We start from the raw sequence: 55,425 nt of genomic DNA, 5'->3' as shown, positions 1-55,425 counted from the left end.
GATTTCCATTTAAGGTATTGAATTTGCAGTCTTTTATGCGGCGACGCTATCCACGCCGGCACCCCGCAGGAGGTCGGCGAGCTGCTTGCGGGCATAGAACATGCGGGTCTTCACCGTGCTCTGCGGGATCCCGATGATCTGCCCGGCCTCCTCGACCGACTTCTCATGGTAGTAGACCAGATTGATGATCTCGCGGTGAGCCGGCGACAGCTTGGCCACGCAGGCGCGGAGGATCTCGCTGGTGGTGGCGCGATCGAGCGAGGTTTCCGGCGTGTCGGCGCCGTCGGCGATCTCCAGCACGTCGTCCTGGTCGATGTCCTCATGCTTGCGCTGGCGTAGCGCGGTCAGCGCCTTGAAGCGGGCGATCGAGAGCAGCCAGGTCGAGACCTGCGAGCGGCCCTCGAATTGGGCCGCGGTGCGCCAGACGTCCAGGAACACCTGGCTCACCAGGTCCTCGGCCATCGTGGTGTCGCGCACCATGCGGAGCACGAAGCGGTAAACCCGGACGTTATGACGGGAATAGAGCGTGTGCATCGAGGTGCGGTTATTCTTGGCGATACGCGCGAGCAGCGTTTCATCCGAGGTCGCGCGAGCAGCGTCGATATGCTTCGTGGCTGCAGAGTTGATGGCGATGACGTTCGGCATGACAGGCTCCCAGTTCGCCGTTGGGCGGCGGTTCGTTGGGAGAATTGTTAGTTACGGCCCGTTTCCGGATGTCTGCGCGAAAAGCGGAAAATGGTTTCGTGAACGGGAGAATTGTTTCGTCGCCGGCCCGACGACGAAACATTCGGGACCAAAAAGCCAATAATTTCAATGCGAGGAAAATTCGAACGGCCGGATTCCCGCCGTCGGAACGAATCCGGCTGTTATGACTTCTGGCACTGTCGGGGCTTATTCGGCCGCCTGCAGCGAGGGCGCCGCCTTTTTCGGGGCAATCCAGAACGCATCGGGCCGTTCGAACAGGAAATTGGCCCGCGCCGCCAGCGCCAGCCGCCAGATCAAGAGCGAGCCGGCGACGCCGACCGCGGTCACGATCAGCGAGATCAGGCCGATGTCGTGGATGACGCCGAAGCGCAGCAGAAGGGTGCGTGACGCCGCCATCGGCAGGAAGAAGGCGAGATAGATCACGATCGAATGCTCGCCGCAGAAGCGCAGGAAGCCAAGCCAGTGCGCGCGCGCCAGCAGCGTGCCGGTCACGATGATCGCGCAGGCGCCGGCAAAGCCGAGTGCCAGCGAGACGACCGGCCATTCGCTCACCTCGAGCGCAACCAGGCCGCCATTGATCAGCGCCCAGAGCCCAAGCCCGAGCAGGGCAAGCGCAGGCCGTGCCCGCGCGCGGTCCGAGAGCGCGAACACGTAATCGGCGAGGACATAGCCGGTGTAGAAGTAGACGAAGCGCGAGCAGAATTCGTCGACCACGGTCCAGCCGGTCGCGACATGCGCGGTCTCCAGCGCTGCCGCGATCAGCCAGATCACGAGCGGGTGGACGTTGCGCGCGAGCTTGGTGACGACGAAGAAGATCGGCAGCAGATAGATGAACCACAGCGTGCCGAACGGCTCGATGAAGGACTCGAGGTATTGCAGCCCAACCTGGGCCCAACCGGTCTCGGCGGCCAGCGACGGCGCCTTGAAGCCGAACTGGATCGTCACCCAGAGCACGTAGAAATAGGCGAAGTGCATCACCTTGCGGTCGAGATAGGTGCGCCAGTCGCGATCGATCACGACCGACAGGAACAGGCCCGAGATCAGGAAGAAGTCAGGCATCCGGAACGGCTTCGCGAACATCACGACGTAATGCATGAAGCCGGTCTGCTCGGCGGCCTTCTCGACCCCCAGCACCGAATGCATCATCACGACCATGATGATGCAGATGCCCTTGGCGTAGTCGACCCAGTCGACGCGTCCGCTCGCGCCTGGGGCGGAACGATCTGTCGCAGCGGCTGTGCCGTTCGTGGTCATCTTTGTCTCGTTCCGGCGTGATCGTGCCTATCATCGGCCCGATCGGTTGCTTTCTCCTTTATTGATACAAATGGTGTGCCACCAAACCGGACCTTTCCGCGGGTTTCCCGTAGCCGGCGAATGGTCTAAGAGGCGAGGGAATCCGACACGGATTGTTAACCATGGGACGCAGCCCGGCCCGAGCGCCGCTGCGATGATGAAAAGTCCTTGCCGCGCCAATTCGATAGTCCGCTGCCGATCGACGCCGTGCTCGATGAGCTCGATCGCACGCTCGAGGGCCACAACGCCGCGGTGCTGGTGGCGCCGCCGGGCGCCGGCAAGACCACGCGCGTGCCGTTGGCGTTGCTCGATGCACCCTGGGCGAGGGGCAAGAAGATCATCGTGCTGGAGCCGCGCCGCATCGCCGCGCGCGCCAGCGCGGAGCGGATGGCGAAGACGCTCGGCGAGCGTGCCGGCGAGACCGTCGGCTATCGCGTGCGCTTCGGCTCGAAGGTGTCGCGCGCGACTCGGATCGAGGTCGTCACCGAAGGCATCTTCTCGCGCCAGATCCTCGACGATCCCGAGCTCAACGGCGTCGCCGCGGTGCTATTCGACGAATTCCACGAGCGCTCGCTCGATGCCGATCTCGGGCTGGCGCTGGCGCGCGACGCGCAGACCGGCCTGCGCGAGGACCTGCGGATCCTCGTGATGTCGGCAACGCTCGACGGCGCACGCGTCGGAAAACTGCTCGGCGACGCGCCGGTGGTCGAAAGTGAGGGGCGCGCCTTTCCGGTCGAGACCCGTTACGTCGGCCGCAAGGTCGACGCGCCGCTGGAGCGGCAGATGGCCGAGACGATCGCGGCCGCGCTGCGCGCCGATGCCGGCTCGGTGCTCGCCTTCCTACCGGGCGCCGCCGAGATCCGCCGCACCCAGACTTTTTTGGCCGAGCGCGTGCACGACGCCGCGGTCGAGATCGTGCCGCTGTTCGCCGCGCTCGATGCCAGCGTGCAGGATCGCGCCATCGCGCCGGCGCCGAAGGGCACCCGCAAGGTGGTGCTGGCGACCTCGATCGCCGAGACCTCGCTGACCATCGAGGGCGTCCGCATTGTGGTCGATTCCGGCCTCGCGCGGGTGCCGCGCTACGAGCCAGACATTGCATTGACGCGGCTCGAGACTGTGCGGGCGTCGCGCGCCGCGGTGGATCAGCGGCGCGGCCGCGCCGGCCGCATCGAGCCCGGCGTCTGCTACCGGCTCTGGGACGAGCCGCAGACCGCGTCGCTACCGGCCTACACCGCGCCCGAAATCCTCTCCGCCGATCTGTCCTCGCTGGTGCTCGACCTCGCGCAATGGGGCGTCAGCGATCCCGCGGGCCTTGCCTTCCTCGATCCACCGCCGGGACCGGCGCTGAAGGAAGCCAGATCGCTGCTGTCGGAGCTCGGGGCGCTCGACGGTGATGGCCGCATGACAGAGGAAGGGCAGAGCCTGCGCGCGCTGGCGCTGCCGCCGCGGCTGGCGCGCATGATCGTGGATTCCGCCCGCTTCGGTATGGGCGAGGAGGCGGCCGAGATCGCCGCGGTTCTGACCGAGCGCGGGCTCGGCGGCGACAGTGTCGATCTCGACGTCAGGCTCGACCAGTTCCGCCGCGACCGTTCGCAGCGCGCATCGAGCGCTCGCAGCATGGCGGCGCGCTGGGCCGCGCAGGTGAAGTCGGCTGTCGGCGAAGCGAAGGATCTCTCCACCGGCGTCATGCTGGCCTTCGCATTCCCGGATCGGGTCGCCAGGAACCGCGGCAATGGCAGCTTCGTGCTGGCCAACGGCCGCGGTGCCGCCGTCGAGCAGACCGCGGCGCTGGCGCGGCTGCCTTATATCGCGGTCGCCGAACTGACCGGCACGGCCGCGAGCGGCCGCATCCTGCTGGCGGCGCCGATCACCCAGGAGGAGATCGAGCAGCGTTTCGCCGACCAGATCGAGAACGTGGAAGAGGTGACGTTCGACCGCGGCGCGATGGCGCTGCGCGCGCGGCGCCGGCGTTCGCTGCACGCGATCACGCTGTCGGAAGCACCGATGTCGCTGTCGCCCTCGGCCGAGACCGCGCGCGTCTTCGCCGACGGGCTCATCGCGGCCGGGCTCGACCGGTTGCCGTGGTCGAAGCACTCCAAGCAATGGCGCGACCGTGTCATGTTCCTGCGCAAGGCCGAGGACGAGAGCTGGCCCGATCTGTCCGACACCGCGCTCGCCGCGCGTGCCGACGACTGGCTGGTGCCGGCGCTCTGCGACAAGACCGCGCTGAAGGACCTGTCCGCCGGCGACCTGTCGGACGCGTTGATGGCGTTGCTGCCGTGGGAATTGCGCGCGCGGCTCGATCGCGAGGCGCCGACGCATTTCGAGGCGCCGACCGGAACGCAGCTCGCGATCGATTACGAGGCCGAGCAGGGCCCGACCATCGCGGTGCGGCTGCAGGAGCTGTTCGGGCTCAACACCCATCCCTCGATCGCCAAGGGCGCGGTGCCGCTGGTGCTGGAACTGCTGTCGCCGGCACAGCGGCCGGTGCAGGTGACGCGCGATCTGCCCGGCTTCTGGCGCGGCAGTTACGCTGCGGTGCGTTCCGACCTGCGCGGCCGCTATCCGCGCCATCCCTGGCCGGAAGATCCCGCCAGCGCGATGCCGACCAGGCGCGTGAAACCGCGCGGCACGTGACGGGTCGCGAATCTCATGCATCGCCGTCATTGCGAGGAGCGATAGCGACGAAGCAATCCATCGTTCCGCGCATGCCGCACGATGGATTGCTTCGCTTCGCTCGCAATGACGGGCATAGACCCGCACCATCCGGGACGTAACGCTGGCGAGCGTCCGCAAACGGTGGTTAGATTTGCACGCTGGGATGGGATCACGGGCTCGCAGTTTGGGGAGGTCACCGTGGAGATCAAGAACGCATCGCCGTCGCTGTACAACGAAGACCTGGCGCCGGCCAAGGAACGCAACTGGGGCGCCTTCAGCATCTTCAACGTCTGGACCTCGGACGTGCATAGCCTGTGGGGCTATTATCTCGCCGCCAGCCTGTTCCTGCTCTGCGGCAGCTTCGTCAATTTCATCCTCGCGATCGGCGTCGGGTCGCTGGTGATCTTCGTGCTGATGAGCCTGATCGGCAATGCCGGCGTGAGGACCGGCGTGCCCTATCCGGTGCTGGCGCGCGCCTCGTTCGGGGTCTGGGGCGCCAACATTCCGGCGCTGGTCCGCGCTGTCGTCGCCTGCTTCTGGTACGGCGCGCAGACTGCGGCGGCCTCGGGCGCGATCGTTGCGCTGCTGACGCGCATCGACAGCTTCAAGGCGTTCCACCAGTCCAGCCATATGCTCGGCCATTCCACGCTCGAGGTGATCTGCTTCGTCGTGATCTGGGCGCTGCAGCTCCTGATCATCCAGCGCGGCATGGAAACGGTGCGGCGCTTCCAGGACTGGGCGGGACCTGCGGTGTGGTTGATGATGCTGATCCTTGCGATCTATCTGTGCATCGCGGCCGGCGGCATCTCGCTCACCGCGCCGATCCCGCAGGACGTGCTGCTGGAGAAGACCAAGGAGGCTGGCGTACCCGGCGTGCCCGGCTCGTTCCCGGCGCTGTGCGCCGTCGCCGCGACCTGGATCACCTATTTCGCCGCCCTCTATCTCAACTTCTGCGACTTCTCGCGCTATGCGCCCGATGCAGCCGCGCTGCGCAAGGGCAATATCTGGGGCCTGCCGGTCAATCTGATCCTGTTCTCGCTGGTCGCCGGCGTCACCACGATCGCGGCGTTCAACGTCTATCACGAGGTGCTGCTGCATCCCGACCAGATTTCGGCGAAGTTCGACAGCTGGTTCCTGGCGCTGCTCGCGGCGGTCACCTTCGCGGTGGCGACGCTCGGCATCAACGTCGTCGCCAATTTCGTCTCGCCGGCGTTCGATTTCTCGAACGTGTTTCCGCGGCATATCGACTTCAAGAAGGGCGGCTATATCGCGGCGCTGATCGCGCTGGCGCTGTATCCGTTCGCGCCCTGGGAGGGCAGCGCCGCCTCGTTCGTCGGGCTGATCGGCGCGACGATGGGACCGATCTTCGGCGTCATGATGGTCGACTATTACCTGATCGCCAAAGGCCGTGTGAACGTGCCGGCGCTGTATCAGGAGAACGGCGAATATCGCTTTCAGAACGGCTGGAACGTCAGCGCGCTGATCGCCGCCGGCATCGGCGCGCTGTTCTCGTCGGTGCTGCCGAACTTCACCTCGATCCTGCCGGCGTGGTGGGCGGTCTATGGCTGGTTCTTCGGTGTCGGGATCGCGGGCGCGGTCTATTACGCGCTGCGCGTTGCGATGCCGAGCCCGGTCGCCAGGACGGCCTGAGAGACGGCCTGAGAGACGGCCTGAGGGCCGGAAATTGCGGCCCTCGCGGGCGACCGACGTCATTCGGCCGCCCCTTGGGGCTCGCATTAACCCTTCGCTCATCCTTTTCGCCAAAATGGCAGGCTCGTGCCGCCGCCCTCGCTCGCGGCGGGGCGGGCGGCGTGGTGAAATTGCGTGTTCGGTTTTCCGAGTATGGTGTCATGCGTAACCTGATGATTTTCGCGGCCATCCTGATCGGGCTGGGCACCTTCATGGCTCAGATGGCCAGCAAGATGTCGCCCGCCGCCGCGACCACCACAAAGCAGATCATGGCCCCAGCCGTCACGGTGGCGCAGGCCAGCGCCCGCACGCTCAGTATTGCGCCCGATCCTCGCGGTCATTTCGCGACCGACGGCCGGATCGACGGCCAGCGCATCAACTTCATGGTCGACACCGGCGCCTCGGTGGTAGCCCTGAACGAAACGTCCGCGGCACGCTTCGGCCTGCGTCCGGTGCCGGGCGATTACACCTCGCGCGTCACCACTGCCAACGGCACCATCAAGGCCGCGCGCGCCCGCATCGCCATGATCGAGATCGGCGGCCTCACCGTGCGCGACGTCGACGCCCTGGTGCTGCCCGACGAGGCGCTGTCGGAAAACCTGCTCGGCCTGTCCTTCCTGTCGAAGCTGAAGCGCTTCGAATATGCCAACGGCAAATTGTTGCTGGAGCAGTAAGGCCGATTGGCATCAAAGCCTATCCAAGTCTTCCGCTGGATGTCTTCCTCCGTGATGCGCATCGTCTCCTCAGAACGGCAGAAATTCCGCCGAAACTGAGGAAGGCGGACACACAAGTCGCCGCGAGGGAATTCAGTGCGCTGCTTGTTCACATTTTGGGAATGAGAGCGTAGTCGAGTCGATCTTCGCGACGGCGCGGCATTTGCGCCAGACGTTCGCGGGCAACGTCAGACCTGAGGCGCTTTCGCAGAGCGTCGCGCCGATCTCCCGGCGTGCTCACTGTAAATCCCTACTGCACTCTCTGATATAGCCGGGCGGGTCGTCGACATTCGGGCAGCGCACGACCTGAACGCAAAAGACTTCATCACCGTGTTTGAATATCGAGACTTTTAAACGCTCGCCTCTCTCCGTCGGTTTCCCAATAATAGCTATGCCTAGGCCGGCATCGTCACCCGATAGCGACACCTCATCTTCCCCAAAAGGAAAAACGGATAGACACTCTTTCGGCACATCAATCCATTGCCCATTGTGTTCAATGCGCATCGACCGTTCCAAGCCTACCCCAAACCCTTTCTTTTCCGGGTTTCGGTCGCAAACTGCCTTGAGGGTGCGAAGTTCGATCTTCGCAAGATCCCCGCCTTGTTGATTTTTGAAAGTCAAAGTCACGACATCCGGCTTACACCAGGGGCCCGAGTTTGCCTTGCATACCGTTGAATTGGCGAGCAGAAGGCATAAGGCTCCGGCGAGCACGAACATTTTCATCGGCATGACTCAATATTTGTATCGATTCCAATCAGGCATTCTCGACCCCGTTGGCTTGCCGTGAAGCCAATACAAATAGCTCCCACCCCAAGATCCAACCCACGCTCGATAATCCGGAGTTTTCTGCGAATAAGCCTTCGCATTGTCTAGATCTCCATCACTCTCGTGCTGATCATCCCAGTGCATGTGCCGACGTGCCACCGCACCGCTGTCGCCAAACCCCACACCACCGCCCAGCGCTCCGTCTTGGAATCCGCGCGCTATCTGATCGTAGTAATATAGTCCGCCGCGCTTATGAATTTCCACGCCCAGTTCCGGGATAAAACCCCTGCTCTTGGTCTCTTCCGGGTAATATTGGGCACCAAGGTCTATCATTTCCTTACGGGCAGCGTCCCATGCGCGCTCCGCGCTCTCGAAACCGATCCCCGCATTGCGGCTCGGAAAGTCGCCACCTTCGGCGCCGCCAAAGCGCTTGATGCCAGCGACGCCACCCGATCCGCTGGGGCTGTTGCCCGTCGCCGGCCCGTTGACGCCGGGCTGACCGGCTGCTGTCGCAGGCTGTTGCGGCTGGGTTTGCGGCTGTGGCCGCGTTAGTTGAGTCGATGTCGGCGGCTGTTGAATCTGCGCCTGTTGAGTTACGCCATCCGCGGCGAACGGATCGTGGTCAACGGGAACGAGCGAGTAGTCATCGAAATCCGGCTGATGGTCCACCGGCACCAGAGAGTAATCAGGCATTGATCATCACCTACAGATATTGCGGGCATCTTCGGGCGAGCGCGTGCGGCGCGCCTCGCGGAGAGTGCTGGGTTGGCTTTGAGTGTTTGAAGGCAAGTGCTTGAAGGCAAGTGCTTGAAGGATAGCTTGCGCGGCGGCGCGGAAGTGTCGCTTCCGGCTCGGCTTGTCCATCGTGTTCGCCGGACCGCCGCCTGTCGGCGAGGTCGGCCCTGGCTATCGGCCAGCTCAGTTCGTTGCGGTGGCCAATTGCGGCGCGCCCGGCAGTGGATTGGCCGACAGCGTCTTGTCCAATTCAAAAAGCCCGCAGCGGATTTTCCGGTGCGGGCTTAATTGTTGCGACGATGAAATATATCGGTGAGTTGCCCGACGTGTCAATTGTTCGACGCGCAGATGTCAGTAGCTCGTGATCTGTCGCCTGTTTGTAGCTCGTGAAGTGTCGTGTTTTCGGTGCTCCGGAACAAAGGGGGCGCGATGGGCACGGCATCCATTCACGAGGGTGTACGACGGATGCGGTTTTCAGATTTGCTGGATCGGACGGAGGCGAAGGAACTGACGCAGGAGGCAGCATCGGAGGTTCTTGGGATCAGTGTTCGGACGTTTCAACGCTGGGCGGAGCGCTATGAGGCGGAGGGCGACGACGGGCTGGTCGACCGCCGGCTGGGGCGTCGTTCGCCACGGCGGGCGCCGGAGGAGGAACTGGAACGAATGCTTGCGCTGTACCGGGACAAGTACGCGGACTTCACGGTGAAGCACTTCCACGAGCAGATGCAAAAGCGGCATGATTATGTGCTGGGCTATACGGTGACGAAGCTGGCGCTGCACGCGGCGGGGCTGGTGCGGAAGGCTCCGAAGCGTTCGGCGCACCGCAAGAAGCGGCCGCGGCGGCCGCTTCGGGGCATGCTGCTGCACCAGGACGGATCGCGCCACGTTTGGATCGAAGGCCTGCCCGCGAGGGACCTGATCGTCACGATGGACGATGCGACGAGCGAGATCTACTCGATGGTGCTGGTCGAGGAAGAAGGAACGGCCTCGACCTTCCAGGCCTTGCGCGAAGTGATTGGCGAGCATGGCCTGTTCTGCGCGCTCTACACCGACCGCGGCAGCCATTATTTCCTGACCCCAAAAGCTGGCGAGAAGATCTCGAAGACGCAACAAACCCAGGTGGGACGGGCTTTGTCGCATCTTGGGATCGAGCATATCGCAGCCTATTCGCCGCAGGCGCGCGGGCGCTCCGAGCGGGTGTTCGGCACCTTGCAGGACCGGCTGCCGAAGGAGCTGCGGCTTGCCGGGATCACGACGGTTGAGGCTGCCAACGCGTGGCTGAAGGCGCATTACATCCCCGGGCACAACGCCGCGTTTGCGATCAAGCCCGAACAGGAAGGCTCGGCATTCGTGGCCGACCGGCATGAGGCCTGGCGCGAGGCGCTGTGCGTGATCGAGGAGCGAACCGTCGCCAACGACAATACCGTTGCATGGAACGGTCGGCGGCTGCAGCTGCCGGAGAGCCGGCTCAGACCTCACTTCGTCAAGGCTGTGGTGCGGCTACATGAGTATCCCGATGGCACCGTCAGCGTGTTCCTTGGACCGCATCGATTGGCGAGGTTTGCGCCTGACGGACAGCAGATCAGCCCCGACGCGCCTCAGCCTGGCGGCGTGCTCGGAGCCGTCAAGGACAAGCCCTGGCGGGCGCGCAAGCGCGCGTCCTTGACCGCTCCTGCGCGCGCCGCCGTCGAGACAGCGCGGGTCGGGACGGAGAAACGGGCTTCAAGTCGAACAAAGAAACTCACCCACAGGGCTAAAACCGCCACAACAGCCGTGGCATGATCAATCAGGGAAAGCCGTCCCCGCCTTCCGGCTCCCCTGCAAATCAGAAACGAAGGCGACAGATCACGAGCTACAAAAACACGACATCTTCACCCGCTACGGACATTGTTCGACGCGCAGATTGCAGAGCGCCGGGAGCGGCTGAAATAACAACCGCACGGCAATGCCTGTCCTTGCCTAGCGCCGCCCCTGCAGAAACCATGCTGGGTCAGAGCGATTAGCGGTCAAGCAGCTCGCAGGGCGCAACGGCGTGGCGTGTTGCGCCGCCGTGCAAGGATGGGTGGATGACGACAGTATTTCGCCGACGCCAAATCTGCCTTAATTATTGGCCACAAGCCGTCAATCCTGCCTTCCGCTGCGGCGATGCATTCGCTAAAGCCAGCGGCATCGCTCCTCCGCATTTCCACGAGGCCATTTCTGATGTTTCCCAAGCCGAAACCCGCGCTGGTTCCGAACACCTACGCCTTCGAATCCGAGCCGATGGTGAAGCCGACCGGGTTTCGCGAGTACGACGCGCGCTGGCTGTTCAACAAGGAAATCAACCTGATGGGCGTGCAGGCGCTTGGCATGGGGCTCGGCGCGCTGATCGCGGAGCTCGGCGTCCGCCAGGAGATCGTCGCCGGTCACGATTTCCGCGGCTATTCCGCCTCGATCAAATACGCGCTGATCTCGGGCCTGATGGCGGCGGGCTGCAAGGTGCATGACATCGGGCTCGCGGTGACGCCGATGGCCTACTTCGCGCAGTTCGATCTCGACGTGCCCTGCGTCGCCATGGTCACCGCCTCGCATAACGACAATGGCTGGACCGGCGTCAAGATGGGCGCTAACCGCCCGCTGACCTTCGGTCCGGACGAGATGTCGCGGCTGAAGGAGATCGTGCTCAACGCCGAATTCAACAACAAGGCCGGCGGCTCCTATCAATTCCACGAGAATTATCCGGCGCGCTACATCGCCGACCTCACCAGCCGGCCGAAGCTGAAGCGCAGGCTGAAGGTCGTCGCGGCCTGCGGCAACGGCACCGCGGGCGCGTTCGCGCCGCAGGTGCTGGAGGCGATCGGTTGCGATGTGATCCCGCTCGACACCGAGCTCGATCATACCTTCCCGAAATACAATCCGAATCCGGAAGACATGGAGATGCTGCACGCGATCCGCGATGCGGTGCTGGCGCACAAGGCCGATGTCGGCCTCGGCTTCGACGGCGACGGCGACCGCTGCGGCGTGGTCGACAACACCGGCGAGGAGATCTTCGCCGACAAGGTCGGCGTCATGCTGGCGCGCGACATGTCGGCGATCAATGCCAACGCGCAGTTCGTCGTCGACGTGAAGTCGACCGGGCTGTTCGTGACCGATCCCGTGCTGCAGAAGCAGGGCGCGAAGACGGTCTACTGGAAGACCGGCCATTCCTACATGAAGCGGCGCACCAATGAACTGGGCGCGCTCGCCGGCTTCGAGAAGTCCGGCCACTTCTTCTTCAACAAGCCGTTCGGCCGCGGTTATGACGACGGCCTGGTGTCGGCGATCGCGATCTGCGAAATGCTCGACCGCGCCCCCGGCAAGTCGATGGCCGACCTGAAGAACGCGCTGCCGAAGACCTGGTCGTCGCCGACCATGTCGCCGCATTGCGCCGACGAGGCGAAGTACGGCGTCGTCGACGCTGTCGTGAAGCACTTCGAGGCGTTGCAGCAGCAGGGCGGGAAGGTCGCGGGCCAGAACATCCGCGACCTCGTCACCGTCAATGGCGTGCGCGTCACGGTCGAGGACGGCAGCTGGGGCCTGGTGCGCGCATCCTCGAACAAGCCGGAGCTCGTGGTCGTGGTGGAAAGCCCGGTCAGCGAGCGGCGCATGCACGACATGTTCGAGGCGATGGATGCCGTGCTGCGCACGCATCCCGAGGTCGGCGAGTATAATCAGAAGATTTGAGCTGGGTGCTCCTGGGTCGTCATTGCCGGGCTTGACCCGGCAATCCATCTCGGAAAAGCTTTCTTGAAAATCGATGGGCACGCGGGTCAAGCCAGCGTGCGACGGTCGGTGTCCGCAGCTTCACGCCGCCCGCAGCGAGGCCAGGAAGCGGTCCAGCTCGGTCTTCAGCCACTCCGATTGCGACGACAGGCCGTTGGCCGCATCGAGCAGTTGTGCGGTCGCGCTGCCGGCCTGCTCTGAGGCGTGGTTGACGTTGAGGATGCCCTTGTTGACATCCCGCGTGCGATCGGCGGCCTGCTGCAAATTGCCGGAAATCTCGCGGGTCGCCGCGCCCTGCTGATCGACGGCGGCCGCGATCTCGCCGGAGACCTGGTCGATCTCCGCGATCGTGGACCCGATGGTCCCGATCGCGCTGACGGCCGCGCCGGTCGCGCTCTGGATATCCTGGATCTGGGCCGAGATCTCCTCGGTCGCCCTGGCGGTCTGGTTGGCCAGTGCCTTGACCTCGCTCGCGACCACGGCGAATCCGCGGCCATGCTCGCCGGCGCGCGCCGCTTCGATGGTGGCGTTCAGGGCGAGCAGATTGGTCTGGCTGGCGATGCTCTGGATCAACGTCACCACCTCGCCGATCTTCTGCGTGCCGGCGGCAAGGCCTTCGACGACGCTGTTGGTGCGGCGTGCCTCGTCGGCGGCCTTGGCGGCGATCCGTGCCGAGCGCGTCACCTGCTCGGCGATGCTGTTGATCGAGGCCGTCAGCTCTTCGGTCGCGGACGCGACGGTTTCCACATTGCTCGAGGCCAGCGTCGATGCGGAGGCGGCGGCGGTGGCCTGGCGGATGGTTTCGGCGTTGCTGCCGTTCATCGTTGCCGACAGGTCCTGCATCGCGCCCGCCGCCACCGCGACGGCCTCGACGACCTCGCCGATCTTGCGCTCGAAGCCGGCGGCGAGCTCGCGCCGCGCGGCATCGCGATCCTGCTTGGCGCGTTCGGCCTCGATGCGCTCGGCATTGGCGCGCGCCTCGGCGGCACCGGCGGCCTCGGCTTCCGCCGCCTTCAGCGCCGACGTCCTGAACAGTTCGGCAAGCGTGTGCGCGAGCCAGATCAGCACGCCGGCCTCGATCAGCAGGATCACGGCGTGGAGAACGACGCGACCGAAATCGGCGCCGCCGGGATAGATCGCAGCCGGCAGGATGAAATTCAGCGTCAGGTGGTGCAGGGCAACCGCCAAAGTGCCGGCGACGATCGGCCGATAGTCGCAATAGGCGACGAGGCACGCCAGCGCGGCGAAGAAATACATGTGCATGTCGACCTGCCAGCGGTGGCCGGCAAACTGGTAGACCAGCATCGACACGCCGGCCATCAGGGCCACGGCAACGATCAGGCGGGTTGAAACGCCGTTCCCCGAGACGCGCCACGACAACGTCGCGGCCAGCGCCATCGCGACCATGAAGCCGGCCGGCATCAGCCAGTCGGTGTGTAGCGTCATGCCGACGATGATCGCGATCGGAACGTGCAGCCAGAGCACAACGAGCAGGATCTTGCTGGCCGTCTCGCGCAGGGCCGCCATTTCATCGCCTTCGAAGGTCATCCCCAACCCCCAGATCGTCATCCGCCCCGAAGCAGCCGGCGATCGCCTGCGGATCCATGGTCAGCAAGGCGCCGGCCTCGTACAGCCGGCCCAGCCCGCCATTGCGGTCAGGCCGCACCACCAGCAGGGCCGGGATCGCGGTCATCCGAACGATCGACGCATCGGCGGATGCGGCGGCCAGCAGCGCGCGCTCGGCGCGCCACCATGGCGGAAAGGCCACGGCCACCACATCGCTGCCCGCACGCACCTGCAACGACAGCGTTGCGACCGCGATCCAGCTCGCGATCAGCAATGCGGCCGCGCCCAGCCAGGCAGGCCGTCGTTTCGCTGGGATGATCTCCCCCGGCTCCATCGCAGCAGAATACCGCTGCCGGCGCTAACTTCAGGTAAATGCCGAACCGGCGAACTACCTGGGGGCGTATCGACCTGTCGTGTGGGGTGTGCGGCTGCGCTTACGCCGCGGGCACCGGCAGCGCCGTCACCGACTTGATCTTCTCCATCGCGAAGCGCGAGGTGACATTCTTCAGCGGCACGGCACTGATCAGCTTCTTGTAGAAGACGTCGTAGGCCTGCATGTCCGCGACCACGACGCGCAGCATGTAGTCGACGTCGCCGGCCATCCGGTAGAACTCCATCACCTCGGGCATGGCGCTGACGGCGTCGGCGAATTTGCGCAGCCAGGCTTCCGAATGGTCGGCGCTCTCGACCGAGACGAACACCGAAATCCCGAGGCCGATCTTGTTCTGGTCGACCAGCGCCACGCGGCGCAGGATCACGCCGTCGGCCTCCAGCCGCTGGATGCGCTTCCAGCACGGCGTCGACGACAGGCCGACCCGGTCGCCGATCTCGGCGACGGAGAGCGACGCATCCTCCTGCAACACGGTCAGAATCTTGCGATCGATCGCATCGAGGCGGCGGCTGTTGTCATGAAGCTGAATGGCGACATCGGTCATAGAAGAAAGTTCCATATGAAGGTTCAATATCCCTCATATAGAGAAGAATCTTCCAAATCAAGCGATTCGTGACGGCTCAGGCCGGCCTGGCGTCGGCGTGCTGACCCAAAAACTCTTCAACTTCAGTACGTTGCGGTGCGGCATAAGCACCCCCGAAGCGGGTGCATTTCAGCGCTGCAGCGGCCGAGGCGAAGCGGAGTGCGTCGCGCAGCGGCTGCTTCTCGGTGATGGCGAGGGCGAACGCCCCGTGGAAGACGTCGCCGGCCCCGAGCGTGTCGACGGTATGGACCGGGAAGGCCGGGGTTTCCTCGAGCTCGCCGTTCTCGTTGAGCCAGATCGTGCCCATCGGCCCGCGGGTGCCGGCCAGGAAGGAGGGGGTGAGCTTGGCGAGCTTGTGCAGCGCCTGGCCGTCGTCGGTGACGTCGGCGGTCTCCTGCAGCGGCTCGCTGGAGAACACCAGATGGGAGGAGGCGGTGAGCAGCCCCTCCCGCATCGACATCGCGCGGTCGACGTCGACCACCACGGGGATGCCGCGCTTGACCGCCTCGGCGCAAAGCTCGGTGCAGAACGGCGCGCAGCGGCTCTCGGTCAGGATCGCCGCGCAATCCTCCAGCAACAGCTCGGTCGGCGGCAGCTTGACCTTCCAGAGTTCCGGATCGCGGAAGGTGACGATGGTGCGTTCGCCGCTGTCGTCGATCATGATCGCCGAGATCGGGGTGACCAGGTTCGGCATGTGGATCAGATGATTGGTCTCGATGCCTTCCTGGGCGAGCTTGTCGAAGATGTAGCGGCTCGAGGTCTCCTGCGAATCGCCCATCGGTCCGCAGATCGAAGCGCGCCCGCCCAGTCGGACGATGCCGATGGCGGCGTTCAGCGCATTGCCGCCGCAGATCTCGTCGAAATGCGTCGCATTCTCCTTGGAGCCGCGCGCCGGGACGCTGACGCGAAAGGTCAGGTCGCGCACCGGCAGGCCGATGCAGAGGATGCGGGGCGGGACTTTCGGGGCGCCGTTCTGAAAATTCATGCGGGGATCCGTCGCAATGGTTCCGTTACTGCCAGAACTGTGTCCAGCTTTAATCGGCAGAACGATGTCCGGTTCCCGCTATTTGTCCAACGGGTTCTGGTGATGCACCCAGCGGCCGAGCAGATGATGGGCAATCGCGAACGGATGCGGGCCGGCGAGCCCTTCGGGATGCTGGCGCTTCAGCATCAGCGACGCCTCGGCATGGTCGAACCAGCGCGCATCTTCCAGCTCGGTGCGGTCGACCACGATGTCCTCGTTGGTCGCGCGCGCGGTGCAGCCGATCATCAGCGATGACGGATAGGGCCAGGGCTGCGTCATGTAGTAATTGACGTCGGTGCAGCGGATGCCGGACTCCTCGAAAATCTCGCGCCGCACGGCGTCCTCGATGGTCTCCGCGGCTTCCACGAACCCGGCGAGGCAGGAATACATGCCGGGCATGAACTGCTTCTGCCGTCCCAGCAGCACCTTATCGCCATACGTGACCAGCATGATCACCACCGGGTCGGTGCGCGGAAAGTGCTCGGCCTTGCAGCTCGGGCATTCGCGCTTCCAGCCGCCGTCCTTCATCGCCGTGCGGGTGCCGCAGTTCGCGCAGAAGCCGTGGCGCTGATGCCAGGTCACCATCGATTTCGCCATCGCGATGGCCGAGAGCTGCTCGGGCGGCACCACCCCCTGCATCGCCATGCCGCGCAATTCGGTGATCGCGACGTCGGCGCGTCCGACCAGCTTCTCGGCCGCCTGCGGCGCGATCCCCATGCCGAAGATCGGCGCGGCGTCGCGCAGCCCGAGGAAGATCGTGCCGGGATTGGCGCCGTAGCTGCGGGCTTCCTCCAGCGAAAGCAGTGCGCGGGCCCCGCCATCCTCCTGCTTCACGACCAGCGAGTCGCGATAGATCACATAGGCTCTAGCTTCGCGGTGGCCCTCCAGCGCGAACAGCTTCTCGTCGTTGGTGCGCAGATGCGCGGCGCGGTCCAGCACGTGGGTGACGAAGGCCGGCTGGCCGAGCGGAAATGAATCGAATGCAGACATTGAATGTTCAACCCAACCAGATCTTGCGGCGAAGCGCGCTGATGAAATTCTGCACTTCCTCGGCGTCATGCGCCAGCGGCGGCATCACGCCCCAAACGGGACGCGGCCATGCAGCGTCGCTGGTGCGGCGCGCGATGACGTGGACGTGCAGCTGCGGGACGAGGTTGCCGAGCGCGGCGACATTCAGCTTGTCGCACTTGGTGACCTCTTTCAGGGCCCGGGAGACGCGGGTGATTTCCGTCATCAGCTGCGCCTGCGCGACCTCGTCGAGGTCGATGATCTCGACCGCGCCGTCGCGCCGCGGCACCAGCAGCAGCCACGGATAATGCGCATCCTTGATGACGAGCACCTTGCACAGCGGCAGGTCGCCGATGTCGATGGTGTCTTTCTTGAGCTGCGAATGCAGCGACCAATTGGAGGCGGACATGGGGGGCAAATAATGCCTTTCCGTGTTCCCAGACAAGTCCCACAAAGCCAGCCTTACAAAGCCGGGTCAGGCCGCTTGCTTTCCGGCGGTTTTGGCCCCAAATAGGGATCGGGAGATTGGCGGTGGACGAGCCACTCGCCAACCGGGTCAGGTCCGGAAGGAAGCAGCCCTAACGAGGTCCGGATCGGGTCGCTCGTCAGTCTCCTACCTGTTTTTCGAGCGAATCGCGCTGGAATGGCGGTCTCCGCGCCCGGCGCTCGATTTTGGCTCCTATCCGCACGCCGGCTGAAGAGACAATTCCCAAGTTGCGGATCGATGCATGAATGACGCTGGCGACCCCTCCCATCCGTCCGACGGCGCAGGCAAAGGGAGCCTTGACGGCGGTTTCGATCTCGGCGGCGCGCCGGACGCCGCAAAACCCTACCGCGTTCTTGCTCGCAAATACCGCCCCTCCAGCTTCGAGGACCTGATCGGCCAGGAGGCTATGGTGCGCACGGTCTCGAACGCGTTCGAGACCGGGCGAATTCCGCAGGCCTGGATTCTCACCGGCGTCCGCGGGGTCGGCAAGACCACCACCGCGCGCATCCTCGCTCGCGCCTTGAACTACGCCAAGCCGGACGGCTCGGTGCAGGGGCCGACCATCCACATGCCGGACCTCGGCATCCACTGCCAGGCGATCATGGAAAGCCGGCACATGGACGTGCTGGAGATGGACGCCGCCTCCCACACCGGCGTCGACGATGTCCGCCAGATCAATGACAGCGTGCGCTACGCGCCGGCCAGCGCACGCTACAAGGTCTACATCATCGACGAAGTCCACATGCTGTCGACGGCGGCCTTCAACGCCTTCCTGAAGACGCTGGAGGAGCCGCCGGAGCACGCCAAGTTTGTGTTCGCCACCACCGAAATCCGCAAGGTTCCGATCACGGTGCTGTCGCGCTGCCAGCGCTTCGACCTGCGCCGCGTCGAAGCCGACGTGCTGATGAAGCATCTCGGCAATATCGCGACCAAGGAAGGCGTCGAGGTCGAGCCCGAGGCGCTCGGCATCATCGCGCGCGCGGCCGAGGGATCGGTGCGCGACTCGCTGTCGCTGTTCGACCAGGCGATTGCGCATGCCGCCGGCAATGTGAAGGCCGACGCGGTCAGGCAGATGCTCGGCCTCGCCGACCGCACCCGCGTGATCGATCTGTTCGAACAGCTGGCGCGCGGCGATATCGCCGCCGCCTTCGCCGAATTCCGCGCGCAATATGACGTCGGCGCCGATCCGGTCGTGGTGCTGTCCGACCTTGCCGAGTTCGTCAATTTCGTCACCCGCGTGAAGTTCGTGCCGGGGACGGCCGACAATGTTGCGTTCGGCGAGACCGAGCGGGTGCGGGCGCGCGAGTTCGCCGCCAAGCTGTCGATGCGGGTGCTGTCGCGGATGTGGCAGATGCTGCTCAAGGGCATCGCCGAGGTGCAGACCGCGACGCGCCCGGCCGCCGCGGCCGAGATGGTGCTGGTGCGGATCGCCTATGTCGCCGATCTGCCGACGCCGGATGAGGCGATCCGGATGATCGAGCAGAATGGCGGCGGCGCGGCGCCCGCGACGTCGGGTTCCGCCGCGTCGTCACCGTCACGCGGCGCACCGAGCTCGGCGATGTCGGCCATGCCGTCGGCGCCGGTGCGCACGCCGCAGGCCGCGCCGCGCGGCGATCTCGCCGCGCGTCCGCAGATGGCAGCGCCGGCCGCCGATGCCGCGCCGGCGCTGCGGATATCAAGCTTTCCGCAATTGATCGCGCTCGCCGGCGAGAAGCGCGACATCATGATGAAGAGTGCGCTGGAGGCCGATGTGCGGCTGGTGCGCATCGAGGACGGCCAACTCGAGATCGCCCTCGAGCCGAAGGCGCAGCGCGCGCTGGTCACCGATCTGTCGCGCAAGCTCGAACTATGGACCGGGCGGCGCTGGACCGTGATCATCTCCAACGAGGCCGGCCAGCCCACGGTGCGCTCGCAGAACGAACTGGCGCGCAGCGAGCACCAGCGCGCCGCCGAGGCCGATCCGCGCGTGCAGGAGGTGCTGGCGCGCTTCCCCGGCACCAAGGTGGTCGAGGTTCGCCGCCTTGCCGCCGAGGTTCCGGTTTCGGATGCCACCGGCGAAGACCCGATTGAAACTTCCGACAGCGACGACGATTGATATTTGGCTACAGGGACGCACGCATGGCTGATTTTCTCGGCATGATGAAGCAGGCAGCGCAGCTGCAATCCAAGATGCAGGAGATGCAGGAACAGCTCGGCAATGTCGAGGTCGAAGGCATCTCCGGCGGCGGCCTGGTCACGGTGCGCATGACCGCCAAGATGGAAGTGAAGGGCATCAAGATCGATCCGTCGCTGATGAAGCCGGAGGAACGCGAGGTGCTCGAGGATCTCCTGGTCACCGCGCATGGCGATGCACGCCGCAAGGCCGAGACCGCGATGCAGGAGAAGATGATGGCGCTGACCGGCGGGCTCGGCCTGCCGCCGGGATTCGGTCCGACTTAAATGGCTGCAAGCGTTGCCGGCCCCGAGATTGAACGCCTGATCCAGTTGCTGGCGCGGCTGCCCGGGCTCGGGCCCCGTTCGGCGCGGCGCGCGGCGCTGCATCTGATCAAGAAGCGCGAAGCCCTGATGACGCCGCTGACCGCGGCGCTGCAGGTCGCGATCGACAAGATCCAGGTCTGCAAGACCTGCGGAAACATCGATACACAAAACCCCTGCACCGTGTGCACGGATCCGCGCCGCGATCCCTCGATCATCGTCGTGGTCGCGGACGTCGCCGACCTCTGGGCGCTGGAACGCGCCAATGCGACCAATGGCCGCTATCACGTGCTCGGCGCGACGCTGTCGCCGCTCGACGGCGTCGGTCCACAGGATCTCACCATCGATCAGCTGGTGGCGCGTGCGCATGCGCCCGAGGTCAGCGAGATCATTTTGGCGCTCAATGCGACCGTCGATGGCCAGACCACCGCGCATTACATCACCGACCTGTTGTCGGAGGCCAATGTGCGGGTGACGCGGCTGGCGCATGGCGTGCCGGTCGGCGGAGAGCTTGATTACCTCGATGAAGGTACGCTATCTGCAGCCATGCGGCAGCGGACGCTGTTCTAGCGCGCGATGCTGGCGCCGAGCACGCGTCAGGCGCCAAGCGATCGGTCACAATCCGAAAAGATCGCACCGAAACAAAATGGTAGGGTGGATGCCGATTCGGGGACGGTCATTCACGCTCTGACGAATCAAGATACGGAACCACTGACAATGACGGCACACCGATTCGGCGTACGCTTATTCGGCGTACGTTTGCGCTTTGCGCTTCTGGCGGCAACGTTCGCCGCGCCTTGCGCGCTCGCGCAGCAGGCCGACGCCCCGCAGAAGCCCGGCAAGATGATCCACGCCGGCGACGTGCTGTCGGGAGAGCTCGGCGTCATGAAGGTGCGTGACGCCAAGAACCGCGGCAAGCGCGTCGCGACCTACCAGATCACCAGCGAGCCGCGCCGCCTGCCGCCGCCGAACGGTCTGTGCAATCTCGAGACCGGGCCGGAAACCTTCCAGCTGATTCCGACCAACGACGCCCAGGCCGCGCAGCTCAAAAGCCTCTCCGGCAAGGAAATCTCGGTGAAGGTCGACGAAGTCGCCTGCGCCAAGGATGCCGGCGAGATGAGCGAAGCCATCGTCACCAAGTGGAGCGTAGTGGCGAAGTAGGGTCGTGCCTCGGTTACGGTGTCATCGCCTGGATGCGCGGGTAATGACACCGCGCTGTTTCTTGAGTTGCGACCCATCCTCATCGTCGTCCTGGCGAAGGCCAGGACCCATAATCACCGGCCTTGCTTGTCGGATGGATCGTGGCCCCGACATCGCGCAACAATTCGCATTTGGGGTAATGGGTCCCCTGAGTTCACAAACGAAGTGCAACACTTCCTTGAGGAGGTGTTGCCATGGGGCGGACTTACAAGCAGCTCTCTCTGGACGACCGATGCGAGATTGCCTGCCTATCGGCCAATGGCAGCTCGGTCCGGCAAATCGCGGCAGCTCTGGATCGCTCGCCATCAACGATCTCGCGGGAACTGAGGCGCAATCGGGGGAGCCAGGTCGGCTACAAGCCGAGCTATGCCCAGCACCAGATGCGAGCGCGGCGCTGGACGGGCGGACGCCTCGAACGGGAGCCCGGCCTGCGCCGCGCGGTGTTGCAACGCCTTCGCCGCGGCTGGTCGCCCGAGCAGGTCGCTGGCCGGCTGGCCCGCGAGCACGGGCGCAAGGTGATCTCCCACGAGACCATCTACCGCTTCATCTATGGCCAACTCAGGCGCACCACGGACTTCAACTGGCGGCGCTATCTGCCGCGCGCCAAGAGCAAGCGCGGCTGCCGCGGCAAGCGGGGCGGCAGCCCCGCAAGCTTCATCGAAGGCCGTGTATCCTTGGCAAATCGGCCGCTCGAAGCGGCCGACCGCAGCGTGCCCGGACACTGGGAGGCCGACCTGATGATGTTCTCGAAATACGGTCAGGCCGTGCTGACCGTGCACGAGCGCACCTCGCGGCTGCTGCTCGGCATCCGCCTTGCCAGCAAGGTCGCGCGCGGTGTCGCCCGCCATCTCGTGGGCTTCTTCGCGCCCCTTCCACAAGAGCTGCGCCAGAGCGTTACCTTCGACAACGGCACCGAGTTCGCCGGTCACCTGGCGCTGCACCGCCTCTCGATCGCGACCTTCTTCTGCGATCCCCATGCCCCCTGGCAGAAGGGTGGCATCGAGAACGCCATCGGCAGGATGCGCCGCTTTATTCCCCGCAAGACGGATCTCGTAACCCTCTCGACCGCCAGGTTCCGCCAGTTCATCGCCGCCTACAACAACACCCCGCGCAAATGCCTTGACTACCGCACGCCCGCCGAGTCCTTTGCTCAAGTGTTGCACTTCGAATGTGAATCCACCTCCTGGCTTTCGCCAGGACGACGCGCGGAGAGAGTGGTTCCGCCGCTTCCCCGCTGAATTACGAACGCCTCTGGAATACAGGGCGGATTCACCCGGTCAAGCCGGGCTACAGGCGACTAAACCCGCACCGGCCCCAGCTCGTCGAAATGCCCGCGCCGCTGCAGCCAGGCGAGCAGGATCAGGCTCGGGATCGCGACCAGCACGCAGATCACGAAGAACATCTGCCAGCCGACGGCCTTGGCGACATAACCAGCGCCTGACGACAGATAGGTGCGGCCGACCGCGGCGAGCGCCGTCAGCAGCGCATACTGGGTCGCGGTGTGCAGCGGGTTGCGGCACAGCGCCGACAGATAGGCGACGAAGATCACGGTGCCGATCGCGCTGGTGAAATTCTCCGCGGTGATCGCAAGCGCCAGCGCCCATTGATCGACCCCGACATGCGCCAGCCACGAGAACGACAGGTTGGCGATCGCCTGCAGCACGCCGCCGATCCACAGGCTGGTCGCCAGCGAATAGCGCCGCGCCACGAAGCCGCCGGCAAAGCCGCCGATCAGGGTCGCGGCGAGGCCGACGCCCTTCACGATCGCCGCGTAATCGACCTTGGAAAAGCCGATGTCGATCACGAACGGCGCGGTCATGGTGCCCGAAAACGCGTCGGTGAACTTGAACAGCACCACAAAGGCGAGCGCCGCGAAGGCGTCCTTACGGCTGAGGAACTCGGAGAACGCGCCGAGCGCGGCGTGTAGCACGCGTTCGGCCGCGTTCTGCGCATGCGTGGCCGCCTCCGCGCCTTTCGATTGGGCCGGCTCGGTCGCAGCCAGCGCGGTGATGATGCCGATCACGACCAGCGCGGCCATCACCACATAGCCCCACATCCAGGCCGAGGGGCGCGCGAGGCCAGCGGACTCGAAGCCGCTGACGATGAACAGCGCGCCGGCGGTCGAGACCAGCATGCCGACGCGGTAGGCCGCGACATAGGACGCCATGCCGGCGGCCTGCTCGCTTTCGGGCAGGCTTTCGACGCGGAAGGCATCGACCACGATGTCCTGCGTCGACGAGGCGGTTGCGACCAGCAGCGCGGCGAAGGCCGCGAACCATGGCGAGCGCGCCGGATCGGCCATCGCCAGCACCAGGATCGCCGCGATCAGCAACAGCTGCGAGAACAGCAGCCAGCCGCGGCGGCGGCCGAACATCTGCGTGAACAGCGGCACATGCAGCGCGTCGACCAGCGGCGCCCAGAGGAACTTCAGCGTGTAGGGCGTGCCGATCAGCGCCAGCAGCCCGATGGTGCCGAGATCGACCCCGGCCTCCTTCATCCAGACCTGCAGCGTCGAGCCCGACAGCGCCAGCGGCAGCCCCGAGGAGAAGCCCAGCAGCAGCACGATCAGCACCCGCGGCTGCAGGTACACCGCAAAACTGTCGCGCCAGGAGGTGGCGGCGGGGGGATTCTTTTCCGATTGGGTCGCGGTCACTTCGGGCGCGGTCATGCCCCTCTGTTAGCAGATTCGACCGCGGCTGCCTTGGCTCCCTCTCCCCGCTCTATCGCGGGGAGAGGGTTGGGGTGAGGGGCTTTCTCAGCGAATTATGACGGGTGCAATGTGCGGAAGCTCCCCCTCACCCGAAATTCGCGCGAAGCGCGAATTTCGACCTCTCCCCGCAAGCGGGGCGAGGTGACTTCGAGGCTACTCCCCCGCCTGCAGCTTGCGCGGGGCGGGGAACAGGTCGGACGTGCTGGGCTTGACGAAACGGGGGACCTCGATCGGGGTCTCGGACTTGCTGAAGTCGAGTTCCTCGATGCGGCCGGCGCGCTTCTCGATCTTGTCGGCGGAGATCAGGATCTGCCTGACGTCCTCGTTTACCTGGCCGAAATGGGTCTGCAGCTTGAGCACGCGATCGCGCAGGCGGCCGAGGTCGTCGCCGAGATGCATCACCTCGTTGCGGATCTGGTCGGCGGCATCGCGAATGCGGGCGTCCTTCAGGATCTGCTGCATCACCTGGATCGCCAGCATCAAGAGCGACGGCGACACCAGCACGACGCGGGCGCGATAGGCCTTCTGGATCACGTCGTCGAAGCCGTCATGGATCTCGGCATAGACCGATTCCGACGGCACGAACATCAGCGCGGTGTCCTGGGTCTCGCCCGGGATCAGGTACTTCTCCGCGATGTCGCTGACATGCTTCAGCACGTCGGCGCGCAGCCGCTGGCTGGCGAATTTTCGCTCCTCGTCGCTGCGCGCATCGTGCAGCGCGGTCATGGCCTCGAGCGGGAATTTCGCGTCGATGCAGAGCGGGCGCTGGTCGGGCAGAAACACCACGCAGTCCGGCCGCTTGCCCGACGTCAGCGTGTACTGGAACTCGAACGAGCCCTTCGGCATGCCGTCCTGGACGATCGCCTCCATCCGCGCCTGGCCGAAGGCGCCGCGCGATTGCTTGTTGGCGAGCACGTCGCGCAGCGTCGTCACCTGGGTGGTGAGTTCGTTGAGGTTCTTGTGCGCGTGGTCGATGATGCCGAGCCGCTCATGCAGCACGCGCAGCGAATCCATCGTGTTGCGGGTCGATTGCTCCATCGACTGGCCGACCCGGTGGGTCACCGAATCGAGCCGCTCGTTGACGGCCCGGGCCATCTCGGCCTGGCGGCCGGCCAGCGCCTGCGCCATAGTATCAACCTTGGCATCGACCCGCCCGGAGGATTCGCTCTGGGCCCGCAGCATGTCGGCGAGGCGCTCCTCCAGCTCTTCGGCGCGGATGGCCTGGGCCATTGCGAGTTCCGCGCCGCGCCGGCTGGCGCGTGCGATCACCACCGCAATGGCGAACAGCAGGATCAGCGCCAGCGCCCCAAGGCCGATCAATGCGTCGGAGACACGGACGGGAAGGTCGCCAATCGTGAGGAGAATCTCGTTCATGCCGGCAGTTGTAGCCGATTCGCGGCCAGGTGCGAACGAAGAGGGAACGCTTATGGTAAATGCATTCCTGATTTTCACGGTTAATGCGGGGTGAAGAAACGTGGTTAACGTTGTCCTAACGGGTTCCTGAGCGCATTGACCCCATGAAGTCAGCAGCTTAAATCGCCGCCATGGCATTAAGAGAAATCATCATCCTGCCGGACAAGCAGTTGCGGCTGGTGTCGAAACCGATCGAGAAGGTGACGCCGGAGATCCGCAAGCTGGCCGACGACATGCTCGAGACCATGTATGACGCGCCCGGCATTGGGCTCGCGGCGATCCAGGTCGCGCAGCCGCTGCGGCTGATCACCATGGACCTCGCCAAGCGCGACGAGAACGGCGAGACCACGGCGAAGCCGCGCGTCTTCATCAATCCGGAGATCATTGCGCGTTCGGAAGAACTGTCGGTGTACGAAGAGGGCTGCCTGTCGATCCCCGAATATTACGAGGAGGTCGAGCGGCCGGCGCGGGTGCGCGTGCGATTCACCGATCTCGACGGCACGGTGCATGAGGAGGATGCGGAAGGGCTCTACGCCACCTGCATCCAGCACGAAATCGATCATCTCAACGGCGTGCTGTTCGTGGATTATCTGTCGAAACTGAAGCGCGACCGCGTGTTCAAGAAATTCGAGAAGGCCGCCAAGCGCGCGGCGGAGTAGGCGCGGTCGCTTTCCCGGACGCGTCATGGCCGGGCTTGACCCGGCCATCCACGTCTTGCTTCGCTGTCGCCGAAAACGTGGATGCCCGGGGCTTCTTGTGCGAAGACGCGCTTCGCGCTTAAGCACTCCAACTGCTACCGAGCCTGTCTAATGCCTCTCCGCCTGATCTTCATGGGCACGCCCGATTTCGCGGTGCCGACGCTGCTGGAGCTCGTGGCCCATGGCCATGAGGTCGTGGCGGTCTACACCCGCGCGCCGAAGCCGGGCGGGCGACGCGGCCTGCAGCTGGAGCCGACGCCGGTCGAGCAGGAGGCGCGCCGCCTCGGCATTCCCGTGCTGACGCCGAAGACCCTCAAAACGCCGGAAGCACTCGAGGAGTTTCGCGCGCATGACGCAGACGCCGCCGTCGTCGTCGCCTATGGCATGATCCTGCCGCAGGCCATTCTCGACGCGCCGAAGCTCGGCTGCTTCAACCTGCATGCGTCGCTCTTGCCGCGCTGGCGCGGCGCCGCACCGATCAACCGCGCCATCATGGCGGGCGATGCCGAGAGCGGCGTGATGGTGATGAAGATGGATGTCGGCCTCGACACCGGCGACGTCGCGATGGCCGAGCGGTTGCCGATCACGGACAGCATGACGGCATCCGATCTGCACGACGCGCTGGCGCCGCTCGGTGCCGACCTGATGGTGCGCGCGATGGCGGCGCTCGGGCGCGGCGGCTTGCAACTGACGAAGCAGAGCGCGGACGGCGTCACCTATGCGGCCAAGATCGAGAAGGCCGAGGCGCGGATCGACTGGACACAGCCGGCGCATATGGTGCTGCGGCACATTCACGGGCTCTCGCCGTTTCCCGGCGCCTGGTGCGAGCTTGCCGGCGAAGGCGAGCCGGTGCGGCTGAAAATCCTGCGCTGCGAGCAGGCGAAAGGCTCGGGCGCACCGGGCGCTGTGCTCGACGACAATTTCGCGATCGCCTGCGGCGACGGCGCGATCCGGATCCTCGAACTGCAGCGCGCCGGCAAGGCGCCGATGAAGGCGGCGGACTTCTTGCGCGGCACGCCGCTGAAGCCGCCTGCGCGGCTCAGCTGATGCCGCGCTACAAGCTCACCATCGAGTATGACGGCACGCCGTTCTCCGGCTGGCAGATCCAGGACACCGCGCCGACCGTGCAGGGCGCGCTGGAGACGGCGGTCAAGGCGATCTGCGGCGAGGACGTGCGCGTCCATGGCGCCGGGCGTACCGATGCCGGCGTGCATGCGCGCGGCCAGGTCGCGCATTGCGACATCGCCAAGCATTTTCCGCCCGGCCGCTTCCGCGACGGGCTGAACGCGCATCTGCGGCCCAATCCGATCGGCGTGCTCGCAGCTGACATCGTGCCCGACGATTTCGAGGCGCGGTTCTCGGCGACCAGGCGGCACTATCTCTATCGCATCACCAACACCCGCGCGAACCTCGCGCTCGACATCGGCCGGGTCTGGCGCGTGCCGCGCGCGCTCGATGCTGACGCGATGCACGCCGCCGCGCAGCGCCTGCTCGGCAAGCACGATTTCACCACCTTCCGCGACACCGAGTGCCAGGCCAAGTCGCCGGAGAAGACGCTCGATCAGCTCGACGTCACCCGCGAGGGCGCCGCCGTCAACATCGTGACGTCGGCGCGCTCGTTCCTGCACAGCCAGGTGCGTTCGATGGTGGGCTCGCTGGTGTGGGTCGGCGAGGGTCGCTGGAGCGCCGACGATCTTGCCGGTGCGCTCGCCGCCCGCAACCGCGCCGCCTGCGGCCCCGTGGCGCCGCCGGACGGGCTCTATCTGATGCGGGTGGATTATTAGGCGGTGTGAATGATCTCGTAGGATGGGTAGAGCGAAGCGAAACCCATCACTTCGAATCCGCGGCGCCAATGATGGGTTTCGCTGCGCTCTACCCATCCTACGGATGTGAGCCTACCCGAAATACCACGCTGTATCTGGTGCGGGTGGATGGCTCGTAGCCCCAATCCCTACTGTGCATGGGGTTGTTTTCGCTGTTTAATCCAGCCGATCGGCTGGATTACGCAAAATACCTGTCCAACACGCCCCGATAGATCCGCGTCAGCTTCTCCAGATCAGCCACCGGCGTGCGCTCGTCGACCTGGTGCATGGTCTGACCGACCAGGCCGAACTCGATCACCGGGCAATAGCTCGAGATGAAGCGCGCGTCCGAGGTGCCGCCGGAGGTCGATAGCTCCGGCCTGCGGCCGGTGATCTCCTCGATCGCGGCGACCGCAAGGTCGGTGAACGGGCCGGGCTGGGTGACGAACACGTTCGAGTTCGACGGTTGCCAATCGATGTGGGCGCGGATCCGGTTGCCGCAGGCTTTCGCCAGCCGTTCGTCGACCAGCTGGCGCAGGCTCTCCTGGGTGTGGTTGTCGTTGTAGCGGATGTTGAACTTCGCGCGCGCCTGGCCGGGGATCACGTTGCTGGCGGTGTTGCCGACATCGACCGTGGTGAATTCGAGGTTGCTGGCCTGGAACTGCGCGCTGCCGTGATCGAGCGGCTCGTCGCTCAGCGCCACGATCAGCCGCGAGATATCAGGCACCGGATTGGAGGCGCGGTGCGGATAGGCGACGTGGCCCTGCACGCCGTCGACGACCAGCGTGCCGGATTGCGAGCCGCGCCGGCCGATCTTGATCATGTCGCCCAGCACTTCGACATTCGAGGGCTCGCCGAGCACGCAATGATCGAATGTCTCGCCGCGCTCGGCGCACCATTTCAACAGCTTGACGGTGCCGTTGATCGAGACGTCTTCCTCATCGCCGGTGATCAGGAAGGAGATCGAGCCGTTGTCATTCTCTTGTGGCTTGCCGTCATGGTCGCCGAGATATTGCAGCACAGCGGCGACGCTGCAGGCGATGCCGCCCTTCATGTCGACGGCGCCGCGGCCATAGAGATAACCGTCCTTCACCTCGCCGGAGAACGCGCCGAGCGTCCACGCCGCTTCATCGCCGGGCGGCACCACGTCGGTGTGGCCGGCGAAGGTGATATGCGGCGCCGAGGTGCCGATGCGCGCATAGAGGTTGTCGATATCGGCGGTGCCGGGCTCGGAGAAGGTCACGCGGTGGACTTCGAAGCCTGCGGCTTTCAGCAGGTTTTCGAGAACGCCAAGCGCGCCGGCGTCGGCCGGGGTGACGGAGGGGCAGCGAACGAGATCGCGGGTAATCGAGACGGCATCACTCATGCGCCTCGCTTAACACGTCACACGGCGGGTGGACCAGCTTTGTGCGGCACGATATCGAGCTCGCTCTGCTGATCCCAGCCGCGCGCGGAGCGCGACCCGCTGTCGCGGCCTTGCCGCACATGGGTTTTCCCAAGCGGATTGGGGCCATAGCGATTGGGGTAGCTGGTGCCGCGCAAAAAGGCGAGCTCGATGAAGCCCCAGACATAGAGCACGAAGACGATCAGGCCCGCGGCCATCACCCAATAGGATTCATCGGGGAGCCGATCCGAGAACTGGCTCATGAGACCCGGGATCGCGAAAAACGGCACCATCCACCAGCCGCTCTTGTCGCGGTCGTGCAGTCGCTTGATCGAGACAGCGACATAGACCCAAACGAACAAGAACGTTCCGCAGGCCTTGACCAGCAATGCCGGCAATCCGGCCCAGCTCAGCGATTTGTAGCTGTCGGGGTCGAAGGCCCGGAAGATGTCGTCGACATTGAAGCTGAACCCGTTCTTGCCGCCGAGGCCGGCCGAGACCGCCAGTAAAGCCAGGAACATCATCCAGCAGACGATGATCAGCCCCGCGAGCCAGAATTTGGCCCGGTTGACGCGGCCCTTGAAGCCGAACAGGTAATTGGCCCAGTCCATGAAAATAAGCTCCGGGCTGCGGCAATTCTTCGCAGCCCGGAGATATGTCGGCGTCGGATCGAAATTGGTTCGATCAGTCCAGACCCGTCGTCCTGAGGTGCGAGCCTTGCGGCGCAATTGCGCCGCTGGGCGAGCCTCGAAGGATGCACGGCCCCGCTGGTGGCCGTCGACCCTTCGAGACGCCTGCTTCGCAGGCTCCTCAGGGTGACGGTGATGGACTGATCTCGCGGCGAAAAAGCGATCAATCCCGCAGCAGCTCGTTGATGCTGGTCTTGGCGCGGGTGCGCTCGTCGACCCGCTTGACGATCACGGCGCAGGCGGTGGCAGGTCCCGGCTGGCCGTTCTTCAGCGGCTTGGCCGGCAGGGTGCCGGGCACCACGACGGCATATTCCGGGACCTCGCCGACGAAGATTTCGCCGGTCTCGCGGTCGACGATCTTGGTCGAGGCGCCGAGGAACACGCCCATCGACAGCACCGCGCCCTTGCGCACGATCACGCCCTCGGCGACCTCCGAGCGCGCGCCGATGAAGCAGTCGTCCTCGACGATCACGGGCTCGGCCTGCAGCGGCTCGAGCACGCCGCCGATGCCGACGCCGCCGGAGATGTGCACGCGCTTGCCGATCTGGGCGCAGGAGCCGACCGTCGACCAGGTGTCGATCATGGTGGCTTCATCGACATAGGCGCCGAGATTGACGAAGGAGGGCATCAGCACGACGTTGCGGGCGATGAAGGCCGAGCGGCGCACGATCGCGCCCGGCACGGCGCGGAAGCCGGCGTCGCGGAAACGGTTCTCGCCCCAGCCCTCGAACTTCGACGGCACCTTGTCCCACCACGATGCCTTGCCCGGGCCGCCCGCGATCTGACCCATGTCGTTGAGGCGGAACGACAGCAGCACGGCCTTCTTCAGCCACTGATTGACCTTCCACTTGCCGCTCGTCTCGCGCTCGGCGACGCGGGCCTCGCCCTTGTCGAGCAGCTCCAGCGCGTGGTCGACCGCCTCGCGGACCTCGCCCTTGGTCGAGGTCGAAATGCCTTCGCGGGCGTCGAACGCGGTGTTGACGGTGGTTTCGAGGGCGGACAGCGACATCGGGACAATCCTTGGCGTATCGGGGATTATGACGGGATTTTGCGGGGCTTTTTCGGAATTTGGGGCCGCGGAGTCAAGGCAAACTCCTCCGTCGCCGAGTGGTCTCTTTTCCGTCGTCCCGGCCAAGCGAAGCGCGAGCCGGGACCCATAACCACGAATGCCAGCGTTGCGGCACGCTGGGGCCACGGCGCGTAGCCACACAGAGATTGGTGGTTATGGGTCCGGCTTTCGCCGGGACGACGTGGGGAGAGGTCAGGGCTTTCCGTTCAGCCGCTGCAGGAAGCCGGTGAGATCGTCCGTGACATGATCGACATGGGCGGCGTCGCGGCCTTCGAGCTCCCAGGCCTCGCGCACCACCTCCTGGCTGCCGTCGGGCACGACCAGCACGGTGGCCATGCCGAGCTCATGCGGCACCACCAGGTTGCGCGCGAGGTCCTCGAACATCGCAGCCCTCGCCGGATCGACGTCGTGGAGCCTGAGGAACTTCTGGTAGGTCTGCGGCGCCGGCTTCGGCTCGAGATCGGCGGCGATGATGTCGAACACGCCGTCGAAATGGTTGCCGATGCCGAGCCGGCCCAGCACCGCATCGACATGGTCGACCGAGCCGTTGGTCAGGATCAGCTTGCGTCCCGGCAGCCTGGCGATCGCAGCCCCCATCGCCGGATTCGGCTGCAGCGGCGAGTGGTCGATCTTGTGCACATAAGCGAGATAGTCGTCGGCCTGCACGCCGTGCTCGGTCATCATACCGCGCATCGTGGTGCCGTAGCGCAGGTAATAGTCCTTCTGCAGCCGCCGTGCTTCCTCGGGAGAGATCTTCAGCCAGTTGCTGACGAACTCGCCGATCCGCGCATCGACCTGCTGCCACAGGTTGACGTGATGCGGGTACAGCGTGTTGTCGAGGTCGAACACCCAGGTCTCGACATGGCCGAAGCTGCGGGGAGTATTCATTGTGGCTCTCCACTTGTCAGCGTGAACGTCGTTCCGCCCTCCGCCGTCGTCCTGGCGAAAGCCAGGACCCATACCGCGGAATCTATCAATGTGGCACGGTGCTCGTCGTTCTTCGCCAAACGCAGTCTTGTGGTTGATGGTGTGGACGGCCCCCTACGGCATCAGTGTGCCAGAATGAGGTTGTCTAGATCTCATACAAGGGAGCCGTCCGTGAACCAGATTATCCGCATTGGGATTGATACGTCGAAGTATATTTTTGTGCTGCATGGGGTTGATGCGGCGGAGCAGGTGGTGCTGCGCAAGAAGCTGTCGCGCAAACAAGTGCTGGAGTTCTTCGCCAAATTGCCGCCGACTGTGATCGGGATGGAGGCCTGCGGGGCTTCGCAACATTGGGCGCGTCAGCTTTCCAAGCTCGGTCACGAGGTGAAGCTGATGGCACCGCAATTGGTCAAACCCTACGTGATGCGGAACAAGAATGACGGGCGGGATGCAGAAGGCCTGTGTGAAGCGATGAGCCGGCCGAGCATGCGCTTCGTGCCGGTGAAGACGGCCGAGCAGCAGGCCGCGCTGATGCTGATGGGTGTCCGCGACGGATTGATCGTCCGGCGCACCCAGCTGACCAATACGATACGCGGCCACGCGGCGGAGTATGGCCTGATCGCCCCCAAGGGACTGGACGCGATCGAACCCCTGCTGGTGCGGATTGCGCAGGACGAGACGCTTCCGGTTCTGGCGCGCGAGCTGTTTGTGGTGCTGGGCCGGGAGCGCGTCAGGCTCGAGGGTGAGTTGGAGGCGGTTGAGGCCAAGCTGATGGCCTGGCACCGCGCCGATGCCACGGGCCGGCGCTTGGCTCAGATCCCCTCGGTCGGTCCGATCGTTGCAACCGCGCTGGTGATGAAGACACCTGATCCGCGCACGTTCCGTTCTGGTCGTCATTTTGCGGCCTGGCTGGGATTGACACCCAAGGACCACTCCACCGCTGGCAAGACCAGGCTTGGCAAGATCACGCGGGCTGGCGATGAGAACTTGCGCCGTCTGCTGGTGGTCGGGGCCACAGCGGTGATCCAGCAGGCCAGGCGGGGACGCGGTCATCACTCGCGCTGGCTGCTGGCCCTGATCAAGCGCAAGCCGCCGAAGCTTGCGGCCGTGGCGCTCGCCAACAAAGTGGCCCGTATCGCCTGGAAGCTGATGGCAACGGGCGAGAGTTACGAGGCGGCACGGATGAATCCCATGACAGCCGCCGCCTAATCGATTAGCCGGCGGGCTCGCTCGCCGGCCGACCGGAGCTGCAAGAGCAGATGGAGCGATCGATCGAGCAACGATGCGAGACAGTCCGCAGGACCCATCGGCTGCCAACAGGCCGCGTGGTTGTTTGGAACTCGCATCGCGCAAACCATCTTGGCCAGCGATCCATTCGATCGCACCCAACAGGCCGGACATATGGATGCAAGCGATCCGATCTCACCAAACAGCTCTTGTGCCACGGGGGCCGTCCACATATGGGTCCTGGCCTTCGCCAGGACGACATCGATGTTTGCGGCCTCATTATCTTCATCACGGCATCGCAAAGCGCAGCGTCTTGCCGCCGCTGGTCATGTCGACGGTGGTGAAGCCGAGCGCGGCGAGGCCGCGGGTGCTGCAGTCGCCCTGTTCGTTGATCTCGAACTTGCTTTCGCGGGTGCAGAGCTGGACCCCGCCGCCCCAGTTCAGCGGCTTGTCCCTGATGCGGATGGCCCGGTTGTCGTTGTCGACCGCTTCGGCAAACGAATAGATCTGCTTCGGCGCGCCTGATACGTCGGGATGCAGGCACTTGCCGGGGTCGATGCGATACCAGCCGCGGCTGGTCACCACCTTGCCGTCGTCGGTTGCAACCGCGGCCATCACCTTGTGCGGCGTGTCATTGCACCAGGTCAGCCCCGATGGCGACGGCTTCTGCACGGCATCGATCATGGTGGCGAAGAAATTCGGCGACTGCACGATGTCGCTGGCGAGCCCGCGACTCCTGAGGAACGCCGACAGCGCACTCTGGGTCTTCGGCCCGTCGACGCCATCGATCGGCGCGGCATCGTAGCCCGCGATCACCAGCAGGCGCTGGATGCCGGCGAGGCGCGCCTGCTCGTCGTCATATTCGCTGTCTTCGGCGAGATAGGCGACCAGATGGCCGTCGTCGGTCTTCGTCGGCGTGATCTGGGTGAATTGCGCGGGCATCTGGCCGGAGCGGCATTGTCGCGCGGCGGCGATCACGAAATTGTCCTGCGCCACGCAGAGCGTGTCGGTGCCGTTCTGCGGGATCGGCGAAGCGCCATAGACGCCAAGCGCCCGCGCATTGAGCAGCACGCGGTCGGCGGTGAGCGCGCCCTGCACCACGACCCGGCAGGTCGCGGGATCGATGCGGAACCAGCCGCGTGTCGCGGTCGCGGCCTTGTCGTCGATGCCGATCGCGGCCTCGATCACATAGCTCATGCGGTTGCAGAGCTTGAGGTCGGCATGCGCCGGCGCCGACGAGAACAGGAACGACACCAGCGCGGCCGGCAGCGCCATCGCGAGCCGCGCCGGCAGCGACCGGCGAGGAATCCTCGCCGTGTGTCCCGCGTCTGCCATTACTTGTGGATCAGCGTGCCGGTGCCCTGGTTGGTGAAGAGCTCGAGCAGCACCGCGTGCTGCGTCTTGCCGTCGATGATCACGACGCCCTGCACGCCCTGTTCGAGCGCGTAAATGCAGGTCTCGACCTTCGGGATCATGCCGCCGGAAATCGTGCCGTCGGCGATCAGCTTGCGGGCTTCCTTGATCGACAGGTCCGGAATCAGCTTCTTGGACTTGTCGAGCACGCCCGGCACGTCCGTCAGCAGCAACAGGCGCTTGGCCTTGAGCGCGCCCGCGATCGCGCCGGCGAAGGTGTCGGCGTTGATGTTCAGGGTCTGGCCGTCCTGCGAGGTCGCCAGCGGCGCCAGCACCGGGATCAGCTCATAGCCGATCAGCTGATTGAGCAGCGTGAGGTCGACCTTTTCGGGGTCGCCGACGAAGCCGAGATCGATGGCCTTCTCGATGTTGGAATCCGGATCGACCATGGTGCGCGTCGTCTTCGACGCCTTCACCATGTTGCCGTCCTTGCCGGAGAGGCCCACGGCCTTGCCGCCCGCCTCGTTGATGTAGCCGACGATCTGCTTGTTGACCGAGCCCGCCAGTACCATCTCGACGATCTCGATGGTCGCGGCGTCGGTGATGCGCAGGCCCGCGGCGAATTCCGACTGGATGCCGAGGCGCTTCAGCATGGTCGCGATCTGCGGCCCACCGCCATGCACGACCACCGGATTGATCGCGGTCTGCTCGAGCAGCACGATGTCGCGCGCGAACGCCTTCGCGGTGTCCTCGGCGCCCATGGCATGGCCGCCATATTTAATGACGATGGTTTCCTCGTCATATTCCTGCATGTGCGGCAGCGCCTCGGACAGGATGCGGGCCTGATCGAGCGGGCTGATGTGCTGGTCGGTCATGGGGCTGGTCTCGTCGTCAGCGGAGGGGTGGCGCGGTTCTATCTGATTGGCGGGCAGGGCGCAAAGCGGTCTTGACCCTCTCCCCTTGTGGGAGAGGGTGGCTTCGATGCGACGGCATTGAAGCCGGGTGAGGCGTTTGTCTCCGCGGATAGAGACCCCTCATCCGGCGCGGATTGCATCCGCGCCACCTTCTCCCACAAGGGGAGAAGGAAGTATGGCGGTCATCACCGCTTCGGCCACACCGCCGCGACCGCCAGTACCAGCCAGCTCAGGATCAAGAGCGTTCCGCCGGTCGGCGCAGCCATCGGAAACAATCCATGGCCGGCATATTGGCGCAGCACGAGGTCGCCCGCGAACAATGACGCCGCGATGACGAAGCCGGCCGCCGCCACGACTGCGAGCTTCGCATGGATGATCGTGCGATCCGCGACCGCGATGGTCGCGACTACGGCGGGTGCATGGAACAGCAGCATCGAGGATGCCGCCGCCAGCCGCGTGGCGTCAGGCAGATGGGCTGCGGCCGCCGCCAGCATCACGCCGCAAGCGCCCATGATGGCGGCAAGGCCGATCAGGAAGCGGGATGCCCCGCTCATCGGCGCCGTTCCTCGATCAGGCGCACCATGGCGGCACGCAGCTCCGGCATGCCGTCGCCGGTGCGCGACGAGGTCACCAGCACTTCGGGGAAGGCGGCGGGATGTTTTGCGAGCGTTGCTGACGTGTCGGCGATGACGGTCTTGAGTTCGCCGGCCTTCACCTGATCGGCCTTGGTCAGCACGACCTGATAGCTCACCGCGGACTTGTCCAGCGTCTTCAGCACGTCGAGATCGACGTCCTTGATGCCGTGGCGCGCGTCGATCAGCACGTAGACCCGTGCCAGCGTCGCGCGCCCGAGCAGGAATTTGTGGATCAGCGCCGTCCACGACGCCACCTTGGTCTTCGGCGCCGAGGCGTAGCCGTAGCCGGGCATGTCGACCAGGCGGAAGGCGGCCTTCTCAGGCCCCTCGAAGAAGATCAGTTCCTGGGTGCGGCCGGGCGTGTGCGATGTTCGCGCCAGAGCGCTGCGGCCGGTCAGCGCGTTGATCAGGCTCGACTTGCCGACATTGGAGCGGCCGGCGAAGGCGACCTCGAGGCCGGCCATCGGCGGCAGCGTCTCGATCGAGGGCGAGGCCCAGATGAAGCGCCAGTCGCCGGCGAACAGCTTTCGGCCTTGCTCGATCAGCGCCGCATCGGGTTCGGTGCTCATGCGCGGCGCCCCACTCTCGTTCCGTCATTGCGAGGAGCGAAGCGACGAAGCAATCCATTTCTCCTCGTGTTGAGGCGTGGATTGCTTCGCTTCGCTCGCAATGACGGTGCTACCTAGGTCGTCTTCTTGGCGAACGTCGCCTTCAGATTGTCGAACAGCTCCACCTTCACGCCATTCTTGCGCATAATGAAGCTCTGCTGCAGCACCGACAGCAGGTTGTTCCAGGCCCAGTAGATCACGAGACCCGCCGGGAAGCCGGCCAGCATGAAGGTGAAGATCAGCGGCATCCAGTCGAAGATCATCTTCTGGGTCGGATCCGGCGGCGCCGGATTGAGCTTCATCTGGACCCACATCGTGATGCCCATGATGATCGGCCAGATACCCATCACCAGATAGGCGCCGAAATGCGGTCCGAGCAGCGCGATCGGATCGAACGGAATCAGGCCGAACAGCGTGAACAGATTGGTCGGATCAGGCGCCGAGAGGTCCTTGATCCAGCCGAAGAACGGCGCGTGCCGCATTTCGATGGTGATGAACAGCACCTTGTAGAGCGAGAAGAACACCGGGATCTGCAAGGCGACGGGAAGACAGCCCGCGATCGGGTTGATCTTCTCCTTCTTGTAGATCTCCATCATCTCCTGCTGCTGCTTCACGCGGTCATCAGGATAGCGTTCCTTCAGCGCCTGCAGCTGCGGCTGCACCGACTTCATCTTCGCCATCGAGGCGTAGGACTTGTTGGCGAGCGGGAAGAACAACAGCTTCACGATCACGGTCACCAAGAGGATCGCGATGCCGAAATTGCCGACCAGGCGATAGAACCAGTCGAGCGCCAGGAACATCGGCTTGGTGATGAAGTAGAAATGGCCCCAGTCGATCAGGAGATCGAAATGGTTGAGGCCGAGCTGCTTGTTGTAGCCGCCGAAGCCGACCAGCGGGAAGTTGAGGCCGACCGTGGCGGCCTCCTTCGCGCCGGCGAACAGCCGCCCGTTGGCAACGCCGGTGCCGCCGATCGGAATGGTCTGCGCGCCGAGCATGTAGTCGGTCTGGTAGCGCTTGTCGCCGGTGGTGAAGCGGGCGCTTTCGAGCGTTGCGGTGGTCTCCGGCAGCAGTGCCGTGGCCCAGTATTTGTCGGTGATGCCGAGCCAGCCGTCGGTGACCTTCGTGAACACGATGCCGCGCGAATTTCCGCCGGTCGAGGTCTTGGCCTCGTCGATGTTCTTGTAGCTGAATTCCTGCAGGCCGTGTTCGCCGAGATAGCCGATCGGGCCTTCATGCAGAATCGCGTAGCCGGAGACCGGCGGCTTGCCGCCGCGCGAGATCAGACCGAACGGATACAGCGTCACCGGCGCGCTGCCTTGATTGATGACCTCGTCCTTGATGCTGAAGAGGTAGCGATCGTCGATCGAGATGGTGCGGCGGAAGGTCAGGCCCTGGCCGTTCTCGTATTTCAGAATCACCGGGGTGCTCGGCGACAGGGTGTTCGATCCCTCCTGCTGCCAGACGGTTTCGGCGTTCGGCGTCTTCACCGATGAGCCGTTGGCGGTCAGCCACAGGAACTCGGCGTAATAAGGCTCGGCCGTGCCCGACGGGGAAAGCAGCACGACAGCCGGCGATTTGGGATCGACCGTCTCGCGGAACTGAACCAGCGCCAGGTCGTCGATCCGGGCGCCCTTCAGCGCGATGCTGCCGGTGACGCGCGGGGTCTCGATCTTGATGCGCGGGCCGGAGGCAAGCACCGTCTCGCGGCTCGCGACCGGAGCGTCAGCAGCAGGCGCGCCGGGAGCCGGAGAGGGAGTCGCCGAGGTACCCGGAGCGGTGCCGGGAGCAGCACCCGGAGTCGCCTGCGGCGCCGGCTTCTGCAACTCCGCCTGGCGCTGCGCCTCGCGCTGCTTCTCCATCTGCGGCACATTGTAGAAATATTGCCAGGCGATCAGGACGAGGCCGGACAGAATGACGGCAAGGATCGTGTTGCGGTTGTCGGACATCTCTTAGGGTCTCGTCATTCCATTCGGATTGGGCGCGCTCTTGTTACCCGCCTTGTTGGTACCCGTCTTGTTATTACCCGTGTTGGGCGCAGGCCGGTCGAGGCGGCGCAGCGCCGACCGCAGGTCGTCAAGCATGGTCGCAAAGTCGCGGGTCAGCGCGTCACGACGGCCCACTAGCACATAATCATGGTGCGGCCGCATGAATACGGCGTCGACCTGTCTCATCACTTCGCGAAGCCGGCGGCGGATGCGGTTGCGCTCGGTCGCGGTGCCGTTCTTCTTGGTGACGGTATAGCCGACGCGGATCGGGCCCTGATCGTCGCGGCGGCGGCCCTGCAGCACAAAAGCTGTGGTATTCGCCCGTGCGCCATTGGCAACGGCGAGGAAATCCGCCCGCTGCCTCAGCCGATCCATAATGGGTATCTCCGGAGAGGAGACGTCCGGGCTCAGGCGCTCAGGCGCTTGCGGCCACGCGCGCGGCGCGCAGCGAGGACCTTGCGGCCGCCGGCCGTGGCGAGACGGGCGCGGAAGCCGTGACGGCGCTTGCGCACCAGTTTGCTGGGTTGATAAGTCCGCTTCACGGGTAATTCTCCGCTGACCGGGCAATTTGCCGTTGTATTGAGATGGAGTCCGGTGATGCTGGCGGGCCCAAACGAGCCGTTGACGGCCCCAAAGAGCCGCCCCCGGGTCAAGAACCGGGCCATCGCGGACAGTTGGCGCGGCTTATAAGGGAGCGCCCTGTTTTCGTCAATGTCACAGGCCGTCGCAAAAAGGCTTCTTCGAAACGTCGCAATTGGGGCGAATATATCTGATTTCGCGGGGTATTTGACGGTATGGAGACGCTTTGGGGCGTTCGGGGAACCGCCCACATTAGCGATCCGTAATTTGACCGGCTTGGGGGCCGGGCCCCATCTTCCGACCCCTAAGCCAAACAAGGCCTTATCTTGTGGCTCTAACTGACGATCAGGCGACCGCGCAGAAGCAGCGGCCCAAGCCGTCCCCCCGGCTCGGGCTGTCGGGCAAGCTTTTGCTGCTGACGATTCCCCTGGTGATGATCGCCGGGCTCCTGATCTACGTCCCGGCCATCGCCAACTTCCGGATGAACCGGCTCAATGACCGCCTGGCCGCCGCCAATACCGCGGCGCTGGTGCTCGATGCCGCCCCGTCCGGCCTGGTGCCGGATTCGCTGGCGCGGCAGATCCTGACCAGCATCGGCGCCCGTGCCGTCGCCATCAAATTGGGACAGCAGCGCCGGCTGCTCGCCAGCGCCGATTTGCCGGCGGCGATCGACCATGACGTCGACATGCGGACCATGACGGTGTGGTCGGCGATCGTCGATGCCTTCGAGATCATGCTGGAGCATGGCGACCAGACCATCCGCGTGGTCGGACCCGCGCCGGGCCAGGCGCAATTCATCGAGGTCGTGATCGACGAGAAGCCGCTGCGGCAGGCGATGTACCGCTTCTCGCGCAACGTTTTGGTCGTTGCATTGTTGATCGCCGGCCTGACCGCCGGCCTGGTCTATCTGGCGCTGCATTATTTGTTCGTGCGCCCGATGCGGCGGCTGACCGCGAGCCTGGTCGGCTTCCACGAGAATCCGGAGAGTTCGGCGCGAATCATCGTGCCGAGCCAGCGCGGCGACGAGATCGGCGTTGCCGAGCGCGAGCTGTCGGACATGCAGCGCGACCTCGTCTCGATGCTGCATCAGAAGAGCCGGCTTGCGGCGCTCGGGCTCGCCGTCTCCAAGATCAACCATGATTTGCGCAATCTGCTGGCGTCCTCGCAATTGCTGTCGGACCAGCTCGCCAGCGTGCCCGACCCGCGGGTGCAACGCTTTGCGCCGAAATTGTTGCGCTCGCTGGAGCGCGCCATCGCCTTCTGCCAGTCGACACTGTCTTATGGCCGCGCGCAGGAGGCGGCGCCCGATCGCCGCGTCATCATGGTGGAGCCTGCGGTTGCCGAGGTGCGGGAGTCGGCCGGGCTCGCCACCGATGTCTCGATCACCTGGATCAGCGCGATTGAGCGCGGCCTGACCATCGACGCCGACCCGGACCAGCTGTTCCGCGTGCTGCTCAATCTGGTGCGCAACGCGGCGCAGGCGCTGGAAACCCGGCCCGCAGGTGACGGCGGCGCGCAGCAGATCCGCATCACCGGCCGCCGCGAGGGGACGGTTGCGATCATCGAGGTCTCCGACACCGGTCCGGGCGTCCCGACCAAGGCGCGCGAGCATTTGTTCGAGGCATTCCAGACCTCCGGTCGCCCCGGCGGCAGCGGGCTTGGCCTTGCCATTGCCGCCGAACTGATCCGGGCCCACGGCGGCCACATCCACCTGGTCGAGGGCACGATCGGCGCCACCTTCCGGATTTCGATCCCGGATCGTCCGGTGGAACTGCTGTCGGTCCGCAGCGAGCGGGCGAGGGCCTGAGGCCGTTCCGGTATTCCGGGGCGGCCAAAACTGCGGCCGAAATTGGCGTTTCCAGACCTTGCCAACCGGACCCGGAGCCTGTAGCTAGAGCGCTCTTTCGCGACGTTCCGGGGCTCCCGGAGCCATGCGGGCTCAAGCCCACCCGCGAAAATGCGCCCGTAGCTCAGCTGGATAGAGCATCAGACTACGAATCTGAGGGTCGGACGTTCGAATCGTTCCGGGCGCGCCACTCAACTAACTTCCCATTGGAAATCAATAACTAGCACGAATACAAGCGCTTAGCTGCCGTGTGGTGGTCACAAACGGTGGTGCTAAATCGTGCGTGTATTGATGGGCGTCATCAAGGACAGACACGGGACGTATTGCGCCCGGAAGGCGGTGCCGGAGAAGCCTGACGGGCTTCAGGCGGCCGTCGCTCGCGAACTGAACAACGGCAAAGCCAAGCAGAAGCACCTGAAGCGGTCGCTGGGAACCAAGGACCTTCGCGAGGCCAACATCCGTGCCAAGCCGGTGTTAGCGGAGTTCGACCAGATCATTGCGAGGGCGAAAGCGAGCCTTGCTGCAATCACGGTGCCTGTGGTCAAGCGCACTAGCCTAAACGATACCGAAATCAAGCGCATGGCCGAGTACGTGTACGCAACGGCGCTGAAGGAAGATGAGGCGCTAAGGTTTTCGGGCAGGCTAGGGCTAGTGGGCCCACACGGCGAGAATGTTAACGCCGAGGCGCATGGGGACATCCGACAAGATTTTCAGCAGAAGTTTGCTATCGGGGATGTTTCTTTCGCTGAGCAGCGTGCCCAAAACGCCCTCGCAAGCTTCGGTATCACGCTAGACCAAAGCGGCGCGGCCTATCATGACCTTTGCATCGAAAGCGCCAAGGCGTTCCTTAGAGCCCTTGATGATATTGGGCTTCGCTATGCGGGTGCAGTCATTGAAACCCCGCGCCTACCTTCTTCCAAAGTCACAGGCGGCCACGGAGAAGGCGGAACGCTGCAAGAGGCGCTAGCTGGTTGGAAGGGGCACAGGACGCGTCCCAAGCGGACGGTGGATGAGTTCACTAGCAGCGTGGACATGTTCATCCAGCTTCACGGCAACATGGCCGTAGCGGCGATCAGGAAAAAGCACGCTCTGGATTACCGCAAGACGCTTCAGGACAGGCCACGCCACCGAACAGGCGACTTGCAGCGCGCAACGCTTCCGGCGCAAGCCTCTTGGGGCAGAGAGCACCCAGACGAGCCGAGGATCACCGCAGCAACCATTAACAAGCAGCTTGGCGCTGTGCAGTCCATCTGCATCTGGGCCAGCGATAACGGGCTTGTGCCGGATGACGCGCAGTGGACCGACCCGTTCAGCAAGCTCAGGCTGCCCGAGGAGCGATCAGAGCGCACGTCATTCGAGATTGCGGAGCTTCAATCGCTGTTCGGTGCGCCAGTGTTCACCGAACATGACTTCCCTCTGGGGGCCCATGGGGCCGCTGGTTTCTGGCTGCCGGTGTTGGCGCTATTCACAGGCGCACGGCAAGCGGAGCTGGGAAGTCTCATGGCTGCCAATGTGCAGGTGGACGCGGAAACGCAAGTGCCGTTGCTCTACTTCGTAACCGAGAGGGCGCGGGGGAAGCGCGTCAAGACCGATGCCTCCGAGCGTGCTGTGCCCGTGCATCCCGAAGTGATCCGCTTGGGCTTCCTCAGCTATGTGGCGGAACGACGGAAGGCCGATGGTGCAGACGCTTGGCTATTCCCTTCAGTGTCTCCCGACCGTGGGCGCGCTGGTGTGCCCGCATGGTCGCAGTGGTTCGGACGCTATCTCCGCGCGGCTGGCGTGACAGACAAGGCTAAGGTTTTTCATTCCTTCCGCCACACAGTGAAGGACGCGCTGCGGCGTGGGCGCGCCGATCACGAGATGCGCGAGGCCCTTATCGGTCATGCGCAAGCTTCCTCAGTGAGCTGGGGCTACGGCGCTAACGCCATGTTGTCGCGGTTCGGCGCTGCTGCGCTCTCCGATGCAATCAACCGCATTTCCTATCCTGGCCTTGACTTGTCGCGGGTCAAGCCGCTGGGGGCACTAGTGGGCACACGCGGCAACAGCAATGCGAAATGAGGAATACAAAATGTCTGCAAACAGCATCACAACCGAAGCCGCCACCGTCGTGCTCACCGTAGCCCTAGCGAGCGCATGGGCCATGATCCGAGCGGGCCACCGCTGGTATGCGTGGCTGGACACCTTTGAGCGCACCCCGAGCGCCCTGTGGCGTGCGCAGAGGCATGTCGTGTCGATGGGGGCAGCATTGGAAGTCGGCGTAGAGCGGTTTGCGGGGCGCTTGGGCGTTCTGGATACGGTGCTGGACCGCGTGGCTCGCGTGGGCTGATGCCATGGAACGGAAAGCAATGGCGGTCTTGATGCTAGCGGGCCTCGCGCTCTCGGCGTGCGTCTCTGAGGAGGAGATGGCTGCCCGAAGGCAGATGGCACAAGCCAACAGGGAGAAGCAGTGTGCGTCCTTTGGCTACAAGCTGGGTACGCCAGATTACAGCAAGTGTCTCGAAAGCCTGTATCTGCAAGATCAACAGCTAGCGGCGGCAGAAGAAGCTAACCGGCGAGCGCGCGTCCACGAGCTTGGGCAACGGTTGCAAGCGGCCAGTCAAGCGATGCAGAGCGCCAACCCGCCTGCGGTTCACTGCTCCACTATGCCCAATGGCATCGGCGGCACTAACACGACCTGCCAATAAGAAAAAAGGCCGCACCGGGCTCCCTTAGCTGGGATAACCTGATGCGGCCATTGTCTTGCCTGTGAGGCTTATGCTGCCTTCACAAGGTAGCTTTTCGATCCTCGGCCGATGCCGGGAAGGTAGCTTACGCCCATCTCCCTGAGAGCCTGTGTGGTTGGGTGTTCGCTGCTGTTCAGCGTTTCCCGTAGCTTCTTCACACTACTGAGCTGTAGGTCGCGCTGAATGATGGACAGGGACACCGGGCCAGCGTCCTGCGTCTCCATATAGGAAATGAGCCTGACGTGAGAGCTACCGACACGGGGCTTCTTCTCCTTCGGGGCGTCCAGCGCGAAATCCCAGCCTGTCACCTTGATCCCAGGCATATCGGCTCTGATGTCATCAAGCACAGCGTCACCCATGGCATCCTTGGGCAGCACTATGAATACATCTGCGGGAGGGCAGTGGCCTTCGCAGTCAATGACGTGGCGGCAGCAGATGCGGTTGATGGCTTGGATTACAGAGACGGACATTTGGCGCTGTTCCATCTCTTTGCGGACGTTCTTGTATTGCTTCCACTCCGGTGATTGCAGCCATTTGTCATCCTGTGCCCCTTGCAGCGCGCAGAACATGTTGGTGGCCCACGTCTGAGGCAGGTACGGCAGCCCGAGGATTACCGCAGTATCGCAGTCCTGCCACGTATTGCGACCGTCCACGGCACCCCAATGACCAACTGAACACTCTCGGAAGGGCAATTTCTCAACCCAGCTCTTGCCCCCGTTTTTCGCCTTCTTCGTAATAACGGCCTCAACATCCTTGTGGACGCACAGGAACACCGCGCGCTCCGGGCCTATGGCTTCTTCAAGACCCTTCTTGATGCGGGGCAGGCGCTCATTGATCCGGTCAGTCATGGTGTTCTTTCCAACGGCACCTCCCCTAGCCACATGAAGCGTTACGCTGCTGTAGTCCCGAGCATGGCTGGGGACGGGAATCGGGTCGTGTCGCTCCTCAAAGAGGTCCCAAAGAAAGTTAGCTCTGGCGGTAGCATCTAGCACCACTGGCCCGGGGGCATCCAAGGGAACGGCTAGGGACGCTGTGTTGATCGAATGCCAATCACCTGACCGGGAGTAATAGGCGAACTGCTCAAGACACGTCTGCACCGCCGCAATTGTTTCCGCTACACGCTCGGCCAGTCGGGTTCGGTCTTTGGTATTGCTCCGGGCGTACACAATTTTATCATAGGGCAGCGCACTCATCGCCAAGACGAAGGGGGTGAAGTCTACAGCGACTGGCGCGCCGCCTTCTCCCCAGATCAGAGCCATGGGACTGGCATGGTCATCAGAATCGGCGAAGGCAACAAGCACGCGATGCACCTGCTCCAGAACGCCTACTTGCTGTGGAAATGCGGAGCGCAATTCCGGTGGAATGAGGCTGATGACAAGACCTAGGTTCTCGGTGGTTGCGTTGCTTTCATCGACCACGTTAGCCAATGCCTCATCGATAACAGTGAGGTGTCTTTCCCCTCCACGCCAAGACACCAAGCGGTCCCAAGTTTTCCAGTCGCGCCCTTTAGTCTCCCGCTTGGCTTTAATGAATGCCGTATGGGTGATAACCACAACATCACTCGCGTGTAGCTGCTCAGTCGTCGCATAGCTGCCGGAATGGTTAGCCACAGCCACAGCACGCCCCGCCAAGGCATTAACGGTGTTCTGTATGTTGTCAGCATCATCCTTCAGCCGCGTAACGATGAGGATACCTACGGGCTTTAGCGAGGTGCCTTCAGCTTCGCGATTGAGGTCCGCTTGCATGGCCGCGTAGACACAGGTGCCTTGGGTTTTCCCTGTGCCGGTGGGCGGCTGCAAGATGCGCCAAGGCGACTGAACACCAGAGGCAGATTCGACCGTAGCTAATTGGAAGGTCGCACCCATGATGCGCCACAGGGTCACTAAGGCTGGCGATGAGTGTTGCCCTAGCCCGTCAGGCCGGAGCGTGGTCCAGTGTTGGTTCATCCGCTCTGAGAACTCATTAGGGCACACAAGTGCGAGAGCGTGCTGCTCCCGAAGAAGGGTGGTGGTAGGAGTCATTGTTGGTGGTGTTCCTTATGGGACACGACAAGCCGATAGGTGCCCTTGAGGAGCACCAGCGGTGGCCTTGTGAATGGGATTAGGGGATTGGTGGTGGTTGACGGAAAGCACCCCTCGAAAGCCCTAATAAAGGGAACATTAGAGGGTTCAGGGGTACCTTTCCTGAGAGCCTACAGGAGGCTCCACGCTACGGCGGAGAATGTAACAGGCTGTGCTGTGGAGTGAGCCACTTTTGAAGCCTACAGAGCTTTCAGGGGGGGCCCTTACGGCGCTGTCATCTCATCTAGGGCGCTCTCAGCGGCACCCGTGGCCAGCTTCAGAACACTCATGGGCTTCAGGCGGGTGTATTTGAGAATTATGTCTAGGGCCTGAAGCTTTGCCCTCTTGCCTGTTGGCCCCAAGGCGAGCTTGAAAGCCTCCCTAAGCACAACCTCAGCCATCCCCTCATCTGTGTCTGGCACTGGGATGTTAGATTGAGCTGTTGCTGTGGTTGCAGTTCCTGTCTCCGGAAGCAGCCCATCGGCCTTCAGGGTCTGGATTACCTTGTCGGCCTGTGCATCCGCCACAGACCACATTCTATCTGCCTCATCCCGCCTCATCCCATTGGGGATACCTGTACGGGTGAAGCGTTCAGGATCAGCTTTGCGTAGCTCCTCCCTTCTGCTGTCCCGCTCTTCCATCTTGGCCCGGTACTCAGGGTCAAGCCATTTGGCCTTCATGGCCTCTGAATGAGCCGGCGGGTGTTTAGTTTTGCCTCGTGGCAATCGAGCCATTGGGTTTCCTTTGTTCCTTCTAGCGGCGCGCTGAGGACACTGCCGCCAACGGCCGCTGAATAGATTGGGTGGCCTTAGCTGGCCCGAATGATGAACAGGAGAGACGCCGATAGAGGCCGTGTCTCAGTGTCGCCTGTGTTGGCTTGAGATGTGACGTTGAAAGTGTGGGCGTGCGCGGCGCTCTCAGCGCCAGTGGTGCCTGAGAACGAGTGGACGTGATCCATGTCGCCGCTGACGTTGATGCTGCCATCATCGCCGTTTTGCATCTGGATGCCCACGATGACGGCCGCCGTAGATGCGCGAGTTAGGCAGATGGGCTGAGAAGGCAGCGCCCGTGTTGGTGCCTGCGGTGGTGCCGGAGAAGGCGTGGCTGTGAGGCCGTCAGAATGGGCAGGGTTAGAGGGCACAAGGTCGGTAATGTGGAGAGCAGTTTCCAAGGGCATTGAGTGTGATTTCTGGAGGGCCGCTGCAAAGCGGCTTGGGTATCGATGAGTACACAGGGCCCACGAGGGCCTCAGTGCTGCTAACGTGAGGATGGGCAGGGCCATGGGCCGCTGGGCCCCCTGCTGTCCTGCGTAGGGAGGTTGGTCTGCTAACCTCTTGAATCTGTTGCACTCGGCTGAGTGCTACATTGATACGTGGGGAGGTTGGTCGGCTAAGCCGCTGATTTCACTTGGGGGCCGTGGGGTGTTTGGGGCCCACACGGTACTTCCAGCGAAGCACACCGCCCTGTTTAGCTAGGCATAGGCCCTTGGCTTTAGCCCCGACTTTTTGAAGCCGTGGGGCCCCACGAGGAGAGCTAGGGGCCCCAGGATGGCCCGGAGTCCCTTGGCTGCCGTAAGGTCGGCCTTTGCTGTAGTGTGACAGGACGTTAGTCCGGGAAGCTATTGAATCTGTTGCATCCGGCCGAATGATACACCTTGGGGCCTATGCCACCCGTGCTTGCTCACGCGCGCTCAATGATGTTTGCGATGGATTGTGCGTACCGCAGCCCTTCGCGCGCCGTGGTCGTGCATTGGGTGCGCCAGCAATCTGCCGCAGCGTGCTTGGCCAGTCTTCTGCGCTTAGCCCCTTGGATACTCCAGGGATTGCGCGGCTATGAGCTTTTACCCGAATATCAAAGACTTAACCGGATTGGCTTCATAAGTGTGTTTTGTCTGCCAGGATTCTCACATTTTCATACCAGGAGAAAAATGACAAAATGCCTGGTTCTTAAAAATAATATCCCAGGAGAGTTGACAATTGCATCCTGGCCTGGCATTTAGTTCGCATTGCTAACGCGAAAGGAACTTCAATGATTCCCTCTGACAACGGATTGCCTAAGCCTCTCGCCACCCTCGACGAAGTTCTCGATGCAGGGGACACGTCCGAAAAGCCGATGAAGGTTTTCATCGGTCACAACCTTGGTAGCCGCACGTTCCTCATGCAGATGCCCATGCATGAATTTTACAGCATGTCTGAGGTAGCCAATGATCCCGGCCGTGACGGGGATACGGTTGCCCAGCGGAAGCTTGATCCCGCCCACGCTCAGAAGCTCGCATTGTACATCTTGAAAGGGTTGGTGTCGGCAGCGATTGAACGCCGCCAGATTGCAGGGAAGCCCGTTCCCGAGGCGCTGAAGAGCGTGATGGAGCATTTGGGCCGTCAGCCCTACATGGCAATTCAGCCGCTCGTCGTGAACATCCGCGATTGCAATCCCAGGGGTGCAGACATCCGAGGCGACCGGATGCTCGACAAGCGAACTGAGGAGACTGCCGCCTTCCGAGTGTTCTTAGCGCAGCGACATGTTCTTTGGGTTGTTGACGGTCAGCATCGTCGGAAGGGCATGCAATTGGTGTTCGACTTCCTTGAGGGTGTTCGCACCTCTCGCGCTTATCCGAAGAAGGGCAATCTGGCAGGCTTCAAGGATGGCGATGCCGCGACGACGGAAGAGCTTGCGGTTTGGGAAGAGTGCTTCGAAGTGGCTCGCAGCTACTGCACGTTGTTGTTGGAGGTGCATCTCGGGCTGAACGCGGACGAAGAACGCCAGCTCTTCCACGATTTGAACCGGTTGGGAAAGAAAGTCGATACGAACCTGGCCCTGCAGTTCGACAACTCGAATCCGATCAACTTGTTCATCAAGGATAAGCTCATCGACCATGAGGCTCTCGGAATTGCCGTGTCCGAGACCGACGTTAAGGATTGGTCAGACGACAAAGGGGCGCTGCCTCGCAAGGATATGGTGGCTGTCAACGCGATCCTGTTCCTGAACAAGACCAATATCAGCAGCGCCACACCGGCTCTGGTGGATGGCAAAGAAGATACAGCCTATCGCTTCTGGACGGCCGTCCACGCCATCGATGGTTTTGGTGAGGAAGGCGCTCGCCAAAAGACCGTTGCAGCTCAGCCGGTTGTCTTGAAGGCAATTGCGAAGCTTGTGTTCGATTTTAGCTTCAGCAATCGCCGTCCTGACGACGGAGATGATTTAACCGAGAAGCTGTTGTCCAATCTGACCGATATCGACTTCAGTCACGAAAATCCGATGTGGCGATATTACGAGCTGTCGGTCGCAGAGCGTAGCAGATACGGATTGGCCACATTGGCTGCGTACCTGCCAGCGGAGGATACCGGCAACCGCGACATCGGTAGTTTCCAGGGCGGCCATATGAGGTTCGGTGCCAAGCACAATGACATCTACCCAATCCTCGGCGACATGATCAGGTGGAAGTTGGGCTTCCCGTCCCGTCACTCGAACGATCCAGTCTCGGCGGCGTCAGCGGCTGCTTAATCGAAAGAGGGCGGCGGTCTCACCGGTTTTGAGGCTGCCGCTCCTTGATAAACAGGATCGCGGTTACATCGATGGGATACACGCGGCTAATTTCAGCTCAGCAACCGCGCGCAGCGAAGCCGCCAATTTGAAGCTGCTGGATAGACCAATTCCAGCCGTAGGGGCAGAGCCGTGCGCAACCTGTTCTACAGCTTCTGTATCGCTGGGGCTGAGCCCTATCGCTCTTATCGCGATAGCCATGTTTGTAGAGTAAGGCCGCACGATACAGTTTTCAGATGCACACTCCGCTCAAGGAAGTCGGGCATTGCCCTTTGGCTTTAGCCCTCGAATTTTGAAGCCGGGGTCCCCATGAAGAGGGCCAAGGGTCCATGCCGCCACAGGGGACCCGTCGCGGGTGCGCGGCGGGCGCACGGCGGGGTCGTAGGCCCTCCAGCCCTCCAGCGCGCGATTCGACGCGCGGGCCCGTGACAGGAGCTTCAAGGATCGTTTCTGATGCTGCGGGCCGACCGCGCCTTAAGCTCGCTCTCCTTGGCATCGAGCCAGAGATTGAGCAGACCGAATATTCTCCACTTACGCCCCCCGTTCGGCGCTCCCGCCAGTCCCAAATAGATTACGTTCAATACGCAGGCAGTAATGAACCAAGCGAGGGTCCAAGGAGCGTTCACCGTTTCGGTTAGGCAGATGTAGGCAAGAAACGCCGCTGTCCCCAACGACGCCACGATCAGGAAATGCCTTAGGATGCTCATAAATCCATCATATCACGAACCGGCCTTGGAAAGGCGCGAGGCTACGATTCCCACGTCCCCTGTGGCGAACACACGGCTCGGACCCAATTCACCCTCATGGGGTCGCCTTCCTACGCGCGCTCAAGGATGTTGGCGATAGATTGCGCGTACCACCGCCCACCTCGCGCCGTAGGGACACCTCGTGCATTCAGCGCCTCAGCAATCTGCCGCAGCGTGCTTGCACCGGCCTTCTGTGCCTCACGGATAATCGGCAGGACGTTGGCCGCGTAGCGATCAGCCTCCGCCTTCACGGCTTGCACGGCGCTCTTGCGAGCCACTTGGAGCCTCGGGTTGCCCAAGGTGACACCGCGAGCCTTAGCCGCCGATAGGGCCTGCCGGGTCCGCGTGGAGATGAGCGCACGTTCCTTCTCGGCCAACGCGGCGAACAGGTGCAGCACGAAGGGGTCAACGTCCGGCCCCAACTCCGCGACCAGGAACGGCACCTTGTGGGCCATGAGCCCCGAGATGAAATGAACGTCACGGCTGAGCCGGTCCAGCTTAGCTACAGCTACGTGGCACCTGAGTTTCCGTGCGGCGGCCAAAGCAGCGTTGAGCTGCGGTCGGCGGTCCAGAGCATCGGCTCCCTTGCCGGTCTCCACCTCTACGAACTCACGTACCACCGTGAACCCCTCAGCCTGGGCGAAGTAAGCGAGCGTCTGCCGCTGCGCTTCTATGCCCAACCCTGAGCGCCCCTGTTGGGAAGTCGAAACACGGATGTAGCTGATGAGGGTGCGTTCGGTCGTCACAGGGGCCTCCATAGCCGTCTGTAAAATACCTTATCGAGCATTTAGGATTTAGACAACGAAAGTTTCGGAATCCCAGCGATTCCGTTTTGCATGGCCGTACGCTTCGGGTCCCAAAAGAAGGGGCTTGCGAACTAGAACAAAACATGAACACTTGACGGTTCGTTAGGTACCGCCGAGTCAACCTCGGAGTTATCCACATTCAAAAAGAGCGGGCGTATTGATTGGGCAGCGTTGATCTTGAGCACGCCAAGCGGTCTTTGGAATTGGAAATTGAATGCCGCCCTCCACCGTTCAGCAAAGCAAGCAGGTTACGCTCTCATGCCCTACGATGCGCGCGCAGTAGCGAACTTCCTGCTCGACTATGGGGCGTCCAAGGGGCGGGCCATCAGCATGATGTCACTGCAGAAAATCCTATTCTTTGCGCACGCTTGGTACCTAGCTGGGAACGACAAGCCCCTTGTGGGACAGCCCTTCGAAGCGTGGACATACGGACCAGTCAATCGGGTCGTGTACGATCAGTTCAAGCAGTTCAAGGACAAGCCGATAGACGCGAGGGCTAAGGTCTTGAACGTAGCGGCTGGTAGGTACGAGACGGCGCAGTGTAGCGATATGGACGACGCCACGGCTATGCTGTTGCGTGACATCTTCGATTATTACGCCACGTACCACCCGTTCAAACTATCCGACCTGACGCACGAAGAGGGCTCTCCATGGGATCAGGTGTGGAATGCTGCGACTCGGCGGGCAGTGCCCGGCATGGTAATATCGGACGACTCGATTCGTGATTGGTTTCGGCACGACCGGCAACCATTCCGAGTAGGACTTAGTCCGGATGGAAGCCATGATCAAACTGCCGACACCGGCCGTGCCGGATCTAGCTCGCCTTCGAGGCGATACAGTTAAGGAAGTCGAGGCTTCGCTCGTTGAGTACTACGAAACTCCGAGCGCACCCTTCAATTATCGCCGCAGCACGCGGGCCGTGAAATACGCCCACAGGGGTATGTGGGACATCAGCCAACTAATCCAGTCGTGCGAAGCGGAGACCAACAAGATCGGTCGCAAGGCTAACATCGATGTCGTCGCGCTCGCTGCGCCGCTCGCCTTCAATCGCTCCATGCAGGTGTTTGATCTGAGTCCCAGGAAGTTTCCGTTCGGAAGCGACCTGCAGGCTGGCTACCGCATTCCCTTCTTCTTCGTTGAGGATGGTAAGGTGCGGCTCTACTACCTGCAGCCTCGGAAAGACGCTGCCCTGACGGATGACCAACTCGGAATGGTCGCGGCAATCCACAAGCGGTACCTGCTGGATATCGAGTTCTACGGTCAGCCTGCAGACCTTGAGTACGTTGATCTGAGCGCGCCGAGTAAGGGTCTAGACCGGCGAGTACGCAGGCTCTCGCTCGATCAGCTAAACCTGTGGTCGGAGCGGCGGCTCGCTGATCGCCTCAACCTCATCACCGAAGCACTGCGCAATGTTGCCGAGCGAGAACTGGTGAGGCCGCGCCGCGCGACCATCATCCGGCCAGAGCGCGACATGCCGTTGTTCGACTAGGACGGCGTGATCACGCTTAGGCAGCCGCAGCATAGGCGTTGAAGGTGGTCACAGAAAGTGGTACTGACCGAGCAGCGGCTACGCTGATTTGTGCTGACTTTTCAATGTGAAGCCTGAGTATTCGTCGCCTCGTTCCGGGCGCGCCATTTTACGACAGGGCACGGTACCACGCCCTTCCCGCGGTGGCGCCCGCGTCACGATTGATTCCGGCGTCGTGCGGCTCGCCAGGGCGTGAGCCGCGGAATCCAGCGCGGGACATTGGCCCGGAAATCCTCGTACTCCGTTCCGAACATACGAACGAGCGCCGGCTCCTCGTACCCCACGACAAACGCGTGGAAGGCGAGCCACACCAACACACCGTACCCAAGAAGGCGCTGGTCGCCGAACAAGACCGCTTGGCCCAGAATGACGGCGACAAGGGCAACGTAAATAGGATTGCGCACATAGCGATAGAGACCCGTCACCACGAGGTTCTGCGTCGGTGCGATCGGCGCCGGCGTGCCCAATCCTTGCAGCGCAAAGCGTGCAAACGAGTCGACAAGCCCGGGTAGACCGGCGACGATCAACAGGATCCCGACGGCGCGCGTCGCGTCGAGATCGAAGAAGGGCGGCCGAAATTCCCAACGCGTAATCCACCAGGGAACGAGCCCCGCCACCGAACTGGGCGCAACCGCAAAGAAGAGGACAGAGCCCAATACCGCGATCGTTTTCGGCATGGCACCTCCTTCCCGTCCTGTCACAAGGCGGCGGCAAAATTGAACCGTTGCATCATAGCGCCACGGCGAAACACGTAGTGCCCATCTTCATCGGCCACGGCGCGCCATTCACGCAAGTTCCCATTGGTTCGGACAGCTGATGCGTGCTCGTCTTCAGTAGAACATCCTCAGACACTTCTGGATCGATTGCCTTCCACTGCACTCACAGAATCCGTGGTCGCAGGTGGAGGGCGCTGTGGGTGTCATTGGCTTCCCTCCTCAATCCTCAAGAGCCCGGTAAACCGACGCGCGGCCAATCTTGAGCGCCTTCGCGATAGCGGACGGTGCCATGCCGTCAGCTTTGAGCGCCTTCACTTTGGCGGTGGCGATGGACGGTTCGCGGCCTTGGTAGACCCCGCGTGCCTTGGCCTCCGCGATACGCTCAAGCTGCCGCTCTCTGTGGAGGTTGGTCTCGAACTCGGTGAACACACCGAGCATGTCCAGGAAGCACTTGCCCGCTGCTGTGCTGGTGTCGATGGGTTGCTCTGTATAGCCCCTCAGGGATGCACCACGCGCCTTCACGGTGCGCACAATGTCCTGCGGGCGGGCGCGGGGTTCGCTTCAGCGGGCTATCGCCGCACCGGATCGGAGACCGGCCCGGAAAAATGCGCCCGCGCGGGCCAGAATCGGGCCGAAGACGAGGGCCGCCCCGTAAAAACCCTGCTTGCCCCCGCCGGAGCGTTGAGAAAAAATAAGCTTTTTTAGCTTATAGGCACAGAAATGTTTTTATTCTTATTGTCTGTCCTTTTGAACCGGCGAGTCATCCCTCATGCAGAGTGACATCGCAAACGCCGTATTTTATGCGGCCGTGTTTCTGGGCATCGTCTACACCAGTCGCATCCTGGAAAAAAGATGGCCGATTGCGGACGTTCCCTACGCCGAGTTTCGCGATGATTGGCTCGCGGTGATCGTGAGCCTCGGGTTGTCGTCCATGCTCGCTCCGATCGCGGCGATCACCGCGGGCAAAATTGCGAGCTATACCGGTCTCGGTTGGATCAAGCTGCCGACCGACGGTTACTGGTGGTACGTCTCACTCGCAATCATCGTGGTTGCATTCGATCTCTACAAGTACACGTACCATCGCCTTCAACATGCGATCCCCTTTCTGTGGGCGATGCACTCCTTCCATCACAGCGCGAACGGCGTCACGTTCATTACCGGCGGCCGGCATTTCTGGCTGGAGCGGGTGTTGTCCGACGCCTTTCTTCCGATCATGGCGATCCTGTTCCGCATCCCGCCGGACATGGTGATCGCGGTGGGATTTATCTTCTTCATGCCCGATGCGTGTGCCCATCTCAACGTCCGCATTCCGCTCGGTCGGTATGTGACATGGATCAACAATCCGCAATGGCACCGGATCCATCATTCGGTCCTTCCCGAGCACAGGGACAAAAACTTCGCTGCCTGCTTTCCGTTTCTCGACATTCTGTTCGGCACGGCCTGGATACCGAAGCCGGGCGAATATCCTGCAACGGGCCTCGTGCCGGCTGAGCGCGTGGACATCATCAACAGTGTGATCTGGCCAATCCGGCATCTTCGGCATTACTGGCATCGGGAGTCTCGGAATGAATTGGGTTAAGGGTCTTTTGGTGCTCCTCGCTCTGCTGCTGGGTTACGCCGACCTTGAGTCGACGAATGTGATCCTGAGTCTCGGATTGGGTGAGTTGAACCCGTTCATGCATCTGGCGCAGACGTGGTTCGGTGTCTGGTGGCTGGTGCCCAAGCTTGGCTTGACGTTCGTGGTCACGTGGCTGCTTTGGCGGAGCAACAACGTTTACAACATCGCTCTCGTCGTCGCGTTCTGCTCCACGCCTGTCCTGAACAATCTCGTCATCATCGCGGGCACGAACTGAATCAATCCCTTCGCCGGTTGCCGCAACCGGCGACGTCAGGAGGATCAGCGATGTCGGACAGGTTCGTTGTCGCCTGCATGGTCTGCTGTGCCCTGATCCTGGGTGCTCCGGGGGCGACCGTGCACGCGCAGACGCCGTCGAACTGCAAGGAGCCGCAGACCGGCACCAGCCGCGTCCCGATGCTGTCGCCGCCGCTGGCCAATGTGGTGACGGGCACGGGTCGGCTGCAATTCTACTCGGCGCCCAATCTGCACTGTCCGATCCGCGGCGTGTTCGTCATTCCGAATGACGCGCTGATCGCGTATGCGCAAACCAGGGATGGCTGGTCGTCGGTGATGTACCTCAATCCGGGGACGGGCAACGACGTCTCGGGTTGGGTGAGGTCGGCGAGGCTGAAGGTGACCGGAACCGTCGGACCGAAGTAGCACGCCATCAGGATCGCGGCAGGCGGCTTCCCGCACCGCACCTGACGCTTCAACCAAAATCGCATCGCGCTTCAGGGCGTCAATGGATCGCCGCGTACATGATCTTCTCCTCGGTGGCTTCGAGCGCGGAGAATTCCTCCACCACCTTGCCCTGGC

Annotated in this window: 52 protein-coding genes, 1 tRNA gene, 1 other RNA gene and 1 pseudogene (1 of these 55 running past the window's edge); 26 read left to right on the top strand and 29 right to left on the bottom strand. The window is 63.4% G+C overall.

Going from position 1 to position 55,425, the window contains the following annotated elements:
• Positions 1 to 33: 33 nt before the first annotated feature.
• Positions 34 to 645 carry a sigma-70 family RNA polymerase sigma factor gene (locus tag ACVW1B_RS32540; protein ID WP_057018990.1) on the bottom strand — a complete coding sequence of 204 codons (612 nt, stop codon included), beginning with the start codon at positions 643 to 645 and terminating at the stop codon, positions 34 to 36.
• 246 nt (positions 646 to 891) lie between these two features.
• Positions 892 to 1,959 carry an acyltransferase family protein gene (locus ACVW1B_RS32535; protein WP_253606237.1) on the bottom strand — a complete coding sequence of 356 codons (1,068 nt, stop codon included), beginning with the start codon at positions 1,957 to 1,959 and terminating at the stop codon, positions 892 to 894.
• A gap of 207 nt (positions 1,960 to 2,166) precedes the next feature.
• Here ACVW1B_RS32535 and hrpB point away from each other — a divergent pair, with 207 nt between their 5' ends.
• The 3 genes from hrpB to ACVW1B_RS32520 all read left to right on the top strand — a co-directional run bounded on the left by hrpB (position 2,167) and on the right by ACVW1B_RS32520 (position 7,019).
• On the top strand, positions 2,167 to 4,635 hold the full coding sequence (gene hrpB / locus ACVW1B_RS32530; RefSeq protein WP_253606239.1) for an ATP-dependent helicase HrpB: 2,469 nt from the start codon (positions 2,167 to 2,169) through the stop codon (positions 4,633 to 4,635).
• A 219-nt stretch (positions 4,636 to 4,854) separates the two neighbouring features.
• Entirely contained in the window at positions 4,855 to 6,306 is a 1,452-nt protein-coding gene (locus ACVW1B_RS32525) for an NCS1 family nucleobase:cation symporter-1 (RefSeq protein ID WP_057018987.1), read from the top strand.
• Positions 6,307 to 6,518: 212 nt separating this feature from the next.
• Positions 6,519 to 7,019, top strand: coding sequence for a TIGR02281 family clan AA aspartic protease (locus ACVW1B_RS32520; RefSeq protein ID WP_316398627.1), 501 nt, complete (start codon positions 6,519 to 6,521; stop codon positions 7,017 to 7,019).
• 276 nt (positions 7,020 to 7,295) lie between these two features.
• Here ACVW1B_RS32520 and ACVW1B_RS32515 read toward each other — a convergent pair whose 3' ends face one another.
• Positions 7,296 to 7,781, bottom strand: coding sequence for a hypothetical protein (locus ACVW1B_RS32515; RefSeq protein WP_143029463.1), 486 nt, complete (start codon positions 7,779 to 7,781; stop codon positions 7,296 to 7,298).
• A 9-nt stretch (positions 7,782 to 7,790) separates the two neighbouring features.
• Entirely contained in the window at positions 7,791 to 8,516 is a 726-nt protein-coding gene (locus tag ACVW1B_RS32510; RefSeq protein WP_456822731.1) for a hypothetical protein, read from the bottom strand.
• A 507-nt stretch (positions 8,517 to 9,023) separates the two neighbouring features.
• Between ACVW1B_RS32510 and ACVW1B_RS32505 the strand changes: the two genes are divergently transcribed.
• Positions 9,024 to 10,340: an ISNCY family transposase gene (locus tag ACVW1B_RS32505; protein ID WP_456821456.1), complete on the top strand. Its 1,317-nt coding sequence runs from the start codon at positions 9,024 to 9,026 to the stop codon at positions 10,338 to 10,340.
• Positions 10,341 to 10,760: 420 nt separating this feature from the next.
• Positions 10,761 to 12,260, top strand: coding sequence for a phosphomannomutase/phosphoglucomutase (locus ACVW1B_RS32500; protein WP_253606247.1), 1,500 nt, complete (start codon positions 10,761 to 10,763; stop codon positions 12,258 to 12,260).
• Positions 12,261 to 12,380: 120 nt separating this feature from the next.
• Here ACVW1B_RS32500 and ACVW1B_RS32495 read toward each other — a convergent pair whose 3' ends face one another.
• The 6 genes from ACVW1B_RS32495 to ACVW1B_RS32470 all read right to left on the bottom strand — a co-directional run bounded on the left by ACVW1B_RS32495 (position 12,381) and on the right by ACVW1B_RS32470 (position 17,280).
• Positions 12,381 to 13,847, bottom strand: coding sequence for a methyl-accepting chemotaxis protein (locus ACVW1B_RS32495; protein WP_253606249.1), 1,467 nt, complete (start codon positions 13,845 to 13,847; stop codon positions 12,381 to 12,383).
• Positions 13,828 to 14,139 carry a hypothetical protein gene (locus ACVW1B_RS32490; RefSeq protein ID WP_253606251.1) on the bottom strand — a complete coding sequence of 104 codons (312 nt, stop codon included), beginning with the start codon at positions 14,137 to 14,139 and terminating at the stop codon, positions 13,828 to 13,830. The genes ACVW1B_RS32495 and ACVW1B_RS32490 overlap by 20 nt, the downstream gene beginning before the upstream one ends.
• A 160-nt stretch (positions 14,140 to 14,299) precedes the next feature.
• Positions 14,300 to 14,800, bottom strand: coding sequence for an Lrp/AsnC family transcriptional regulator (locus tag ACVW1B_RS32485; protein ID WP_016848075.1), 501 nt, complete (start codon positions 14,798 to 14,800; stop codon positions 14,300 to 14,302).
• Positions 14,801 to 14,876: 76 nt separating this feature from the next.
• On the bottom strand, positions 14,877 to 15,824 hold the full coding sequence (locus ACVW1B_RS32480; protein ID WP_057018982.1) for a sugar kinase: 948 nt from the start codon (positions 15,822 to 15,824) through the stop codon (positions 14,877 to 14,879).
• A 78-nt stretch (positions 15,825 to 15,902) separates the two neighbouring features.
• Positions 15,903 to 16,853: an NAD(+) diphosphatase gene (gene nudC, locus ACVW1B_RS32475; protein WP_076834914.1), complete on the bottom strand. Its 951-nt coding sequence runs from the start codon at positions 16,851 to 16,853 to the stop codon at positions 15,903 to 15,905.
• Positions 16,854 to 16,860: 7 nt separating this feature from the next.
• Positions 16,861 to 17,280, bottom strand: a complete 420-nt coding sequence (locus ACVW1B_RS32470) for an HIT domain-containing protein (RefSeq protein WP_016848078.1) — start codon at positions 17,278 to 17,280, stop codon at positions 16,861 to 16,863.
• 111 nt (positions 17,281 to 17,391) lie between these two features.
• Between ACVW1B_RS32470 and ffs the strand changes: the two genes are divergently transcribed.
• The 6 genes from ffs to ACVW1B_RS32440 all read left to right on the top strand — a co-directional run bounded on the left by ffs (position 17,392) and on the right by ACVW1B_RS32440 (position 22,271).
• Positions 17,392 to 17,488, top strand: an RNA gene (ffs, locus tag ACVW1B_RS32465) — signal recognition particle sRNA small type.
• Positions 17,489 to 17,599: 111 nt separating this feature from the next.
• A complete protein-coding gene (locus ACVW1B_RS32460; RefSeq protein ID WP_253606252.1) occupies positions 17,600 to 19,453 on the top strand; it encodes a DNA polymerase III subunit gamma/tau in 1,854 nt (617 codons plus the stop codon).
• A 23-nt stretch (positions 19,454 to 19,476) separates the two neighbouring features.
• Entirely contained in the window at positions 19,477 to 19,797 is a 321-nt protein-coding gene (locus ACVW1B_RS32455; protein WP_028335943.1) for a YbaB/EbfC family nucleoid-associated protein, read from the top strand.
• Complete coding sequence (recR, locus tag ACVW1B_RS32450; protein WP_028335942.1) at positions 19,798 to 20,403, top strand: recombination mediator RecR; 606 nt, start codon at positions 19,798 to 19,800, stop codon at positions 20,401 to 20,403.
• Between the two features lie 147 nt (positions 20,404 to 20,550).
• Positions 20,551 to 20,994: a hypothetical protein gene (locus ACVW1B_RS32445; RefSeq protein ID WP_375166720.1), complete on the top strand. Its 444-nt coding sequence runs from the start codon at positions 20,551 to 20,553 to the stop codon at positions 20,992 to 20,994.
• 233 nt (positions 20,995 to 21,227) lie between these two features.
• Complete coding sequence (locus tag ACVW1B_RS32440) at positions 21,228 to 22,271, top strand: IS30 family transposase (protein ID WP_456822730.1); 1,044 nt, start codon at positions 21,228 to 21,230, stop codon at positions 22,269 to 22,271.
• 59 nt (positions 22,272 to 22,330) lie between these two features.
• On the opposite strand, the gene ACVW1B_RS32435 is transcribed toward ACVW1B_RS32440, so the two are convergent.
• Complete coding sequence (locus ACVW1B_RS32435; protein WP_253606254.1) at positions 22,331 to 23,701, bottom strand: AmpG family muropeptide MFS transporter; 1,371 nt, start codon at positions 23,699 to 23,701, stop codon at positions 22,331 to 22,333.
• Between the two features lie 195 nt (positions 23,702 to 23,896).
• On the bottom strand, positions 23,897 to 25,117 hold the full coding sequence (locus ACVW1B_RS32430; RefSeq protein ID WP_225649462.1) for a DNA recombination protein RmuC: 1,221 nt from the start codon (positions 25,115 to 25,117) through the stop codon (positions 23,897 to 23,899).
• A 170-nt stretch (positions 25,118 to 25,287) separates the two neighbouring features.
• Between ACVW1B_RS32430 and def the strand changes: the two genes are divergently transcribed.
• The 3 genes from def to truA all read left to right on the top strand — a co-directional run bounded on the left by def (position 25,288) and on the right by truA (position 27,638).
• Entirely contained in the window at positions 25,288 to 25,815 is a 528-nt protein-coding gene (gene def / locus ACVW1B_RS32425) for a peptide deformylase (protein ID WP_038385628.1), read from the top strand.
• 150 nt (positions 25,816 to 25,965) lie between these two features.
• Complete coding sequence (gene fmt / locus ACVW1B_RS32420; RefSeq protein WP_253606256.1) at positions 25,966 to 26,901, top strand: methionyl-tRNA formyltransferase; 936 nt, start codon at positions 25,966 to 25,968, stop codon at positions 26,899 to 26,901.
• A complete protein-coding gene (gene truA, locus ACVW1B_RS32415) occupies positions 26,901 to 27,638 on the top strand; it encodes a tRNA pseudouridine(38-40) synthase TruA (RefSeq protein WP_253606257.1) in 738 nt (245 codons plus the stop codon). Before fmt ends, truA begins: the two co-directional genes overlap by 1 nt.
• A 217-nt stretch (positions 27,639 to 27,855) precedes the next feature.
• Here truA and dapE read toward each other — a convergent pair whose 3' ends face one another.
• From dapE to ACVW1B_RS32395, 4 genes are all read right to left on the bottom strand, one after another.
• A complete protein-coding gene (dapE, locus tag ACVW1B_RS32410; RefSeq protein WP_253606259.1) occupies positions 27,856 to 29,022 on the bottom strand; it encodes a succinyl-diaminopimelate desuccinylase in 1,167 nt (388 codons plus the stop codon).
• A gap of 17 nt (positions 29,023 to 29,039) precedes the next feature.
• Positions 29,040 to 29,651 carry a DUF805 domain-containing protein gene (locus ACVW1B_RS32405; RefSeq protein WP_253606261.1) on the bottom strand — a complete coding sequence of 204 codons (612 nt, stop codon included), beginning with the start codon at positions 29,649 to 29,651 and terminating at the stop codon, positions 29,040 to 29,042.
• Between the two features lie 241 nt (positions 29,652 to 29,892).
• Positions 29,893 to 30,738: a 2,3,4,5-tetrahydropyridine-2,6-dicarboxylate N-succinyltransferase gene (gene dapD / locus ACVW1B_RS32400; protein ID WP_028335932.1), complete on the bottom strand. Its 846-nt coding sequence runs from the start codon at positions 30,736 to 30,738 to the stop codon at positions 29,893 to 29,895.
• A gap of 252 nt (positions 30,739 to 30,990) precedes the next feature.
• Positions 30,991 to 31,686 (bottom strand): pyrimidine 5'-nucleotidase, encoded by a 696-nt coding sequence (locus ACVW1B_RS32395; RefSeq protein WP_253606262.1) that lies wholly within the window; start codon positions 31,684 to 31,686, stop codon positions 30,991 to 30,993.
• Positions 31,687 to 31,896: 210 nt separating this feature from the next.
• Here ACVW1B_RS32395 and ACVW1B_RS32390 point away from each other — a divergent pair, with 210 nt between their 5' ends.
• Positions 31,897 to 32,934, top strand: coding sequence for an IS110 family RNA-guided transposase (locus ACVW1B_RS32390; protein ID WP_253605065.1), 1,038 nt, complete (start codon positions 31,897 to 31,899; stop codon positions 32,932 to 32,934).
• 306 nt (positions 32,935 to 33,240) lie between these two features.
• Here ACVW1B_RS32390 and ACVW1B_RS32385 read toward each other — a convergent pair whose 3' ends face one another.
• The 7 genes from ACVW1B_RS32385 to rpmH all read right to left on the bottom strand — a co-directional run bounded on the left by ACVW1B_RS32385 (position 33,241) and on the right by rpmH (position 38,989).
• On the bottom strand, positions 33,241 to 34,227 hold the full coding sequence (locus ACVW1B_RS32385) for a DUF1036 domain-containing protein (RefSeq protein ID WP_253609864.1): 987 nt from the start codon (positions 34,225 to 34,227) through the stop codon (positions 33,241 to 33,243).
• Between the two features lie 59 nt (positions 34,228 to 34,286).
• The gene (gene argB / locus ACVW1B_RS32380; protein WP_016848093.1) at positions 34,287 to 35,180 is read right to left on the bottom strand and encodes an acetylglutamate kinase; all 894 of its coding nucleotides are present in this window, start codon (positions 35,178 to 35,180) and stop codon (positions 34,287 to 34,289) included.
• A gap of 224 nt (positions 35,181 to 35,404) precedes the next feature.
• Positions 35,405 to 35,773, bottom strand: a complete 369-nt coding sequence (locus ACVW1B_RS32375) for a DUF423 domain-containing protein (RefSeq protein WP_253606264.1) — start codon at positions 35,771 to 35,773, stop codon at positions 35,405 to 35,407.
• Positions 35,770 to 36,423, bottom strand: a complete 654-nt coding sequence (gene yihA / locus ACVW1B_RS32370) for a ribosome biogenesis GTP-binding protein YihA/YsxC (RefSeq protein ID WP_253606271.1) — start codon at positions 36,421 to 36,423, stop codon at positions 35,770 to 35,772. Before yihA ends, ACVW1B_RS32375 begins: the two co-directional genes overlap by 4 nt.
• A gap of 113 nt (positions 36,424 to 36,536) precedes the next feature.
• Positions 36,537 to 38,408: a membrane protein insertase YidC gene (gene yidC, locus ACVW1B_RS32365; protein WP_253606273.1), complete on the bottom strand. Its 1,872-nt coding sequence runs from the start codon at positions 38,406 to 38,408 to the stop codon at positions 36,537 to 36,539.
• Positions 38,409 to 38,411: 3 nt separating this feature from the next.
• Positions 38,412 to 38,822, bottom strand: coding sequence for a ribonuclease P protein component (gene rnpA / locus ACVW1B_RS32360; protein ID WP_057018968.1), 411 nt, complete (start codon positions 38,820 to 38,822; stop codon positions 38,412 to 38,414).
• Positions 38,823 to 38,854: 32 nt separating this feature from the next.
• Positions 38,855 to 38,989 carry a 50S ribosomal protein L34 gene (gene rpmH / locus ACVW1B_RS32355; RefSeq protein WP_008542748.1) on the bottom strand — a complete coding sequence of 45 codons (135 nt, stop codon included), beginning with the start codon at positions 38,987 to 38,989 and terminating at the stop codon, positions 38,855 to 38,857.
• A 365-nt stretch (positions 38,990 to 39,354) separates the two neighbouring features.
• On the opposite strand from rpmH, the gene ACVW1B_RS32350 reads away from it, so the two are divergent.
• From ACVW1B_RS32350 to ACVW1B_RS32330, 5 genes are all read left to right on the top strand, one after another.
• Entirely contained in the window at positions 39,355 to 40,833 is a 1,479-nt protein-coding gene (locus tag ACVW1B_RS32350) for a sensor histidine kinase (RefSeq protein ID WP_057018967.1), read from the top strand.
• A 152-nt stretch (positions 40,834 to 40,985) separates the two neighbouring features.
• Positions 40,986 to 41,062, top strand: a tRNA-Arg gene (locus ACVW1B_RS32345).
• Between the two features lie 101 nt (positions 41,063 to 41,163).
• On the top strand, positions 41,164 to 42,930 hold the full coding sequence (locus ACVW1B_RS32340; RefSeq protein WP_456822729.1) for a DUF6538 domain-containing protein: 1,767 nt from the start codon (positions 41,164 to 41,166) through the stop codon (positions 42,928 to 42,930).
• A 10-nt stretch (positions 42,931 to 42,940) separates the two neighbouring features.
• A complete protein-coding gene (locus ACVW1B_RS32335) occupies positions 42,941 to 43,198 on the top strand; it encodes a hypothetical protein (protein ID WP_456822728.1) in 258 nt (85 codons plus the stop codon).
• A 4-nt stretch (positions 43,199 to 43,202) separates the two neighbouring features.
• The gene (locus ACVW1B_RS32330; protein ID WP_456822727.1) at positions 43,203 to 43,556 is read left to right on the top strand and encodes a hypothetical protein; all 354 of its coding nucleotides are present in this window, start codon (positions 43,203 to 43,205) and stop codon (positions 43,554 to 43,556) included.
• A 68-nt stretch (positions 43,557 to 43,624) separates the two neighbouring features.
• On the opposite strand, the gene ACVW1B_RS32325 is transcribed toward ACVW1B_RS32330, so the two are convergent.
• Entirely contained in the window at positions 43,625 to 45,460 is a 1,836-nt protein-coding gene (locus ACVW1B_RS32325) for a hypothetical protein (RefSeq protein WP_456822726.1), read from the bottom strand.
• A 419-nt stretch (positions 45,461 to 45,879) separates the two neighbouring features.
• Positions 45,880 to 46,335 carry a hypothetical protein gene (locus ACVW1B_RS32320; protein ID WP_456822725.1) on the bottom strand — a complete coding sequence of 152 codons (456 nt, stop codon included), beginning with the start codon at positions 46,333 to 46,335 and terminating at the stop codon, positions 45,880 to 45,882.
• Positions 46,336 to 47,683: 1,348 nt separating this feature from the next.
• Here ACVW1B_RS32320 and ACVW1B_RS32315 point away from each other — a divergent pair.
• Positions 47,684 to 49,156, top strand: a complete 1,473-nt coding sequence (locus ACVW1B_RS32315; protein WP_456822724.1) for a DNA sulfur modification protein DndB — start codon at positions 47,684 to 47,686, stop codon at positions 49,154 to 49,156.
• A gap of 856 nt (positions 49,157 to 50,012) precedes the next feature.
• Here the strand turns inward: ACVW1B_RS32315 and ACVW1B_RS32310 are convergent.
• Entirely contained in the window at positions 50,013 to 50,699 is a 687-nt protein-coding gene (locus ACVW1B_RS32310; protein ID WP_456822723.1) for a recombinase family protein, read from the bottom strand.
• Between the two features lie 306 nt (positions 50,700 to 51,005).
• On the opposite strand from ACVW1B_RS32310, the gene ACVW1B_RS32305 reads away from it, so the two are divergent.
• Both ACVW1B_RS32305 and ACVW1B_RS32300 read left to right on the top strand, forming a co-directional pair.
• Positions 51,006 to 51,590 (top strand): Panacea domain-containing protein, encoded by a 585-nt coding sequence (locus ACVW1B_RS32305; protein WP_456822722.1) that lies wholly within the window; start codon positions 51,006 to 51,008, stop codon positions 51,588 to 51,590.
• Positions 51,529 to 52,236, top strand: coding sequence for a hypothetical protein (locus tag ACVW1B_RS32300; RefSeq protein ID WP_456822721.1), 708 nt, complete (start codon positions 51,529 to 51,531; stop codon positions 52,234 to 52,236). Before ACVW1B_RS32305 ends, ACVW1B_RS32300 begins: the two co-directional genes overlap by 62 nt.
• Before the next feature lie 194 nt (positions 52,237 to 52,430).
• Here the strand turns inward: ACVW1B_RS32300 and ACVW1B_RS32295 are convergent, their stop codons facing one another.
• Both ACVW1B_RS32295 and ACVW1B_RS32290 read right to left on the bottom strand, forming a co-directional pair.
• A complete protein-coding gene (locus ACVW1B_RS32295) occupies positions 52,431 to 52,952 on the bottom strand; it encodes a methyltransferase family protein (protein WP_253606275.1) in 522 nt (173 codons plus the stop codon).
• Positions 52,953 to 53,210: 258 nt separating this feature from the next.
• Positions 53,211 to 53,531: pseudogene (locus ACVW1B_RS32290) on the bottom strand (recombinase family protein); the annotation flags it as partial.
• Positions 53,532 to 53,760: 229 nt separating this feature from the next.
• On the opposite strand from ACVW1B_RS32290, the gene ACVW1B_RS32285 reads away from it, so the two are divergent.
• From ACVW1B_RS32285 to ACVW1B_RS32275, 3 genes are read left to right on the top strand one after another with little or no spacing between them, the layout of a single operon-like run.
• Positions 53,761 to 54,570 carry a sterol desaturase family protein gene (locus tag ACVW1B_RS32285; protein WP_225161513.1) on the top strand — a complete coding sequence of 270 codons (810 nt, stop codon included), beginning with the start codon at positions 53,761 to 53,763 and terminating at the stop codon, positions 54,568 to 54,570.
• On the top strand, positions 54,557 to 54,844 hold the full coding sequence (locus tag ACVW1B_RS32280; protein ID WP_225161514.1) for a DUF5658 family protein: 288 nt from the start codon (positions 54,557 to 54,559) through the stop codon (positions 54,842 to 54,844). The genes ACVW1B_RS32285 and ACVW1B_RS32280 overlap by 14 nt, the downstream gene beginning before the upstream one ends.
• Before the next feature lie 50 nt (positions 54,845 to 54,894).
• Positions 54,895 to 55,269: a hypothetical protein gene (locus ACVW1B_RS32275; RefSeq protein WP_057018949.1), complete on the top strand. Its 375-nt coding sequence runs from the start codon at positions 54,895 to 54,897 to the stop codon at positions 55,267 to 55,269.
• 79 nt (positions 55,270 to 55,348) lie between these two features.
• Here ACVW1B_RS32275 and ACVW1B_RS32270 read toward each other — a convergent pair whose 3' ends face one another.
• On the bottom strand, positions 55,349 to 55,425 hold the 3' end of the coding sequence (locus tag ACVW1B_RS32270) for a sugar ABC transporter ATP-binding protein (RefSeq protein ID WP_212054233.1). It continues 1,420 nt past the right edge of the window; the window shows 77 of its 1,497 coding nt (coding positions 1,421-1,497); its start codon lies beyond the right edge, outside the window; the stop codon is at positions 55,349 to 55,351.

It is taken from the genome of Bradyrhizobium sp. USDA 4502, assembly GCF_054063355.1.
The sequence above is the reverse complement of the archived record's forward strand: the minus strand, read 5'-3'. Positions and strand labels throughout refer to the sequence as shown.

Excerpts from the sequence above, each read along its gene's own strand:
- ACVW1B_RS32540 (WP_057018990.1), bottom strand. The coding sequence starts at position 645 with ATGCCGAACGTCATCGCCATCAACTCTGCAGCCACGAAGCATATCGAC.
- ACVW1B_RS32535 (WP_253606237.1), bottom strand. The coding sequence starts at position 1,959 with ATGACCACGAACGGCACAGCCGCTGCGACAGATCGTTCCGCCCCAGGC.
- ACVW1B_RS32520 (WP_316398627.1), top strand. The coding sequence starts at position 6,519 with ATGATTTTCGCGGCCATCCTGATCGGGCTGGGCACCTTCATGGCTCAG.
- ACVW1B_RS32515 (WP_143029463.1), bottom strand. The coding sequence starts at position 7,781 with ATGAAAATGTTCGTGCTCGCCGGAGCCTTATGCCTTCTGCTCGCCAAT.
- ACVW1B_RS32510 (WP_456822731.1), bottom strand. The coding sequence starts at position 8,516 with ATGCCTGATTACTCTCTGGTGCCGGTGGACCATCAGCCGGATTTCGAT.
- ACVW1B_RS32505 (WP_456821456.1), top strand. The coding sequence starts at position 9,024 with ATGCGGTTTTCAGATTTGCTGGATCGGACGGAGGCGAAGGAACTGACG.
- ACVW1B_RS32500 (WP_253606247.1), top strand. The coding sequence starts at position 10,761 with ATGTTTCCCAAGCCGAAACCCGCGCTGGTTCCGAACACCTACGCCTTC.
- ACVW1B_RS32495 (WP_253606249.1), bottom strand. The coding sequence starts at position 13,847 with ATGACCTTCGAAGGCGATGAAATGGCGGCCCTGCGCGAGACGGCCAGC.
- ACVW1B_RS32485 (WP_016848075.1), bottom strand. The coding sequence starts at position 14,800 with ATGACCGATGTCGCCATTCAGCTTCATGACAACAGCCGCCGCCTCGAT.
- ACVW1B_RS32480 (WP_057018982.1), bottom strand. The coding sequence starts at position 15,824 with ATGAATTTTCAGAACGGCGCCCCGAAAGTCCCGCCCCGCATCCTCTGC.
- nudC (WP_076834914.1), bottom strand. The coding sequence starts at position 16,853 with ATGTCTGCATTCGATTCATTTCCGCTCGGCCAGCCGGCCTTCGTCACC.
- ACVW1B_RS32470 (WP_016848078.1), bottom strand. The coding sequence starts at position 17,280 with ATGTCCGCCTCCAATTGGTCGCTGCATTCGCAGCTCAAGAAAGACACC.
- ACVW1B_RS32460 (WP_253606252.1), top strand. The coding sequence starts at position 17,600 with ATGAATGACGCTGGCGACCCCTCCCATCCGTCCGACGGCGCAGGCAAA.
- ACVW1B_RS32455 (WP_028335943.1), top strand. The coding sequence starts at position 19,477 with ATGGCTGATTTTCTCGGCATGATGAAGCAGGCAGCGCAGCTGCAATCC.
- recR (WP_028335942.1), top strand. The coding sequence starts at position 19,798 with ATGGCTGCAAGCGTTGCCGGCCCCGAGATTGAACGCCTGATCCAGTTG.
- ACVW1B_RS32445 (WP_375166720.1), top strand. The coding sequence starts at position 20,551 with ATGACGGCACACCGATTCGGCGTACGCTTATTCGGCGTACGTTTGCGC.
- ACVW1B_RS32440 (WP_456822730.1), top strand. The coding sequence starts at position 21,228 with ATGGGGCGGACTTACAAGCAGCTCTCTCTGGACGACCGATGCGAGATT.
- ACVW1B_RS32435 (WP_253606254.1), bottom strand. The coding sequence starts at position 23,701 with ATGACCGCGCCCGAAGTGACCGCGACCCAATCGGAAAAGAATCCCCCC.
- ACVW1B_RS32430 (WP_225649462.1), bottom strand. The coding sequence starts at position 25,117 with ATGAACGAGATTCTCCTCACGATTGGCGACCTTCCCGTCCGTGTCTCC.
- def (WP_038385628.1), top strand. The coding sequence starts at position 25,288 with ATGGCATTAAGAGAAATCATCATCCTGCCGGACAAGCAGTTGCGGCTG.
- fmt (WP_253606256.1), top strand. The coding sequence starts at position 25,966 with ATGCCTCTCCGCCTGATCTTCATGGGCACGCCCGATTTCGCGGTGCCG.
- truA (WP_253606257.1), top strand. The coding sequence starts at position 26,901 with ATGCCGCGCTACAAGCTCACCATCGAGTATGACGGCACGCCGTTCTCC.
- dapE (WP_253606259.1), bottom strand. The coding sequence starts at position 29,022 with ATGAGTGATGCCGTCTCGATTACCCGCGATCTCGTTCGCTGCCCCTCC.
- ACVW1B_RS32405 (WP_253606261.1), bottom strand. The coding sequence starts at position 29,651 with ATGGACTGGGCCAATTACCTGTTCGGCTTCAAGGGCCGCGTCAACCGG.
- dapD (WP_028335932.1), bottom strand. The coding sequence starts at position 30,738 with ATGTCGCTGTCCGCCCTCGAAACCACCGTCAACACCGCGTTCGACGCC.
- ACVW1B_RS32395 (WP_253606262.1), bottom strand. The coding sequence starts at position 31,686 with ATGAATACTCCCCGCAGCTTCGGCCATGTCGAGACCTGGGTGTTCGAC.
- ACVW1B_RS32385 (WP_253609864.1), bottom strand. The coding sequence starts at position 34,227 with ATGGCGCTGCCGGCCGCGCTGGTGTCGTTCCTGTTCTCGTCGGCGCCG.
- argB (WP_016848093.1), bottom strand. The coding sequence starts at position 35,180 with ATGACCGACCAGCACATCAGCCCGCTCGATCAGGCCCGCATCCTGTCC.
- ACVW1B_RS32375 (WP_253606264.1), bottom strand. The coding sequence starts at position 35,773 with ATGAGCGGGGCATCCCGCTTCCTGATCGGCCTTGCCGCCATCATGGGC.
- yihA (WP_253606271.1), bottom strand. The coding sequence starts at position 36,423 with ATGAGCACCGAACCCGATGCGGCGCTGATCGAGCAAGGCCGAAAGCTG.
- yidC (WP_253606273.1), bottom strand. The coding sequence starts at position 38,408 with ATGTCCGACAACCGCAACACGATCCTTGCCGTCATTCTGTCCGGCCTC.
- rnpA (WP_057018968.1), bottom strand. The coding sequence starts at position 38,822 with ATGGATCGGCTGAGGCAGCGGGCGGATTTCCTCGCCGTTGCCAATGGC.
- ACVW1B_RS32340 (WP_456822729.1), top strand. The coding sequence starts at position 41,164 with ATGGGCGTCATCAAGGACAGACACGGGACGTATTGCGCCCGGAAGGCG.
- ACVW1B_RS32335 (WP_456822728.1), top strand. The coding sequence starts at position 42,941 with ATGTCTGCAAACAGCATCACAACCGAAGCCGCCACCGTCGTGCTCACC.
- ACVW1B_RS32330 (WP_456822727.1), top strand. The coding sequence starts at position 43,203 with ATGGAACGGAAAGCAATGGCGGTCTTGATGCTAGCGGGCCTCGCGCTC.
- ACVW1B_RS32325 (WP_456822726.1), bottom strand. The coding sequence starts at position 45,460 with ATGGGTGCGACCTTCCAATTAGCTACGGTCGAATCTGCCTCTGGTGTT.
- ACVW1B_RS32320 (WP_456822725.1), bottom strand. The coding sequence starts at position 46,335 with ATGAAGGCCAAATGGCTTGACCCTGAGTACCGGGCCAAGATGGAAGAG.
- ACVW1B_RS32315 (WP_456822724.1), top strand. The coding sequence starts at position 47,684 with ATGATTCCCTCTGACAACGGATTGCCTAAGCCTCTCGCCACCCTCGAC.
- ACVW1B_RS32310 (WP_456822723.1), bottom strand. The coding sequence starts at position 50,699 with ATGGAGGCCCCTGTGACGACCGAACGCACCCTCATCAGCTACATCCGT.
- ACVW1B_RS32305 (WP_456822722.1), top strand. The coding sequence starts at position 51,006 with ATGCCCTACGATGCGCGCGCAGTAGCGAACTTCCTGCTCGACTATGGG.
- ACVW1B_RS32300 (WP_456822721.1), top strand. The coding sequence starts at position 51,529 with ATGATCAAACTGCCGACACCGGCCGTGCCGGATCTAGCTCGCCTTCGA.
- ACVW1B_RS32295 (WP_253606275.1), bottom strand. The coding sequence starts at position 52,952 with ATGCCGAAAACGATCGCGGTATTGGGCTCTGTCCTCTTCTTTGCGGTT.
- ACVW1B_RS32285 (WP_225161513.1), top strand. The coding sequence starts at position 53,761 with ATGCAGAGTGACATCGCAAACGCCGTATTTTATGCGGCCGTGTTTCTG.
- ACVW1B_RS32280 (WP_225161514.1), top strand. The coding sequence starts at position 54,557 with ATGAATTGGGTTAAGGGTCTTTTGGTGCTCCTCGCTCTGCTGCTGGGT.
- ACVW1B_RS32275 (WP_057018949.1), top strand. The coding sequence starts at position 54,895 with ATGTCGGACAGGTTCGTTGTCGCCTGCATGGTCTGCTGTGCCCTGATC.